Raw genomic sequence first — 42,059 nt, 5'->3', positions numbered from 1 at the left:
ATTCTTCTCAATATATTGGTCTCCATAAAATGAAAATACCACAGCTTAAATGACTGTGGTAGACCCAAATTTTTATACTTTCTTATCTTTTGAAAAAAGCAGGCTTCGATGAGAAAGCCTGCCTTTTCTTTTATAAACGCTGCATCAACCTGCGGGCAGCCTCCTGGCCATTTTCAATGCAGTCAGGAATGCCTACTCCATAATAAGAACAGCCAGCCAGCAAAACACCTGGATACAGAGCTGCCAGCTTTTTCTCTAATTCCTCTACTGTTTGCGGATGGGTAATGACATAATTAGGCATACTGTTCGACCAGTCCGTAACTTCACTCACTAGCGGTTCAGCTGTTAAGCCGAGACTTTGATGAATATCTTTCATCGCAGTACGAAGCAGCTCCTCCTCCGTTAAATCTCGTAAAGCAGAAAACGCCGGATGGCTGCTTTTATAAAACAGCCTCACGAGAAGATTGCCTTCCTTCGAGGTATGCTTCCACTTTCGGCTTGTCCACGTGCAGGCATTAAACGAAAGTTCATTCTGATTAGCAGTAATAAACCCTGTTCCTTCAGATGGAAGCACGCTGTCCGGCACGTCAAATCCCACATACACGCTAATCAGCGAGCTGTTCTGCAGACGAGCAAACACCGCCTGCAAATCTTGATTCATAAACAGCTTGCTGGCTGCTGTGTGCGGAATGCTTACTATGATTTCATCTGCTTCAATGCTCTCCCCATTGTCAAAGGATACAAGATAACGCTCTCGCTTCTTCTCAATGGACGCTGCCTTATGCTCTCTTAGCACTGTTGCCTCCTCCAGCTTTTCAGCAAGCGCTTCAATTAACGTGCTTAACCCCTTCTCAAAGGACAAAAACTTCCGGTCTCCCTTACTCTGAAAGGCTTCTTTATTGGCCTCCAGCCCTCTGATCACACTTCCGTATTCCTTTTTGTAATCAAGTAAATACGGGAGGGTAGAGGCAATAGTTAAGTCACTCAAGCTGCCTGAATAGACGCCGGAAAGCACAGGTGCAATTTGTTTATACACGAGTTCTTTCCCAAAGCAATGCTCTAGAAAGCTCCCGATAGAGTCCATTTTCGTAAAGCCCTCGCCAGTCGTGTAGAAGTCCTTCAATGCCTCTACCTTGCCTTCTGCTGATATAAGCGTACTTTTAGCAAGCGACTCCAGGCTCATAGGAATGCCGAAAATTGAATCAGCTGGAATGGACTTCAGTTCTCCCTCTGTGTAAATAAAGGACCGGCCTGTTGCGTTGTATACCACCTTGTCTTCCAAGCCGAGCTCTTCTATAAACGACATATTCTTCGCCTTGCGTGTAACGATAGAGTCGGCTCCAGCCTCCATAATAAACCCGTTCTTCTCCACAGTACGGATTTTGCCGCCCAGCTCACTTGATGACTCAGCAAGGATCAGCTGGACATTCGATTGATTCTCTTGTTTCCATTTATGCAGTTCATACATAGCAGACAGCCCGGTAATCCCGCCGCCAATGACTAGAATGGTTTTCACGTATGCACACCTCTGTTTGAATTCCTTTTTGTTTCTTTCATTCAAGTGTATCACAATCGCCTCAGCCTGGCCTATCCTTGTATCCTTGCACCTATTCTTCTCAAAAAAACAGGAAAAAGTGAGATCACTCTTTCCTGCCTTGGGTGGTTAATAAAATTACCGCTGTAAGCCTCTCAGCTGTTCTTTCGTTCTTTGCAGCTGTTCTCGAAGACGCTCAACAGGCTCGGTATGCTCACTGTTTTGGAGAGCGTTGCTCAATGCATTCTCCGCCCGCTCCATTGCTTCATGTACATGCTGAATCGTCGACTCTGTTGGATTCGTTTGCGCCCGTCCGAGCGCTTCCGTTACGTTATCTACCGAATTATGCAATTGTGAAATAACATTTTCATTTTTCCAGCTAGCGCTAGTATGGTCCATATAGACGTCTCCTTTTGCTATCGAATCTGTACATGTTTACTATGTGAAAAAAGCCCGGATTTATTCATTGCGTCCTGCTCTCGGCTGCACGAAAGAGCGGGCTTCCTTATGAAAAAGCCCGCCCTTGCTTCTATATTATTGAGAAATTCCGTCCCGTTCCCTTGTTCCCTATTTATTCATTAATTCTGCCAAGCTCTTCTCAAAAGGAGCGTAAGCAATGCCTTTCTCTGTTATGATGGCTGTAATAAGCTCATGATCCGTCACATCAAAAGCCGGATTATAGGCCTTTACATTTTCAGGTGCCATCGGTTTTTCGTACCAAGCAGCAGTAATTTCTTCTTCCTTGCGCAGCTCAATTGGAATGTCATCCCCTGAAGGACAGGTTAAATCAACCGTGGATAATGGAGCGCATACATAAAACGGAACGCCGTAATGTTTTGCTAAAATAGCTACACCTGACGTACCAATTTTATTCGCGGTATCTCCATTGGCTGCTACGCGGTCACATCCGACAAGAACGGCCTGCACCTTTCCTTCCTTCATTACAATGGAAGCCATATTGTCACAAATAAGCGTCACGTCCACGCCCGCTTCCTGAAGCTCCCATGCTGTAAGACGAGCCCCCTGAAGGAGAGGCCGCGTTTCATCAGCATAAACCTTAAAGTCATATCCCTTTTCTTCTCCTAAATAAATAGGAGCAAGAGCCGTGCCGTACTTGGCTGTTGCAATCGTTCCTGCATTACAGTGAGTAAGCAGTCCCCACCCTGGCTCAAGCAGAGAGAGTGCATGTTCACCAATGGAGAGGCAAACTTGTTCATCCTCCTCGCGAATGCGCTCTGCTTCATCCTTTAAGGCCTGCTTAATGTCCTTTACACTTTTTTGTGCTTCTTTCCTCAGACGCTCCTCCATCCGGTTCAATGCCCAAAACAAATTGACAGCCGTTGGCCGGGCAGATGCCAAATAGGCTTTCACTTTCTCGAACTCCGCCGCAAATGCATCAAAGTCTTCCTCTTTAGAGGCTTTTACACCCAGGTAAGCACCGTAAGCAGCGGCAATACCGATAGCAGGCGCTCCTCTCACCTTCAAGTGATAAATAGCCTCCCATACATCTTCCATCGTGGAAAGGTGAAGAAATACCTTTTCATTTGGCAGCAAGGTTTGATCCAAAATGATGAGCGTACTGTTTTCATCATCCAGCCGAACAGACTGAATGGCGGCTAGCGGTGTGGTCATGGCTGTGTAACTCCTTCTTTGATTAGGCTAACGCTGCGTGTAAGTACGTTCACAAAATCAGCGTTTGTCCGGATATTTTGGCGATCTAAAATAAATGCCTTCCCAGCTGTCAAACAAATCTTCTCTGCCTCAGTGCGGTCTTCTTCTTTTTCAATAGAAGTCAGATCCTTTACATGAGCGAGGCCGATCACTCTTCTGCAAAGCTCAAGTCCTGTTACAGCAGCTGTGTCTTCAAGAATGGAGTCTATATACCATTGCTTTACCCCTGCAAACCCGGCCGTTTGTTCAGTCGCTTCTTTATCCCACAGCTCATTAAACTTCTCCGTAAACAGCTGAACTACCTGGCCAATGGTTTCTTTAAGGTATTGCAGATAATCTGTGCGCTCCTCTTCCTTTTCAATCGTATAAGACGCATGAACATAGGCAAAGATTAAATTGGCGATAACGTTGCCGACATCGTAGCCAGCAGGACCGTAAAAGGCAAACTCCGGATCTATGACTTTCGTTGATTCTTCCTTCACAAAGATAGAGCCGGTGTGCAGGTCGCCATGAATCAGAGCCTGAGCTTTCGTCATAAAATCAAACTTCAGCTTAGCTGTTTCTAATTTAAGAGCTTCATCACTCCAAATGTTTGCCTGTACGAACGCCTTCGTTCCTTCAAATACATCATTCTGTTCGCAGTCATAAAACGGCTCTGTATAAACAAGATCCTCTGAAATCTCACATAATTCTGGGTTGATAAATGTTTGCACGAGCCCCTTCTTTTCCTTATGACCAAGCACGACATCTGATGTAAGGAGCAGTGTCCGGGCAAGGAATGTAGTAATATGATCAGCGAATAACGGGAATTTCTTATGCTTAAGCAGCGCTGAGCGCATAATTTCATGGTCAGATAAATCGTCCATCACACAGCAGTTCATTACCGGATCATATGAGTACACAGCCGGCACAAAGCCAGGCGCCAGTTCACCTTGAAGCTTCAGGACTTCACTTTCAATACGGTTCCGGTCAGGAGAAAGTTTAAAGGCATCCGAAATACGGGCCACAGGGCCGGCCTGTTTCACGATGATGGATTTCCCGCTATGCTGGTCGGTGACTTTAAATACATAATTCAAGTTGCCATCGCCGATCTCTTGGCATTCTAAATCAGCTTGCTCATCAAAAATTCTCAGCTGTCTTTTTACATACTCTACAACATCTTCTTCGCTCATAGTGAAATAAGCAGACGTAAAATCTTTCAACGGTGTTCCTCCTCTTCTCCCTCGTTGTACCGTTTCTGTGTTTGCAATTAAACCGTTTTAAACCGCTCCAGCCGATCCCTAAAAAAGATATACTAGTAACCAGTTGAGAGACTGTTGATTTCCTCTTCCATAAATGATGCACCTAATTCTGTTTAACTGTTTTTGAGGATTTGAAGGTTGGCTTTTGCTTGGAGCATTGTCAGCTCATATTCAAACAGGAACTCGCAAGCTTCAAGCACCTTCTTTGCTTCAAAGGCATCCTTTCCCCAGGCCGTAATGCCATGATTCCGGAATAATACCGCCCCTTTATCCCCTTGAATAAACGGGATCATTGCCTCTGCCAGGTCAGGAATATGCGCATGATTATAAATGATAGGAACTGTCCATTCTGCATCTTCTTCCCAGCGGTCGAAGGCTTTAATCAGCTCCTGGCCTTTGAATGTAATTTTCCCTTCATCTCCGTACAATTCGGAAATGGCGTTGTTCGCCACCGTGTGAACATGGAGGCTGCAGCCTGCATTCGTTCTTTTATAAATTTCTCCGTGAATAATGGTCTCAGCTGATGGACGGACATTCGTTTCTCCTACGGGTTTCCCTTCGCCGTCCACAAGCAGGAAGTCTTCTTTTGTTCTCTTCCGTTTATCTTTGCCGCTGGCAGTCACAAGGAATTGAAGGGGATCATTTTGTACTTTGATCGCTAAATTACCGCTCGTCCCTCTAAACCAGTCACGGGCTGCCAGTTCGTCTTTAATTTCGGAAAGCTCGTGTATACGCTCTACTACTATGCTCATCTTCTTCACCCTTTCTGCTGCTAAAAAAACCTCTTCCTATAAGAAGAGGTTTTCAGTCAAACATCTTCTTATCTTTCAACATAACTGTTGTGAGAATTAGCACCGTGCTTAAAATAAGCCGGTTGCCGGGCTTCATCGGGCTCATCCCTCCACCTGCTCTTGATAAGAACTATCTTATTGTTTGTCTATATTTATCCCTTTGCAGAGACGGCTGTGCCCCATTGATCAATAGCCCGCTTAAGCGGCTCTGAAGTTGCAGCTGCTTCTTCTAAAGAAATGCCTTTCACACTTGCATCAATCGCCGCACGGAAAGCCTTCGTTCCTTGTACGGGTCCATCCGGATGACCAAAGATACCTCCACCTGCGTTAATCACGAGACTTTCACTGCCGAAGTCTTCAAGAAGCTGAGGCACCATTCCAGGATGAATGCCGGCAGACGGAACAGAAAACACTTTTTCAAAAGGGTTCTCTTCCGTAAGTGCTTGGCCAATAGCTAGTGCATCATTACGGGAAATAGCTACATTTCCATATGGGCTTGGGTACAGAGAGAAATCTCCTCCCGCCATACGGGTCATCTTTCCAACTAATAGAGAATAAGAGTAACCGCCGACCGGCTGCCCCGCTAATACACCCGATAATGCGGAATGCGCAACGATTGGAAGGTTGATGTTGTTGTTCTCACGCAGACTTTGAAGAGCATCCAGTCCGTAAGCATGTACGTTGAACAATAAAGCATTAGCTCCCAGCTCTGCTGCCCGCTCGGCTTTTTCATGGAGCTCATTTGTTTTTCCTGATAGATTGACCGCATACAGAGCCCGGTGACCCGTCTGCTCATAATGACGATCCAGAATTCCTTTTGCCGTTGTTACTCTTTTATAGAATGGAGTTAAGTCATTCTCAAAAAGAATTTCGTCATCTTTAATTAAATCGATCCCACCTTCTAATAGATCTTCCAGCTGTTCTGAGAAGAAGGAAAGATCTCTTCCCATCACTCCTTTGAAAATAGCCATTAACAGCGGGCGGTCATGTACTTCTAATGTCTCACGAATGCCTTTTACGCCGAAACGCGGGCCAGGAAACTGTGAAAGCACCTCGTTATCAAATGTTAAGTCAATAAGCTCGTAGCCTTCGAAAAAAGAAAGCTTCCCGTAAACAGTCGTTAAGATCGCTGGAAGGTCGGCAGAAAAGTTAGCAGCTGGATAAAAAATCTTAACCGTATCCTTTTCTTCGCCTTTTTCTACAGAAATGACCTCTCCTTTATGCTTCTTTAACTGTTCTTGTTCAAGATGCCCAATGTCTGTCCAAGATCCGACTGTCAATCCAAGCGCATATTGTTCAGCCTGCTTCTGCTGCTCAGGATGAGTTGGGAATCGATATGTAGCCGTTACGCCTATACTCATAGTTTTGTCCTCCTATACAGTTTTTTAAAGTAATTAGTTGGTCCCGCTGCTGTCTCTGTTAAATAAACCAGCCCTTTAATTCCTCTAACGAATGAATGTGATGACGTTCAAGAATTAAATGCCTGCCAAGCTCCATCACTTTCTTTCTTCGCTCCATGCGTTCTCGTTCATCTTCTTCTATATTCAAGTCTGGAATTTGTGCAATACTGATCGCCCGCCGAACGAGTTCACAGCCGGCATAGCCCATGGCATCAGTGAATATTTCATCCAGCACATGTGTAAGATAGCCGTCAAGCTGTGTATAATGCTCGTTCGATTCTGTCTTCCAGAGAGTAGAGAAGGTGTCTGCAAATGAATACCAAGCTTCCCGCGCCTGCTCATAACGCTTCGCTGAAAACTGCGGCAGGCCAATACCATTTAGGAACAGGTTGGCTATAAATTGTCCGATATCGAAGCCGAATGGCCCGAAGCAAGCAAATTCTGCATCAAAGATAACGGTCTTTTCTTCAGACATGAATACCGCGCCGCTGTGCAAGTCGCTATGCAATAGCGCATCTGCTTTCGTCATGTACTTATGCTTCAGCTTAGCCACTTCCAGGCGAAGGCGCTGATCCTGGCTGAGAAACAGCACGTCATTTCTCATTCCCTCTTCAAAATGGCTCGTTTCATGGAAGTTAAACGGCCAATCAAAATGAAGCTCCTCCGTCAGCTTGCGCATGCCTGTATTGGTTAAAGACGCATTCAGCTCTTTCTTCGCTGCTGTATCCATATAGAAATCAGATGTGTAAAAGACCGTCTTTGCACTAAATGCTCCTGCATCAGAGGCAAATCGAGCTGTTTCCGTTCCATTAATCAAAGCCGTCCGTCCCATTTGCATAGGAAACATGTCCTCCATCACAATGACGGCAAGCTCTTCATCTAAATGATAAACTTCCGGCACAGACCCAGGAAGAATCCGGTAATATTCTTTCAGCACTTCTGCTTCCACTCTGACACGGTCCAAAGGGAGAGGCATAGATTCTCCTACCACTCTCGCATAAGGAACCGCCTGCTTAAAAATCATTGTTTTTCCATCACCGGCCAGACGGTAGACGTGATTGATCTTGCCGTCGCTTACTTCTTCAATTGCCACCTGGCCCTGAAAGAGACCCGCTGTTTTCACATATTGTCTAATGGCTTCTTCATCCAAAAATCTATACTGCTTCCGGTCTTCAGCTTGATTCACTTGCACACTCACTTTCTCCACCTCTTCTGTATTGTCGTGCTGACAAGTCTTATTGCTTAATAAACAGGCACCCAGCCTTCTTCGGTAACAAAGATACGAACAGCTACTACCTTGCGGTCATCAGCTAGTGTGAAGTAATGGCGAACATTCTCGGGAACAGAGATAAGGTCACCCGGGTTCAAATGTACTTCAAAGAATCTTTGATCCTTACCTTGGATAACAAATACGCCATGCCCGCTCACGATAAAGCGCACTTCATCATCTGTATGGTGATGCTCACGCTGGAAGTTCACAAGCATTTGCTCCAGGTTTGGTGTATGCTCAGCCAGTGAAATAATGTCCCATGCTTTGTAGCCGCGTCTAGCGGAAATATCCTTGATTTCCTCTTCGAACACGTCTAGAATTTCCTGCTTCTCTTCATCACTTAATACGTATTTCTCGCTCAGGTGTGCAGGCAATTTAGCAATATCCCAGTTTTCATAAATAACGTCGTTTTGCTGAAGGAAAGAAATAACTTCCTCCTGGTTGTCGATTACTTCGTTTGTTCCTTGAATTTTAATAGTAGTCATGATAGTTCCTCCTCATTATTAATCACACTCTGAATGTTGTTTTCTTCCGTTCTATTGTTTGCTTGATCGAAGCTTTACTTTACGCGTAAATTCAAACCTTCCAAAATATCAATACAGTCATGGAACGTTTCAAAAGGCTGGAAAGGGATCGACAGTTCTTTACACTTATCGGAGAGATAGTCTCTTGCAATAACTGTATCAGCTACCTTGGCAGCCTGCAGGTCAGTCACCGAGTCCCCAATCACAATCGCATGAGTATCCGCCTCCGAGAGACGACGTATAATGGTCGGCTTGCAGCAGCCGCAATTCTGACCCGGGCATTCGCTGTCACATGAATGCGGCCAGAGAATTTGAATGTTTTCTCCACTGAAATCAGCCTCATTACAATACACATCAGCAATCGAATCATACGGTTTCAGCATTGGCTTGACGAAGAAATCAATGCCTCCGCTGACAATATAAAGGGGAATATTCTCCCTCTTCGTATATTCAACAAAGTCGCTGAAGCCTTCTCTAATTTCAGCTGTCTCCAATACATAATTCACAATCTCCTGCCGTAAAGAAGAAGGCAGAAGCTGAAACATCTTTCCTACTCCCTCTTGAATGCTGATAGATTGTGAGAGCACACCATCCTTTAGCTCTTCCCAGCCGGGAGGATTGAAGTGCTTCATTATACTGACGATATTGTCTTTCTTCGTAACCGTCCCGTCGAAATCACAAAAAATGACCGGTTTTTTCATGCTGTTTCACTTCTTTCTGCTCAACTATGTAATTAATTGAATTATTAGATAAATGTCTTTTACTAAAAAACCTCTTCTAAAAAATAAGAAGAGGTTTTCGGGAAAACATCTTCTTATCTTTCAACGTATCCGTTGTGAGAATTAGCACCGTACTTACAGTAAGCCGGTTGCCGGGCTTCATCGGGCTCATCCCTCCGCCTGCTCTTGATAAGATTATGTTCGTTAAATTGTATATCCGACTAGCAACATTAGGATTATCACATTTTCTTTGTAAACTGTCAACAATATTTTAATAAATCTGTCTTGTCTTTATATTTAGGAGGCAAGAGAAGCCGCTTTCCTTTGTGTACCCTTATCTTCTGGTACATGAATAAACTTAACAATTACAGCACTGACAATGTGAAGCAAACTGAAGATCCAGATTACTCCTTCTGCTCCGAGCGGACCGATAAAAGCAAGTGCTAAGGCTGGTGCAACGAACGTAGATAGACCTGCACCAAGGTTTAATACAGCCATAGCTGCTCCCTTGTCTTCTCCTGCAACTGAAGGAACGAGTGCGCCGATCGGTACATATCCAGCTAAAGAACAGCCCCACAGAAAGCCAACAATGCTCGTAAGAAGGACATTGCCGTTCGTTAAGATCGGTGTGTAATACAGAAGAACCGTGAAGACTGCACACCCCACTGCACCGAACCAAATAATTGTGTTCTTCCAGCCGAATTTATCTCCTACGACCCCATAGATTAAATTAAATACGATATTACCAATAAAGATTGTTCCCCATAACTGGAGCCAGACTGTTGTTTCAATTCCGTGCTCTGCCATATGAAGAGGCAGGAAAACTGGAAAGCCGTACGTTCCTAGGCTGTTAATGATTCTAACTACCCCGCCCGCAGCTACTCTCGGGTTTGATTTCATGATTGTAATGCCTTTTAATAGTTCGTTAAGCTTTTCTTTTCGTGTTGTTGACTTGCGCTCATACTTATCACGAGTCATCACTAAAGCAAAGAATGCTCCGAGGCACACCCAGAAAATTGATGTCCAAAGCGTTGTCAAGTAGCCAAATTGCTCTAGAGCAAAGCTTGAATACCAAGCGCCAAGAACCATCATGCCCGCACAATAAGCAAACCAGAACCAGCCAACAGCTGTGCTGAGCTTCTCCTTAGGCGCACGGTAAATGAGCCATGTTAAGAAGGAATAGGCAAACAACGGATAGCCGAACCCTTTAATAAAATACGTGAGGAGCATAACTGGATAGTTCATCGTCTCAAATCCAAAAATAATAAACCCGGCTGTACCAATCACATAAAATAGCAGCCCCATAGCCATTGTCCGCTTCGCTCCGAATGCTTCCAAACAAACACTTGAAAACCATGAAGCCAGCGCAATGGAAATACCGTAAACGGTAAAGATAGCAGCTGATTGCTGGACAGACAGCCCGCTTTCAATCAAGAAAGGACTCAGCCAGCCAGCTTCAAGCCCATCCCCCATCATAAAAATCATTACACCTAAAAATCCCCAGCTTAGCTTTTTGGGTATGCCAATACGATCTAACATAGTGATTCCTCATTTCCTAATTTCCTATTTTTATTTGCTATAAGCTACATTTGCTTCTGTAAAAAGCTGCTGCACCTGCTTCCATTCCTCATACATTTCTCTGCCATCCTGCTGATTAGGTGTAACGATCTTCACTCCATCTGAGAATGATGGGGGGGTGCCTAGCGCTTGATTGCATACGGCAGCTGCTCCAGCGACAGATGCCTGATTAGAGCCTTCCCGAACATGTATGTCTTTTTGAAGAAGAGTGGCAATGAACCCTGCCAGCGTTTTACTTTGAAACCCGCCGCCGCACGCCCATACGTAAGGCCGTTCATAGGGAGCGACTTCACCCAGCTGGTCAAAGTTCCACTTAATGGCACAGGCAATCTCCCATAAAGCAGCAGCAACAAAGTGAGCACGGCTCAATTCCTCTGTCAGCGGAGCGGTAAAGATAAAGCCGCCTTTTTTTGACGCATTTTTCTCATCGCTCAAATACATGCCTAAGGCCGCTACACATTCATGCAGATTGACCTGCTCCATCTCTTTCTCCATCTGTTCATATGATTCATGCGGGTAAAAAATACTTTTAAGCTTCTGGTAATTCAATCCCGTAATTCCCGGGTTTGTCTCTAGAAGCCACCGGCTCTTATGTATATGAGCATTTGTCCATGTTCTCTTCTCGCGATCCACACCATAGCTGTCTATGATTTTGCAGATAGGGGTGGTTGTGCCGGAAACGATCACAATATCTCCGTCCTTGGCAAAGGTGCTTTCTATCGCCAGCTGGGTATCTCCTCCACCAGTTACAACAACGGTTTCTTCTGGCACCCCGAGCTCTTTTGCCGTCTCCTTCTGCACCTTTCCAAGAATGCTCCCTGACTGTCTTAGCTCGGGCAGCAGATCCGGAGAAATATGAAACTGCTGGCACATGACATCCGACCATTCCTGTCTCTCCACATCATACAGCAGCGTCTCCGTCGCCTGGGACGGCTCATAGACAAGCACTCCGCTCAGCTGATAAGCTATCCAGTCGCTTATGCTTGTAAATGCCTTTATACCGTTCCATATATCAGGCTGCCTCTTTTGGAGAGCATAAAGCTTTAATGCTGAGAATAAAGCTGAAGGCAGGCGGCCGGTTGTTTGATAAATAAGTTCAGGATTCGGCAGCTGCTTCTCCCATTCCCGCCCCCGGTTATCAATGTTCGGCAAGCCGATCATAGATTGGCCCGCTTCGTTGAACAGGACAATTCCTTGCCGCTGACTCGTAGAGGTAATTGCTTGAATAGCGACATCCGGTACACTGGCAACAGCCTTCTTGGCCAGCCGAACAGCCTGGCTCCAAAGCTCATCAGGTGAGAAGTAGCAGCTGTCCGGATAGAGCGGTTCTCTTTCATAACGGATATCCTCTCTTTCTACACGAACGACTTCTCCCTCCGTTGTCACAATCGCTACCCGTGCATTACCGGTACCAATATCAAATACTAAATAGCCTTTCCTCTTCATTAATTTTCCACCTCTTCCTTGACAGAGGATTCTATTTGTCTCCTATTGTATATAGTAGGAATTTCAATTGTTTGCTCGTTGTTCCATTTTATTAAGGCCTGGTTCATAATTGCGACATGGTGATCCTCTACCTCATAGCTTGCTCCGGCAAGGTGTGGGGTAGCTAACACATTAGGCAGCTTGATCAGCTCGTAGTCGCTTTCATCAGGCGGCTCATGGTAAAACACGTCCAAAATAGCTCCTCTAATTCTTCCAGCTTTCAATGTATGAAAAAGTGCTTCTCTGTCTACCACTACTGCTCTTGACGTATTCACCAGCACTGCATCTTCTTTCATGAGACTTAAATAGGTTTCATTGATCATGCCAACCGTTTCGTCTGTACGAGGCAAGTGGATGGAGACAACGTCACTCGTCGAGAATACCTCCTCCAGAGAAAGCCGCTTATAGCGCGGGTCCTCACTTTCTACATAAGGGTCGTAATATTGAATTGCACAGCCGAACCCTTCAAGCACCGCCGCAATCCGTTGGCCAACCGCTCCAAACCCTACCATGCCAATCGTTTTTCCGGCTACTTCATTCCCCTTAAACTTGACGTACGCCTGCAAGTAGTCATCCTTCCAATTCTCCTGCTTCAGCCATTCCGAAGACTGGATGGTATGTCGGTATAAGGCAATCAGGTTACCGACAAACATCTCGGCAACTGCCTGTGCATTGCGTCCAGGTGTGAAGAAAACGGGAATTTCCCTCTTCGTCGCAGCCTCGACATCTACATTCGAAGGCATTCCACGGCATACACCGATGAATGCCAGCTTCGGTGTCTCTGCAAGTACACGTTCCGTTACTTTATCTAACTCGACAATTATGCCTTCTGCTTTCGTTTCTTTTAAGAGAGAAATCAACTCCTCCTCTTCATACGCCCGGCCATTCTCTTTCCAGCAGCGATAAGTAATCTCGCCGAAATGCTGTTTCAGTTCTAAAAGACCTGATTCATTGTAAGGTGCGGTAACTAAGACATTCACTTTGTCCTTCCCTCTCTTTCTTTTAATAAATCTACTAAACTCATAAATTAACTTGGAAAAGTAATAAAAAAAGATCTCTTTCCGGGAAGACGGAAAGAGATCTTGGCTTGTATCTTTATAGTATTCCTTCACAGAATCATAAAAGATTATCTCTTTCTATCTTTCAAGCCTTGCTTGCTGGAATTGGCACATTTACATGTTGCCGAGGTTTCGCAGGGCCAGTCCCTCCACCTCTCTGGATAGAAAAGTAAGTGATATGAAGTTTAATTGTTTGACATGTAAGAATGTACACATTCTATCGGACAGGTGAATAGAAGTCAATCCATTTTTAGAAACTTCTAAAGATTAATTTACTGTGCTATAATCTATAAAGTTATTTTTTAGGGAGGGGTGTTATCTATGAAATCATATGCAGATATAGAGAATGGCGTGGTCCCTTCGGTTTGTTCGCTTGACTGTCCAGACCAATGCGGACTGCTCATTCACAAAAAAGACGGAAAAATCATTAAAATTGAAGGCGACCCCGAGCATCCCGTTACAAAAGGAAGTATTTGTAATAAAGTTCGAAATATGGGACAGCGTATTTATGATGATAAACGGTTAGAAACTCCTTTAAAGCGTGTTGGAGGAAAAGGAGAGGGTCAATTTGTACCTATCAGCTGGGACGAAGCTATTGAAACGATCGCTTCCCGCTGGAAACAGTTAATCGCTGAAGAAGGGGCGGAGTCCATCCTGCCGTACAGCTTTTACGGAAATATGGGGAAGCTGAGTGCAGAGGGCATGGACCGCCGCTTCTTTCACCGGCTCGGCTCCAGCCAGCTGGACCGGACCATTTGCTCTGTAGCAGGCTCAACAGGATTTCGTTACACGATGGGAGGAAGCTTTGGTTCAGATCCAGAGGAAATGACCGAAACGAAGCTGTTTATTATTTGGGGCGTTAACGCCGTCAGCACAAACATGCACCAGATGATGATCGCTCAAAAAGCAAGAAAACACGGTGCGAAGATTGTTGTCATTGACGTTCATAAAAATCAAACCGGACGTATGGCTGACTGGTTTATCCCTATTCTTCCGGGTACGGACGGCGCACTCGCTTTAGGCATCATGCATATTCTCTATAAAGATAACCTGGTCGACCGTTCCTTCTTGAAGGAATATACGGTCGGATATGAAGAGCTAGAAGGTCATGTTGATCAATATGACCCGCAGACGGTGGCTTCTATTACCGGAGTACCGGTCGAAGACATTTACAAGCTCGCTCATATGTATGGTACGACTTCCCCTTCCATGATTCGGATTGGAAATGGTCTCCAGCACCATGATAATGGCGGCATGATTGTCCGGACGATTGCCTGCCTGCCAGCTTTAACCGGGCAGTGGCTTGTAAAAGGCGGTGGAGCCGTCAAGTCAAATTCCGGTTATTTATCTTATAATAAAGAAGCCCTGCAGCGCCCGGATCTTCTAAAAAAACCAACACGGGTGATCAATATGAATCAGCTGGGCCAAGCCCTGCTGGAAACAGAGAAGCCCGTTCGTTCTCTATTTGTGTACAACAGCAACCCTGCTGTTGTCGCACCTGAAGCTAATAAAGTTCGCGAAGGGTTGTCCCGCGGAGACCTGTTTACAGTCGTGCATGACTTGTTTTTAACAGAAACAGCGATGTATGCCGATATTGTATTGCCGGCGACGTCCGCCTTCGAAAATACGGACATATACACCGGTACGTGGCATCAGTATCTTCACTTGCATGAACCTGTAATCCCCCCATACGGGGAAAGCAAGCCAAACACGGAGGTATTTCGCTTGCTGGCAGAGGCTTTAGGTTTCGAGGAACAAGCATTAAAGGACAATGATGAGGCCTTGGTTCAGCAGGCCATAAGTGATGTTACGACACCTTACTTTCCTGACATCACATACGATGAACTAAAAAACAAGCGTTTCGTGAAGGCGAAAAATACAGACGAGCATTTACGTCACTTGCAAACGCCTAGCGGCAAAATTGAATTGTATTCTGAACAGCTTGAACGAAAGGGCCTTCCGCCTCTTCCTACGCATATGCCGCTCATTGAAGAGCCGGATTTCTCTTTCTTGTTCGTTCCTGGCCCAAACCATAACTTTATGAATACGACCTTTGCTAATAACGATAAGCATGTGAAGCTTGAAAAAGAGCCGAAGCTGTTTATGAATCAAGAGGATGCCGCTCGTCTTGGCATTGAAAATGATATGCTAGTCCGGATATGGAACCATCGAGGGGAATGCGAGCTGACGGTTTCTGTGGGCGATCAAGTGCTGCCGGGCGTTGTTGTCAGCCAAGGCTTATGGTCAGACACCCCTGGCAAAAAGTACCTCGTCAATGCTTTAACACCTGACCGCATAGCGGATATGGGTGGAGGTGCCACCTTCTTCTCTGGCCGGGTAAATGTCGAAGCAGTCCGCGGCGAGAAAACTGTGTAATGACAGTTTTCTCGCTTTGTTATTCTCCGAAGCTGTTTGGACAACATAGATCTTAATTCTATTATTCACCTTAAGAAATGAGCGCATATAGAGGATTTTCCACCAATGGAGGGACAAAAATTGACTACATCGCTTTCTAGCTTAAAAAGAAAAGATACGCTTGCAAGACTGCAGGCGGAAGAATTTGATTTATTAATTATTGGAGGAGGCATTACAGGAGCGGGTATTGCTCTCGATGCTGCTAATCGAGGCATGAGAACAGCTCTCGTGGAAATGCAGGATTTTGCTGCCGGCACATCAAGCCGCTCCTCTAAAATGATCCATGGGGGTTTGCGTTATTTAAAGAAGTTCGAGGTGAAATTAGTCTCGCAAGTCGGCAGAGAACGGGCGATTGTGTACGAGAACGGCCCCCATGTCACCACGCCCGAGTGGATGATATTGCCAATTTATGAAGGAGCCGAATTCGGCAAGTTTCTGACATCTGTTGGCCTACGTGTATATGATTCACTTGCGGGCGTAAAGAAAACAGAAAGACGCAAGATGCTAAGCAGAGACGAAACGCTAAGGCTGGAGCCAAAGTTCAAGCAAGAGGGGCTGCTGGGCGGGGGTATGTTCGTTGAATACCGATCCGATGATGCCCGCTTAACAATTGAAGTCATGAAGGAAGCCGCAGCTCAAGGAGCTACTGTAATAAACTACACAAAAGTAACGAACTTTATTTATAAGGATGACAAGGCAGCAGGCGTGGAGACGGTTGATCAGCTGAACGGACAAACGAGCCGTATATATGCCAAGAAAATCATTAATGCAGCAGGCCCTTGGGTGGATACGTTACGGGAAAAGGATCATTCATTAGGGGGAAAGCATTTACTTCTGACGAAAGGAATCCACCTTGTATTCGACCAAAGTGTTCTACCGTTGAAGCAATCTGTCTACTTCGATACACCCGACGGCCGGATGATTTTGATGATCCCGAGAAATGGCAAAATGTATGTGGGAACGACCGATACCGCCTATAACGGAGATTATGCCCACCCTCGAATAACAGATGAGGATATCGATTATATTTTACAAGCGATTCAGTTCATCTTTCCTGAATGGCCTCTCAGTGCAAGTGATATTGAATCAAGCTGGGCAGGCCTCCGTCCGCTCATTCATCAAACGGACAAGGGAACATCTGAAATCTCCCGAAAGGATGAGGTTTGGGAATCTCCCTCAGGCCTTTTAACTATCGCTGGAGGCAAGCTGACTGGCTACCGAAAAATGGCGGAGACCATCGTCGATCTGGTTGCGGAGAAGTTTGAACAGGAAGAGCACAAAAGATTCTCGCCGTGCGAAACGAAGCAGCTGCCGATTTCTGGCGGCCACGTAGGCGGATCGAAGAATTTCAATGTATTTTTAAAGATCAAAACAGCCGAAGGCGTAAAGCTTGGCTTGTCTGCTGAGCGCGCACAGATGCTGGTCAGGAAATATGGCTCTAATATCGATCAAGTATACAACTACTTGCAGGCGAATGAAGAAAAAGCCAAGAAATACGGACTGCCGGCAGATATTTATGCACAGGTTCTTTATGCTGTTACTGATGAGGCAGCCTGCACACCTATCGACTTCTTCGCACGACGTACCGGTGCGCTTCTCTTCGATATCGATTGGGTTAGAGAATGGAAGTGGCCTGTCATTGAAGTCATGAATGACATGTTGAGCTGGACCAGTGAACAAAAGGAACAATTCACTGCTGATCTTGAAAAACGTCTTCACGAGGCAACCGTCCCTATGCAGGAAGCAGTGCCTGCAGCTGAATAATCATATGTAAGCCACCAGGGCTTTCCTGGTGGCTTATTATAGTTGACCGCTTTTCTGTTTTCTAACGTTCTTGTTTCTCAATCCGCTCTTTAAAGCTGTCTCTCCAGCTTGAAGCAAGCAGTTCACATTCTGCGAGCGCCTCCAAGTCCGCTATATCTGCTTCTTTCGCATACATGACCTCATTGCACCTTGCAACTGTCCATTCAGGAAGCGGCCGTTCTATTAATGTCAGTGCTTGTCCAGCCTGAACCCTTCCTTCCTGCAGAACACGGAGATACCAGCCGGTTCTCCCTGTCCGTTGAATCCGCAACGCCAAGTCCTTCACCTTAAACCGGCGGGCAGGCTTCCAGCATGGCTTTCTTGGCTGGGAAACTTGAACAACTGCCTCGTCTAATTGAAAGATATCACCAATGGAGACTTGATCTTCCGTTATACCCTCCAGTGAGAAGTTTTCTCCCATCCCGCCTACTGGTATCAAGGTATTTTCAAGCTCCTCTTTCCATGCTGAATAATGCACAGCTGGATAGGCGAGTACTGCTTTATCAGGACCGCCGTGATTTTTTAAGTCTGCTTGCCCATCCCCTGCCAAGTTCGTACGGCTCAGCCAAACGGCACCTTGGGCAGGCTCTTTAAAAATCCCGCTCGTCCATTCCCTGTCCATTGGGCTTGCTGCTTCCTTCTACCCTACCGTTTTTGGCCTGCCGACAAATATTTCTTTGATCGATATACTCATATGTATAGCCTCCCTTCAGTCATGTTTATTCTACCTGCTGCAATCAATTCCCTGTCCTTAAAGCACGATAAAATTTTTCTTCCTTTGGCTTTTATAACTATGTATATTTTTACTATAATGAAATTATTTTCCTTTGACCAAATAAATAAAATAGGGAGAAAATAAAAATGGATCAGGCTATCTTCCAATACGTCAATGACCTAGCAGGAAACAATGGTTTCCTAGATCATTTCATGATTCTTCTTTCCAAATGGGGAATCTACGTATTTATTGCTATTATTCTTGTACTTGCTTTCAGTAAAAAATGGAGATGGCGCGGGTTTCGCGGCATCGGTGCTCTTATACTAGCTCTTATCGTCAGCCGTCTGCTAAAATACGCAGTCAACCGCGACCGGCCATTCATTACAGATGAAGTGAACCTGTTGTTCGAAAAGACGCCCTCTCCCTCTTTTCCAAGTGATCAGGCCGTGGTTTCCGGTGTATTTGCTGCTTTCCTCTTCCTCGCTTTCCCAAAGTGGCGATGGCTGGGCATGATTCTTGCTCTTGTCATCTCCTTTTCCCGGGTATATGTTGGGCATCATTATCCTTTAGATGTGCTGACAGGCCTCTTTCTGGGCGCTCTTTGCATGGCAGTTGTACACAAGCTTCAAGCGCCCACCCAAACAGCCGAGAGATGAGCGAGAATTCCGCTCATCTCCTCACAGCTGCTTTTCCATTTTCCTAAGCTCCTCCCTCACTCCATGAATAATGTCCTGCGGCAGCACGCCGTAGCGGGACAGCCGCTTCGCCTGCTCTTCACCGGCTTTTGCATGTAAATAGCTGGCCGCAATCACAGACTCCAAAGGAGCGGCCCCTTGAGCAAGAAATGAAGCGATCAGTCCTGTCAACACGTCACCGCTGCCCCCTTTTCCAAGCGCGTCATGCCCATACGGGTTAATATACACCTCTCCATCCGGCGAAGCGATCAGCGAGCGATGACCCTTCAGCAATAAATACACACCATGCTCCTTCGCAAAGGCCTCGGCTATCTCTAAACGGTGCTTTTCTACTTCCTGGACGCTAGTTTGCAGCAAAACAGCCATTTCCCCCGGATGTGGCGTCATAATGACCTCGCCCGGATAGGCCTGAGCTTCACCTAAATGATCTCTCATTAGATATAAAGCATCGGCATCTAACACTATCGGCTGCGCATGAAGAGCGGACAGCAACCACTTCATCCATTCCTCCCCTCGTCTAAACCGGCTCATGCCTGGTCCAACCACTATGCTATTGAACGCTTTAAGCCGGGAAGAGAGCTCCTCTATCGCTTCCTGTGCAAAATGTCCTTCTTTCTCCTGCAAAGGCGCAAACAAAATTTCAGGATGCTGAGCCGCAAGTATTGGATAGAGATTTTCAGGAATAGCAAGAGTCGTTAATCCCGCTCCGCTGTTTAAGGCAGCTTGAGCGGAAAACACCGGGGCACCCGCATACTGGCGAGAACCTCCAATAACGAGAGCGTGACCGAATGTTCCTTTATGCCCGTATGGTGTCCGCTTAGGCAGAGCTTGAGCAGCTAAGTCAGGGGTAATCACAGTCGCCATTTTAAGATTCAAGTCCTCCGCTACAGAAGACGGAACAGAAATATCTACTGCTTTCCACTCTCCGACATATTTTGGCCCATCCTGCAGAAAAAAGCCTTTCTTCGGAAAGACAAAAGTCACCGTTTTCGCTGCCTTTATTGCTCCGCCCTCTGCTTTTCCGGTATCGCTATTCACGCCGGAAGGAATATCAACCGATATAATGCAGCTCTTGTCTGCATACTTATTCACCAGGGGGATTACTGTATGAAAAGGCTCCCTCAGTACGCCTTTTACTCCTGTGCCCAGCATGGCATCAACAATGATATCCGCTTCACCCAGTCTTCTCTCCAGTGCTTGCAAGTCCCGCTCGTTAAAATAAGAGACGGGCAAACCTCGTTTGACATAAGCATCAAAGTGAACTTTCGCATCGCCCTTTATACGGGTTCGATCAGCCATCACACACAAGAAAGGCGCCATGCCTAAATCAACTAACCTTCGTGCAATAACGAAGCCGTCTCCGCCATTATCCCCCCCGCCTGCCAGAATGACTATTTTCGGATTTGGACAGGGCATGCTTTCTAAAATCTCTTCTACTACTTTCGCTCCGGCATTTTCCATTAATACAACACCGGGGAGCCCGATTGTTTCTATCGTGTATTGATCTATTTGCTGCATTTCCCTTTGTCCTGCTGCAAACATTATTCATCCCTCCCTGATTGATATTGTACCTTCTGCCATAAACCAGCTTCAAATTCCGCGTATACGCTTACCCGCGTTTATGGCTTCAGAGAGCGGGAAGGTAAAGACAGAGGAAGCTATATAGTTAGGAGGAAAAGAATGGACAAGAAAGTATTGATCATGACATTTGATACTGACAGTCACGCTTATGAAGCTTTTTCTAAACTAAAATCACTTCATACGGAGCGAAAGGTTACTGTTGAACAGATGGCTGTTGTTGAAAATAGTGAACTGCAGTCCTTTCAGGTAAAGGACTTTATTGATATGACGGGCGGGGATAAATTGGCATCCGGCAGCCTGATCGGAGCGCTGATTGGTGTCATCGGTGGTCCACTTGGCATGCTCTTAGGCTGGGCAACCGGCTCCCTCATCGGAGGCATCGGAGATACTCGTGAAATTAAAGAGGCGATGTCTTCGTTTGAAGAAACAGCAGATATGATTTCTCCAGGAAGCACAGGATTAATTGCGATTGCTTCTGAATATGCTGAAGAGGTTGTTGATAACCTGGTAAAAGACGAATTAAACGGAAAGGTAACACGCCTTGCTGAAGACGATGTACGCCAAGAAGTAGCGGCGGCCCGCGAAATGGAAAAAGAACTAAAGAAAGAGGCACGTAAAAAGTGGTTTGACGAAAAGCTTAAAGGCAAAAGTGAATAACTTATAAAGAGCAGACCCTCCCCGGATCACCAAAGATGCTTCCGCTTAAGAGCCTGCTTCTTGATAAGCACATATATTATTTTTTAGGTTTTTAACCTTTCTCTACTGATCAATGCAACGATCTGTTTTCCCGGCGCATCCCCTGCTCGTTGTCTAAAGCTATAGGAAATAAGTAAACGTTCAAGTAGCCGATTTGCCTTTCTCTAGTAAAAAGGCTCTAACCTCTTCCTTGCTTAGACCGATTTTGAGGGCTTCTGTCATCAATTCCATCCACTCCTGATCAGTCACTTCTTGAAGCTGGCTCTCCATCTTCCCCCTCCTAAAACGTATCCGACTAAATGATTAGCTCTTTAGAATCTATAAATATTCAAATATTTCAAATCTACTATACCACCTGTAACATTACACCACCGTTACAGCTTGATGCGTTTCTCGGATTCCTAGCTAACAAAAAAACCACCGCAGGGCGGCAGCTGTTTATGAAAAAACGATATCAGCTGCTCAGAAGGCGAAGCCTTTCTTTCAGCTGTTTGCATTCTGTATAGTATTTAAGGGCTTGCTCTATATAATAAGCCGCATTTTTCTCGTCTCCGCGAGCTTCGTACAAATCAGCCAGAAAAATAGCCATCTCCGCCCATTCGTTTTCCATCCAATCACGGAGCTCGAGAAACCAATTTTCAAATAAACCAGGAAGGGGATTATCTACTTTCTGCACCAACAGCCGCTTGTAGTGCTCGGCCCTTTCCTCACTATCCCGTATGCTGCCACCAGCTTTAATGGCTTCCATATAATCAGACAGATCTGATTCAACCTCTGCCTGCAGGAAGATATTCTCTCGATCCGTCACAAGAATCGTCTCACCCGCCGTGTGTTCCTCTAATAAATGCTTTAAATGATGCAAGCCTACCCTCAGCCTGTTGCGGGCGCTTTTCAGCTCAACCTCCGGCCAGAGGACATCACATAATTCGTCTCGGGTAGCTGACTTTTGAATAACGAGATACATTAGGATTTGCTTGGCTTTTCTCTTTCCCCAGCCTTCCACAATTGAACGCCCGTTTAGTCGAACGGAGAATCCGTTCATGATATCCACCTGCAAGTGTTTACTTATTTGTGAGGTAATTCGATCTTGCGAAAGCAGCCTTCTAATTTCGGCATACATCTCCGAAGTTAAGTTCTTTTGATAATTAGACTCCAGCAGACTGATGGATCCTTCTGAATGGAGATGTTTCTTAATAAACGATGTGACCCATTCAGCTGTCAGCTTTGGCTGGTCCATTTGAATCATGAAAGCTGCATCCGGCACACTCAAGTACCGGGCATTCGGGTTAAAGTTCAGGCTCGCACTGAACAGCTCGGGCGGATAAATAGCATCTTCTGCCCCTGACATCACTAGAATAGGTACAGCGATACTCCGCAGCTGCATAACAGCGTCTTGACCTAAGTCGGTACTAAAAAGCTGAAAATAGACAGATGGCGATACCCTTTCGTACGCATTCAATAGAATATCTATTTTCTTCTTTTCAGGAGGGCAGCAAAGCTTCCCGGCCATAGCCTTGCCTATAGACAGCATAGACTCCTTCCCCTCTGCCATTGTTTTTCTCTGATCAACAACCTGTTCCCCCAGCTTCTTTGGATAATGAATCGGCACGCCTATTAAAACAAGTGTCTTCAGCCTTGTTTCCTTCTGTGCGGCTAACTGAATACCGATCAACCCGCCAAGTCCTTGTGCGATTAAATGATAGGATGAAATATTAAGCTCATTCGTTAAATAAATTAAATCCTCGCATAATGCATCAACGGTCTTCAGGTCGTCGCCTGTTCCACTCTCACCATGGCCCTGAAGGTCATAACGAAGGATATTAAAATGAGGATAGAAGTAAGGAATAATGAAATCCCATGAATGCATATCTAAACCAATTCCATGTATAAGAATAATGGTTTCCTTTGCAAGAGAGTCTTCTGACATTATCCAGTCATAGTGAATGGCTGCCTCTCCCTGTTTAAGTCTGTCCAACTATACCACCTCCACTCCTTCGGCCTCTGTTACTTGTATCTTACTAAATGCCTAGGCGACCTACCAACTAATTTCTTGAAATTTATACAAATCTTCTTCTATAAATTAAATCCCTTATAATACTTTCTATTGATCTAGTGCTTTTTATGTATATTTTACCATTTAATGAAATATTAGTATATACAAATCATCACAAACAGAAAATAATAAAAACGGGCTTATCCTTTGATAACCCCGCTGCTTTTATACGAATTATGAATGATTAATTGTGCGTACATGTGCATTTGTCCGACTGTTCATTATCTGATGGAGAAGAAGACAAACTAAAGAAAGAAGCGCCAGTAAAGCAAAACTAAGGAAATAATCACCTGTTATATCTTTAGTGAAGCCTATAAGAATGGGTGGGAAGAACCCTCCTACCCCTCCAAATGCACCAACAATGCCTGTGACCGATCCTATATTTTCAGGTGATACTTCAGGGACCATCTTGAAAACCGCCCCGTTGCCCACTCCTAATACAAGAGCAGCCATCATGCAGATGACACTGAACGAGGCGAAGCTGTCCAGCGTAAAGGAAATGCACAGCCCGAACAGAAACACACCGCAAAAAACAACTGTCAGAACCTTTCTAGCACCAAATCGATCAGACAAGTATCCACCAACCGGGCGGACAAACGTGGCTGCAACGACAAACCCAGCTGTCACCATACCAGCTTTTACGGCCGTCATAGTAAATAGGTCCACCAACAGAGTGGGCAGATACATACTAAAAGTAACAAAGCCGCCAAAGGTAAGAAAATAGAATAAGGATAGGATCCAAGTCTCTTGAAACTTTAGAACCGATAGTGAATCCTTCAGCCTCTTCACCTCATTCGGCTGCTTCTCATCCTGTGTGCCGAACCAAAAGAGAACAGCCATTATTCCAATCGACAGAGCAAGACTCCAAAACACCCAGCCCAGTCCATAGAAAGTGAAAATAATAGGGATGAGAAAGTTTGCTGCTGCAGACCCTAAATTTCCCATCCCTGCGATTCCAAGCACCAAACCTTGCTTTTCTGCCGGAAACCACCTTGATACGTAGGCAATGGAAATAGCAAATGTTGTACCGGCCATTCCAATAAAGAAAGCGGCCAGCAGAAGCATAGAATAAGAGGCTGCAAACCCTGCTCCAATGAGCGGCAAAGCAAGAAAAAGCATCGTTAATGTATAGAGCCTTCTGCCGCCATATCGATCAGTTAATATCCCCATCGGTATTCTCATTATCGATCCTAATAATATAGGCGCAGCAATTAAAATACTTTTTTCTAAAGCGCTCAGCTGATAGAGTCTTTGGATTTCTGTAGCAATTGGTGCAAAGACGGACCAGACAGTAAAAGACATCATCATCGCCGCGGTCGATAATATTAAAATAAAAGTTGAGTTTTTTGTTTTCACACTTACCACTCCACCTTATCTTTCGATTGTTGAAAGAGTGCTCTCGAATAATCAAATGGATGAGCTATCTCAATGCCATTAGCGGCCGAATGTTTACAGTACTCACTTTAAAGCCAGGCATTTTGCAGTGCGGGTCCAGCTCCTCCGAAACCAGCCGATTAACATTCTGCGAGTCGGCCCAATGAAAAGGTATGAATATTGTGTCTTGGCGGATAGCAGCAGACCACCTGCAGCGAACAATGATACTGCCCCGTTTTGAGGTGACCTCTACTAATTCCTGGTCCTGGATGCCGAACTTCTGAGCGGCAGCCGGATGAATCTCCATGAAGGATTCAAAGTTTCTTGCAGCTAATGCAGCGCTTTTTCTCGTTTGTACTCCTGTTAAGTAGTGGGAGGTGACCCTTCCTGTTGTTAAATACAGCGGGAACCGCTCACAGGGCTGTTCCTTTGGAATAAGAGGACTATTAGGAACAGCCACCATTTTGGCCTTACCGTCTGGATGCGCAAAGGTCCGTTCAAATAAACGCTCTGTTCCTTTGTGATTGGAGGTCGGACAAGGCCATAAAACGCCATCTTCCTCCCTTATGCGCTCGTATGTAATGCCGTAATAATCAGCTGCTCCCCCGCGGCTTGCTGCTCTAAGTTCATTAAAGATTTCTTCAGCAGAGGAAAAGTTAAAGTACTCGCCTTTGCCAAGGGCATGTGCCACCTCACAAATAATTTGCCAGTCTCGCTTCGCTTCTCCTGGTACCGGATAGCTCGCCTCTCGTAAAGTTACGCGTCCCTCTAGATTTGTCATCGTTCCTTCATCCTCTAAATAAGAGGCCGCCGGCAACACTAAATCAGCCAGCTTGGCTGTTTCCGAAATAAATAGATCGACTGCTACAAAGAATTTAAGCTTTCTGAGCGCTTCTTTAACAAAATTAGCATTCGGATTAGAAACAATCGGATTAGAGCACATCAGGAATAAACCTGTAATCTCACCCTTCTCCATCCTCTCAATCATTTCATAAGCTGAGACTCCTTTCTGCGGCAGTTGTTCCTTATCAATCCCCCACACACGCGCTATCTGCTCTCGGTGCTCTTCATTTTCAATGGAGCGATAGCCTGGAAGCTGATCCGCTTTTTGTCCATGCTCCCTTGCTCCTTGACCATTGCCCTGGCCTGTAATGGCTCCGTACCCACAAGAGGGCTTACCAACCTTCCCTGTTGATATTAGAATATTCAATAAATTCCTCACAGCCAGAGATCCATCTGTCTGCTGCTCTACTCCTCGAGCAGTAAAAATCATCCCCGTTTTCTTCTCAGCAAATATAGTAGCCGCTCGTTGAATTTGTCGAATGGAAACACCCGTTAACTCCGAAATTTCTTTTAAACTTAAAGAAGAAATGTGCTCTTCTACTTCCTCAAAGCCCGTAGCTCTTTCTTTAATAAACCTTTCATCTGTATAGCCCTTTTCCATAATGACCTTCAGCAATCCATTTGCTAGGGCGGCATCAGTTCCAGGCTTAATCTTCAAATGTAAATCCGCCATTTTAGCAGTATCCGTTTCCCGAGGATCTATAACAATAATAAACGCCCCATTTTCTTTTGCTTCTTCAAAATACGGCAGCATTGTAGGCTGACAGGCAGCGATATTTGTACCGGCTAGAATGATGCATTCGGCATTTGGAATCTCTGACAAACTGTTTGTCAATCCTCTGTCCATGCCGAATGTTTGGCTTGCAGCTGAGGCAGCAGCCGACATGCATAAGCGACCGTTATAGTCAATATGCTTCGTTTGCAATGCGACTCGTGCAAACTTTCCCAACAAATAAGCCTCTTCATTGGTGATGGACGCGCTTCCGTATACAGCCAGCGCATCATGGCCGTTCTCCAATTGAATGGCTGAGAAGTTTTTCTTTATTATCTCTAATGCCTTATCCCACGTAATGGGTGTAAATTCTCCATTTACCTTCAATAATGGCTGGGTGATCCGATCTTTGTGTAAAGCATGCTGGTGTGCATTCATCCCCTTCATACATAAACGACCGTGAGAAGTAGGATTGTCCTTTCCTATAGTTGTATATTTCTTTCGTGTGATGACCGTTTGCTCGATTAGCTGCATTTTACACTGCATGCTGCAATACGGACATTGCGTGTCATAGACCTTCTTAGATTGCACTTGCTGTTGCTTATCTCGAAAATATTTCAACAGCATCTCAGTCATCGTCCTTCCCTCCTTCTGTCTCTATGAACCTCGTTAATTGCGGCTTTCTGCCATGCTTGTGTTGTTGTAATAGAGAACCTCTTCCTTTAATCGTCGAAGCAGCTGATTATGCAGCTCCTCTTCAAAAACGACCTCTCGTATATGGATCATGCCCATACGCTGAATCCACTGGCTGACCTTCTCTAAATAATTAGCCGTTTCCCGGTAGTATTGGATAAAGGATAATGCCATAACCTTTGCTTCTTCTATTGTTTCAGCTACATAGAACAAGTCACCGGCTTTTGCCTTGTACCCATTTCTGCCGCCCGTGTAAATTTCCCATCCTCTGTTCATATGAACAAACCCTATGTCCTTCGTTACTGCTTCTTCACCGTTATGTATACAAGCAGCAACACTGATCTTCATGCGGTGCGGCAGCTTTAAGCATTCTAGCTGTTCCTCTAAATGAGCGGCCAAATGCAGGGCAGTGGATTTGCTGCACGAACAATGGCCTTCGCTAATATGGGTTTCAACGGAGTGAACTGCGTGGTCGCCTGCCGGCTTTAACGGCAGCTCAAGTTCCTTCCAAAGATCTGGAAGCACGGTCTGGTCAACACCTATTAAGTGAATGCGCTGCCCGCTCGATAGACTTATTTCTTTAATGTGGTATTTCTCTGCCGCGCCAGCCATCCTCTTCAGCTGTTGAGCATCCGTCATTCCCCCGCGGAGGGGCAAGGTAACAATATAGGTACCATCGCTTTGCCTGCTTGCATTCGCATGCTCTCCACCTACAACCGATTCCTTCAAACCTTCTTTATCTGGGTGGATAATGCCTAAATAGTAATCTAGCGCTCCGCGGCAGCCATCACACCCCTCCTCTTGTTTCCAGCCCAGTGCATTCGTGATTTCCTGGAAGGTCGATAATCCCCTCACCTGGATTTCCTTAACTACCTCATCCTCAGTTAAGCTTGTACAAGAACAGAAAGCTGGACGTTCAACCACCTCATTGAATGCATCACTTTGAATATAGGCTAGCACGTCTGAAACAAGCGGCTTGCAGCCGCCGCATGAGCTAGAGGCTCTTGTGCAAGCTCTCACCTCTTCTATCGTCGTTAATCCATCTTGCTGAACAGCTTCAATAACCGCTCCTTTTGTTACAGCATTACAACTGCACACGATGTCACTGGACAGCATCGAAGCAGCTTCTCCTTCGCCTATTCCCGAAGATTGAAGAAGCAGGGTTTTTTCATGGTCGGCAATGCTCTTCTTCTCAAGCATCCATTGCAAAAGTTTCTGGCCGCTGCTTGTGTCCCCGAATAGCAAGGCTCCGGCCAGCCGGTTCCCTTCGAAAAGCAGCTTTTTATATACGGAATGAATGTCGTCCTGAAGAATCACCGCCTGTGTCCGTTCATCCTCGACGAACCGGCCAGCTGAGAATACATCAACACCTGAGATTTTCAACTGAGTTGAAAGAACAGACCCCTTGTAGGCCTCTCCCTCTATTCCGCATATGTGTTTAGCCAATACCTGAGCTTGTTCATAAAGCGGTTTAACCAGGCCATAAACCATCCCTTGATGTTCTGCACATTCCCCAACTGCATACACTCCGGGCACATTCGTTTCTAAATAATCATCCACGAGAATGGCCCGATTCGTCTCAATTCGACTTCCCTTAGCAATTTGTACATTTGGCCTTACTCCCGCAGCCATAACGACTATATCTGCCTCTATCTCTGTTCCATCTTTAAAACGCACACCTTCTACCCGCCTGTCACCAAGGATGCTGTCCGTCTCTTTCTCCAACAGAAACTGCATCCCTTGACGTTCAAGCTCTTTCTCCAGCATTTTTGACGCTGTACGGTCCAACTGTCTCTCCATTAGGCAATCGGACAGATGCACGACTTTCACTTCCATACCAAGATTCAGAAGACCTCTTGCTGCTTCGAGTCCAAGCAAACCACCGCCAATAATGGCAGCTTTCTTATAACGCTTGGATACTTCTAACATTTCCTGGCAATCTTCAATCGTTCGAAAGGCCATTATCCCTTCTTTATCCGCCCCTGGAACAGGAAGGATAAAGGGCACAGACCCTGTTGCTATAATCAGCTTGTCGTAAGAAACTTCCCTGTTTTTATCTGATTTTACGCTTTTTGTTTCCGTATCAATTTTCACGACCGTTTCTCCCGTGAATAGCCGGATGCTGTTTGCAGCATACCATTCACGGTCATTCAGGATAATGTCTTCGAAGGAATGATCACCTTGGAGAACACCCGAAAGGAGGATTCTATTGTAATTCACATGTGGCTCTTTCCCAAAAACAGTTATATCAAACAGCTCCGGATTCATATCCAGAATCTCTTCCAGGCAGCGTATGCCAGCCATGCCGTTCCCTATAAGAACTAACTTTTGCTTATCCATTTTATAACCCCCAACATGTAAATAAAGTTGATGGCAACAATCGTTGTTAATTTCATTGTGGCATAAAGCATTTGGCAAAAAAGGAATTATGTTATATCCCCTTACACAAAAAACTCTCTGCTTCTTTTTCGTTCCAAAAAATAAGATAAAAAAGCAGGCTCACCTAAGAGTGAACCTGCTTTTGTCCTTCCTGCAGTGCCTTAATACTGGCTTTCTATACGTTTAATCTGTTCATACAGCATTTTATTTACAGGGGTTGGCACACCATATTTTTCTCCCAGCTTTAACAGTGTTCCTGAAAAGAGTTCTACTTCGCTGTAACGCTTTGCTTCCACATCCTGAGCCATAGATGGTTTTCCTTCGGGACTTAGCGTATCTAATACACCAAGCCAGTAGGATAAGTCCTTTTCAGTTAAATGTGCTCCTTCCTTTTCAGACAAGACAATGACTTCTCTCATGGCTGCAATCATCGTCTCTCTTGCTTCGCCCTCTCTTTGGATCTCGCCATAATTGCTTTGGTACACAGCCACCGTTTGATTGACCCCGACATTTAGCATGAATTTCCCCCATTGCCTTTTGTGCATGTCGGTATCAATTTCGTGCGGCAATTCTGTTCGTTCGAAAAATGCGGACGTACGCTTCACTTTTTCTGATACCATGCCAGGCTCCCGGTCCCCGAAAACCAGCATGCCCATATGTTTATATGTAAGCTGATTGCCTTTCTTTACTGCATCCATTCCCTGTGCTACACAGTAAAGCACCTTGTCTATTCCATACGCTTCACCAATCACGGCTTCACTTGTGATGCCATTTAATAAGGATAAAATCACCGTGTCTTCTCCAACATGGTTCTGTACCGATTGTATAGCCTCTTCCAGTCCATCATATTTCACCGCAAAAATCAGCAGATCGGCGGGCTCACAAGGATCCTCAGGTGTCATATAGTGAAAATGGCATTGCTCTTCATTACAATACACACCCTCTGCCTGGTATTTTTCTATCCTCTCTTTGTCCGCTACAATTCTTAAATGAGTCTCAGGCATTTTCTTGGATAAGTGATGCCCGAATAAAATACCAAGCGCGCCTAGCCCGATAATTGTTACTTTGTTCATTTCCATAGCTGTCCTCGTCCCTTCCTTTACACATTTGGCTGCTCTTCATCTCCATTCCATTATATTATAAATAGACTGAATTTATAGCCAAATAAGAAGCCAGCCCCGTCTAGTGGGCTGGCTTCTTACGGATAAGGGAGTTGGGACAATACTCATTTACCACGAATGTGCACTTCATAAACACTTTATAATTAACATTTGCGCTCCCTCTCTACTTACGTTGCCTTTTTGCTTTTTGGCTTTTTCTCTTCTCCAAGCAACACCTTCTTTACTTCTTGCCGCCTTTCTTTATCACATAACACAAATACCGTATCCCCTTTTTCGATAACAGACGAACCTGTTGGTGTCAGCAGCTTCTTGTCTCTTGTAATCCCAATAATTAATGTATCCTCCGGCAAATCCAGATCTATCAACGAAATTCCAATAGCTGGTGCCTGCTTCGGCATCTTTACTCTCATAATGTCTGAGTCCGTTTTTCCGAGGTTAATTAATTCAATGCTGACATTATCGTCTTCTTCATCTTTCGCCAAGCCCAGCTTATCAGCAAGCCACGATAAAGTGCTTCCTTGTATGAGAGCTGATATTAACACGACGAAGAACACGGTGTTGAAAATGAGATTACTGCTTTCTAGACCTGCTGCAACTGGATAAGTAGCCAAGACGATCGGCACCGCTCCTTTTAAACCAGCCCAGGAGATAAACAGCTTTTGCCTCATATTACTTTTTGTAAACACCATGCTGATGAATACAGCAATGGGGCGTGCGATAAACATAAGCACAACAGCAATCAGAATTCCCTCCCAAAATACAGCCGTTAACTGCTCAGGGAAGACAAGCAGACCAAGCAAGGTGAACATAACAATCTGCATCATCCAAGCGAAGCCTTCATTAAAACGCGAGATTGTAAAACGATAGGTTAAATCACTGTTTCCAACAAGTACAGCCATCACATATACTGCCAGCAAGCCGCTTCCGCCGAAATAATCTGTGATCGCATAAGTAAAGATAGCAATCCCCATCGCAAGAACCGGATAAAGGCCGGATGTATCGAGCTTAATATTATTAATCGCTCCTACTGTCAGTTTCCCTAGAACCAAACCAAGCAGAAGGCCAAGCCCCATTTGAAGGAAGAAGTTTCCGATTGCCGCCCAAACCGACATGTCAGGAAGCTGAATCATTTCAATTAAGGTAACCGTCAGAAACACGGCCATCGGATCGTTCGAACCAGACTCCGCCTCTAATGTGGCCGTCAGTCTTTTATTGAAGCTCTTCGCGCCCAATACCGCAAAAACAGCCGCTGCATCTGTCGACCCAACGATAGCGCCTAAGAGAAGACCTTCCAATAGAGAAAAATCAAGTATATACATAGCTGCCAGCCCTGTTACCACCGTGGTAATCAGAACACCAATCGTTGCTAAAGAAGCAGCCGGTCCAATGATAGGACGGCCCCTGTTCCATTTGGTTTGCGTGCCCCCATCGAATAAAATAATAATCAAGGCCAATGTGCCAATGAATTGTGTGAGCTGGACATCTTCAAAATAAATAAATCGATTAAGCAGCATACCGCCAGCTAGGAAAAGAATAAGAGAGGGCAGTCCTAAACGAGAAGAAAATTTCGCTGCTACAACGCCGACAATCAGCATGATAGCGAGAAGTAATAACAGTGCGCCTACAAGTTCCATGAATACATCCTTTCGTCATATAAACTTCGGTCTACAATAATTATAGTCCAAATAGTGACAGAGCGACAGTTTCAGCTATTTCAAAGTCGAGTTATTCCCGGCTCTGCTCCTTTTAAATAGCAAAAGAGCAGTGCCTTTCTTCAGATCAGCTGCTCTTTTCATGTATGCCGTTATCTTTCTCGATCCCTTTCTATAAACAATGCATCCTCTCTTCTGCACCCTCCCACTTTACTGTAAAGCTTTGTCCTTTGGCACAAAATACAGAAGAGGAAGTATAATCAGGATCGGCAGTTTTGTCGTACCCTATGTGTTCTATGACTTCTTCTTCGTTATGACATCGATCATAGCCCGCAAACGTCAGATTCATACGGCCTTTTCCCTGGGTGAAGGAAGCCAGAACAGCGCTGTAGTCCATAAAGGTCGCTACCGGCACCAGGCCAGTCAAGACTGCCTTCTCCCCTTCGGTCACCGGCGGGTCAAAACGTCCGTAAGCCGCCTGAATATCAGACAATACGCGCCCCATATGGTCTATATCTACTTTAATCTTAAAATGATAATAAGGTTCAAGCAAAATATTCTTAGCCTTTTCCAGTCCTTGTCTTAAAGCCCGATACGTCGCTTCTCGAAAGTCACCGCCGTGCGTATGCTGGTTATGCGCTCTTCCAGTTAACAATGTTATCTTCACATCAGTGAGCGGTGAACCTGTTAATAACCCGTGATGGTCCCGCTCATAAATGTGCTGGCCCACTAAGTTTTGCAGCCCAACAGGCAAATCATCCGTATGGCACTCGCTTTCAAAGTTGACTCCGCTATTTCTCTCCGCAGGCTCTACTTTTAAGTGCACCTCCGCATAATGACGGAGCGGTTCAAAGTGTCCATACCCAACGACCTCGGTTTCAATCGTTTCCTTATAAAGAATCTCGGGCTGTTCAAAATGGACGTTTAACCCAAATCTCTCCAGCACCATTTGCTCTAGCACCTCTAACTGAATCTTTCCCATTACATGCAAATGGATTTCCTGGAATCGTTCTTCCCATATCACGTGAAGAGATGGATCCTCTTCTTCCAATAAGCGAAAATGACGAAGTGCATCTTTTGTGTTGACGCCAGCTTCAAATACGACCTTCGACCGCAAAGCTGGCACCATGTCATATACCGTTCTCTCCTTTAAAGCTCCCACCCCGTCACCAATACGGGTATTGGTCAGTCCGGTTACTGCAAAGAGTTCTCCCGCGCAGGCCTGATCCGTCTGCCCATATTGCTTTCCATTGTAGCGGCGGATTTGTGTGATTTTTTCAGAATTTCCTTCACCGTATGTCACTTCGTCCCGTACACGCAAAGTACCGCTTAACGCTTTTATAAAGGTCACTCGCGTACCCTCTTCATCATAACGAACCTTATACACCCGGCCCGCGAAAGCTTGGTCCTTATCAAAATGAGTTGCTGTCAGTAGATCCAGCTTCTCTAGAAAACTCTTTACTCCAACATCCTGTAAGGCAGATCCGCTTGCACAAGGAAAAATATGAGCTGACCCAATTAATCTTCGCAAGCTCTCAAGCCATAAAGAGGACTCATAGCCCTTATCCATATAATGCTCCAGCACCTCTTCATCCCGTTCTGCAATAAACTCTATTAACTCGTCTGTCATTCCCCCATCTATCAATGAGGAAGAAATATCACATACATCTTCTGTTAAATGGCTTCGGATTTCCTCCAACACCCGGCTGGCATCCGCACCAGCTCTATCTGTTTTATTAATAAAAAAGAAGACAGGTACCTGGTGCTTTTTCAGCAGATTCCAAACCGTTTCTGTATGCCCCTCCACTCCTTCTACCGCACTGATAATAATGACGGCAAAGTCCATCACTTGTATCGCCCGCTCCATTTCCGGCGAAAAGTCTACGTGCCCAGGAGTATCAATTAAATAATAAACAGATCCCTCGTACTCAAACATACCTTGGTCTGCAAAAACCGTAATGCCGCGACGCTTTTCGATCTCATGACTATCCAAAAAGGCACTTTGATGATCGACCCGGCCTCGCTTCTTAATGCTGTTCGTATGGTAAAGCAGCTGTTCCGAGAAAGTAGTTTTCCCTGCATCTACATGCGCTAAAATTCCAATTGTTTTGTTCATATTCCCTCTACTGCTCCTATTCTGTACTTGAACTCGAATACATTCATTATAACAACCCCATATCTTTTCATCGAAAAAAGAGTGGAGCCCAGCCTCTTTTAAAGAGGCTGGGCTCCACTTGTATTGACACATAGCTCGTCTATTACTTGAGGTTAATTTTCACATGGTGCTCTTCAGTATAATCCATATTGTCCCATGAGAAGATATGCAGCTTCATCTCTAAGTTATCCTTCATCGACGGCAGATCTCCGTCATAATTTTGGATCGTTAGAATAGCATCCGCTCTTTTGCCCGGTGAAACCTCCTGACTCATCGTGAGCATGCCGGCGTCGACCATCTTCCCGTCAGTAGAAACTTCCCGTGCTTGTACCTCAATCGTCTCTTTTCGTTTGTTCTCCACGGCGAACTTTACTTCTACTCTTTCCTCGTTCCACTCGGGGTCGACAATTTTCTCTATACTCACTAATGTAGCCTTAACATTCTTATTATCCGTAATCGGCTGATTGTATTCTTTCAACATGCTTTTAGGTGCTTCTTCCTTTTCAGCTAAGACAGCCTCTTCATTACTTACCGTTGATTCGACTTCTACCTTCTTTTCTCCCCCGCAAGCAGCCAAAACACCGGTTGAAATCACTATAGAGATAAATAGTACAAATGCTTTCATTTTCGATTCTCCTCTAAGATGTTATGTCACAGATATTTTGTTACTACTCCATGATTGAGCGTCTCTCTTTCTATCAATCTGGTTCCTGTACTTCTTCATTACGTAATACTTTAAAAGCCTCATGATAGACAGCTCTTCAAACAATTCCTGCGCCGCTTTTCTTCACTAGAACTGTTATTTTATAATTGTCTATCCCCTCCCCGTTAAACAACTGATCCTGCATTCCCGACATGCCAAGCTCCAATATCGCAAAACTGCCGAAGCTATTCTCATAAACCTTCTTTTACAAGACAAGTGACGGCAGAAAGATGGCAAAGGATATATAATAAACCTTTCTCACCGGTGTTCCTCCAATAAACTTTTCATACCTTGTTTAAGGGTAACAAATTTTTTTATGCAAAGAAACAACTTATAGGCCTTTAGTCTCTTCCTTTATTTGTTTGTCACGTTAATAAGTGCAAATAAATTGATAAGCATTTCACTTAATTGATAAATTGACCATTTCACGAAAAAACAGGCAGGTAGAAGGAACTATTCTAGTTCTTCAGCCTGCCTGCTGATTTATTCTCTTTATACATAAGAAAGCTTACTGCTCAGCCAATTCTTTAAAAAGCTCAACTGCCGTCTCAATCAACTCATCCTGGAAATCGTATTCATACGTGTGAATATGAGGGTAATTCTCCCCATTTCCGATATAACACATCGCACCCTTCGTTTCTTTCAAGTAATGACCGAAATCTTCAGAGCCGCGGAAGGCTTCCTTCATTTCTACAAGCTGAAGTCCCTTCTTCTTAGCCGCTTGGCGGATCCTATCTGAGCTTTCCTTATGATTCACTGTTTCTGGAAAAGAATCATCATAAGAGAAGCTAACCCGTAACCCATACTTCCCTGCTTGCTCGTTCGCAAGGTTTTCCAGATTTTTTTGAAGCTTATCCAGCTCTTCTGCGTAGAAGGCTCGGATTGTTAAAAGCAAGTCACCCTTACTCGCCGAGACACCGAAAGCTCTTTCGCCAATGTCCACTTGAACAACCGTACAAAGCACAACGCCTTTGTTGTTCTCCGGAGAAGTAAATTCGGGAATAGCATCAATTATTTTTGCCATGGCAAAAGCCGGATTCGCTCCATCCTCCGGTTGACTGGCATGAGCCGGCGCCCCCTCCATATGTATGGTCATGCCCTTAGAAGCATAGTGAGCTGTACCATCAATCACATTGATAGATTTGAACATCATGCCGCTCATATTATGGTAAGCAAAGATTTCTTCAATGTCATTTTCTTTAATGAACGATACACATTGAGCCGCCCCATCTCCTGTTTCTTCTGCATGCTGAAAAAGGAAGAAGATATTCTTATCGGCACCTTTCTGGTCGATCTCCAGCGCAAATCCAGCAAGGGACGCTGAATGGCCATCATGGCCGCATTTATGCGAAATCCCCGGAAATTGAGAAGCATGCGGAATATCCAATGTTTCTTCCATAGGAAGAGCATCAAAATCTGCACGGAAAGCGATATTCTGTTTATTCTCACCGGCACGGTAAACCGCATAGAACCATGGACCTTTGTCAACAATTTCTAAACGAGTATGCTCCTCAAGAAAATCAATTAAACGCTGCTTCGTCCATGTCTCCTGGTTGGAAAGCTCAGGATGCCGGTGCAATTCATGACGCAGCTGTTTTGCTAGTTCAAGATTTTTAGTATCCAACGTACTCGCCTCCTTCTGAAATCTCTTCTCTATATCCATTGCCATTCTATGCTGTACAGAGCAATAAAACTAATTATATCTAACTTTCGAAACACAATCTATTGCGAGCTTTCGCTATAAGCAACAGCACCTGAATGGGAGCGCTCGACCACAAAGGCACCCCCTGCATCAAACCCTGCCTTAGTCTGTACTTTCCCTCAATTATCTAGATCAATCTATTCCTTCTATAAAATAATATTCAATATGGACCTGTCTTTCCCTATACTCTTCTCATGCTTACGGCATAAACAGAAGAACATAGGTCAAATCTTAGAATCTCTCCGTAAAACAAATAGGCTGGAGAAGCTTCCAGCTCTTCTCCAGCCCACCCTTACCTTTAATCAATCACGCCTCTTTCTTCCTTACATTATGCTTCCAGGCTTCATCTTCATCTATCATCTTCTTAGCCGCGTAAATCGTTAAAAATTGAATCAATATGATTGGTATGCCCATGAGACCTGAAAGCACCTCTAAAGGAGCCAAGCCGCCTATTCTCATTAGCAGAAGAGCAATAATTGTAATGATCGCAGCAACGAAAATCCTTAAGCTCTTTGAAGGCTCTTGCCTGCTCATGTCTCTTGTTCCCAAATACGAAGCAATCGTATATGTGGTCGAGTCTAACGTTGTTGTCAGGAAGATAACCGCCACGATAATAAAAACAGAAATAACGATCGGGGCTAAAGGCAGAGTGGATAGTATCTCTGGAATGGCAGCTAACGGGTCTTCCTGCACTATATCTAATACCGGAACAGAGCCAGTAAGATAGCGGTGTACACCAAGTCCGCCGAGAACTCCGGTTGCCACCCACGAAATGAGCGTAGGTGCCAGCAAATACGTCAATATCATTTCTTTAATGGTTCTGCCTTGCGAGATTTTAGCCGCAAATACACTATGAAGCATGGCCCATGTCGCACTGTAGGCAAACCAGAAAACGGTATTGCCCTCCATGTACGTGGATCCCTCCACGTTTAAAGAATTCGTATAAAGAGATATATTCAAATAATTCGTCAGCAAAAATCCGACACTTTCTGTAAAGTAGTTAAGAATGAATACACCGGGCCCCGCAAACATCACAAACAAAGCAAAGGCGCTCGCAATGTAGATATTAAGGGTACTTAACCGTTTAATTCCTTTCTCTATTCCTAAATAGGCGCTCAGAGAGAACAAGATGACCCAAACAATCGTCACAGCCAATGTTAAGCCAAATGTAATCTCGATATTGAGTAATTCAGCTAAGTTGTACGTAACGATCGGAGCTCCTAATCCAAGCGTGACCGCTGCGCCCGAAAGGATACTGATGAGAAAGATGATATCCAGCACAATGCCGCCCGCACCATCTGTAAATTTGTCTCCAAATATACTGCGGCACGCTTCAGATATACGCATCAGCGGCTTCTTTCGAACGTGGAGCACATAGCCTATGGCAGGAGCAGCCATCACAAAGATGGCAAATACTTGGAAGCTCCATAAGAACATGCTGTACGAATTGCCCCACAGGAGTGCTTCTGCAGACCCTGTCTCTACACCGTATGGAGGATCCTGTGCAACCTTCGTCCATTGAATCATGCCTGTTCTCATAATCGTAGAGCCAAGTCCCATCGCAATTAAAATAGAGGCATATTCAAATAAAGTAAATCGGGGCTTCTCGGCTGGATCGCCTAATACTACATTGCCGTATTTAGAGAATGAAAAAAATAGCGCAGCCCCAACGAGAATAATGCCATACCAGATGTATCCCCATGTAAATGTTTCTACAATGCCATTGAAAATATTGTTCAGCAAATCTAAAGACTCAGCCTCATACATGGCAAACATAAGGCTGATCACAAGAAGAATGAGTAAAGATGGAATAAAGATTTTGTAGTCCAGCAAGCCTCTTCGACTCGATCCCCCACCTTTTTCATGCATATAAAAACCCTCCAATTATCATTTACTTTCTGTCATTGCTGACGATGATAAGTGCAGTCAAAGGTGCAGATGTGCCAGAAAAAGAATCGCAGCAAACTAAAAACTCTTTGTTTTATACTGCTCCGAAAGTGAATGACAAGATAAATAAAAAAGCAGATAGGTTAAACGATAAGGTCTCACGCAATCTTTTTCCATACTTAAAGATGGAAGCAGCAGAAAAGCTGCTTTCTTCTCTAATCTGCCTGACTGCTTCATACCCATATTGGCTCATACAACCTCTAAGCCCGCTCTCCCCCTCGCCAGCTCTACCTTTTGAACCAATTCGCATTCTCGTCCATGTGTAAAAAAGGAATATCCGTATCCACTTCTCCTATGATTCGATCAATCTCTACTTGGCGGCCATGAAGCCATTCAGAAAAATCGAATTCAACCGGCTCCCGATCTCCGCCTATAGCAAACCAAGCCTTCTTCTCCTTTGGCAAATAGGCAGATGTATGAATCGTCCCTGCCCAGCTGCCATAAAGGTCAGAGAAGACCCCCTTGTCTGTGTCATTTAATAGCCGGAACGCCTCTCGGGCATTCACACGTTGCTCCTGTCTTGTTTTGATGACTTCCAGCCGGCGCATAGAATCGACTAGATGATTCCGGTTTTCGTCTTTCATTAATTCAAAGTGATTGGTACAAGCAGCTGTTTCTCGAACCTTTACGCCCCGTGGAGATGCCTCCACTGCATAGCTCTTGCCGCTGTGATCGTAAACCACGTAGGTGAAGGAGTGACGGTGAGGAATTTCCTTCAGCAGATCCACTGCTTCCTCCGCATCCGCGCAGGCTTCTAGTATAAGCCGGCCAATCATGCAGCAAATGAACCCGTCTCCCGGATTCTTTCGGTTCATGAAATTGTAGCCCATCGCCAGCCCCTTTTCATTCATGCCATCCATCCGGCCGGTGACCCGCTGGCTTGGGCCGATGATCGCATAACCTTGATCGGTCGGCTGATAAAAGGTGTAACGGCCCTCATAGGTTTTTGGGTGATAATCATAGTTGCGGACCAGGTAGTCTTCGCCCGTCATGATTGAACAGCCTGATTGCTTATAGTTCAGCCGGTAGCCGCCGAACTCCTTTAATACACGCTCTATCGGCCACTCCAGTGCCTCTTGAAGGCCTAGAAGTTCATCCCATATACCAGGCGCAAACCTGGTAATGACGCCTTTTGCCTCTTCCTCATTGATCCGGAAGCGCTGTTTTCTTACCTTCCACTGATCCTCGCGGTTTTTAACCGAAAGGGAACCCTTCAACCGCTGCCCTTGCATATAACCAAAGTCAAAATGACTGCCTCTAAACTGTATAATGTCGCTGTATACCGTCTTCAACATGATCCCTCTTCTTCTGCTTTCTTGTGTTCAAGCATACTTGATCGAAAAACGAAAATCTAGCCATGGGCATTTTCCTACAATAAAAAAGCCGATCACAGAAGACTGTGAATCAGCTTTTTTTCCCGTTGCTGACGGCCCCGTTATGTTCCACAATAAGTTCGATATGGGCGATCTGGTGGCTCAGGCAAAGCCGCGTATTCTTCTTGTTCGGGAGAATATGCATAAGGATCAGACAGAACAGCAAGCAGACGTTCCATCACGCTGAAATCGTCTCTCTCCACTGCAGCTTCCAATGCCTCTTCCACCCGGTGGTTTCGGGGGATGACCGCGGGGTTGTTATCCCGCATCAGCTGCTCAGACGATGCTTTTGATCCCTCTTGCCTGTCCAGTCTCTCTTGCCACCGCTTATGCCACGTATCAAACTCCTTCGTATTGCACATATCCATGCCCTGTAGCTGGCCTGTCGTTAACACACGGAAGGTATTCGTATAGTCGGCACGGTGCTTATGCATCAAACGGAAAAGCTCCTCAATCAATGCTTCATCCTCTGCCTCCTCATTGAAAAGGCCAAGCTTGGCTCTCATTCCTGCGAGCCAGTTGCTTTGATATAAACCCATATATCCTTCAATCGCCTTCTGGGCTATTTCAACAGACTGCTCTTCATCCTCATGCAGAAGCGGCAGCAGGCTTTCCGCAAAACGAGCAAGATTCCATCCTCCAATAATTGGCTGGTTGCCATAGGCATAGCGTCCCTGCAAATCGATGGAACTAAATACCGTTGCCGGATCATACGTATCCATAAACGCACACGGGCCATAGTCAATCGTTTCCCCGCTAATGGTCATATTATCTGTATTCATTACCCCATGAATAAACCCAACGAGCTGCCACTTGGCAATCAATGCTGCTTGACGTTCGATGACTTCTTGAAGCAGTGAAAGGTACCGGTCTTCGCTAGCTTCAATATGCGGGTAATGACGCTTTATGGCATAGTCGGCCAGGCTCCTTAGTTCCTCGGCTGTTCCCCAGTTCGCTCCATACTGGAAGGTACCGACACGCAGGTGGCTGGCGGCTACACGGGTAAGAATAGCACCGGGGAGTTCCGTCTCACGAACGATAGACTCACCGGTTGTTACAACCGCCAAACTGCGAGTCGTTGGAATACCGAGTGCATGCATCGCTTCACTGATGATGTACTCTCTCAGCATCGGACCAAGCGCTGCCCGGCCGTCCCCCCCGCGGGAATAAGGCGTTCTGCCGGATCCTTTCAGCTGAATATCGTACCGCTCGTCCTGAGACGTAATCTGCTCGCCAAAAAGCAGCGCCCGGCCGTCCCCTAACATAGTAAAGTTCCCGAACTGATGCCCTGCATAGGCTTGTGCGATCGGCAAAGAACCTTCGGGCGCCTCATTGCCAGCAAACACCGCTACGCCCTCCTCACTTTGCAGCGCCTCAGCGTTCAAGCCCAGTGACTTGGCTAGCGAATGATTAAGCTTCACAAGCTTCGGTGCACTAACAGGCTTTAATTCTACCTTAGAAAAAAACTTTTCCGGCAGACGTGCATAACTGTTATCTAGCTTCCACCCTGTTTCTGTCGCTTTATTTGTCATATAATCCCCTTTTTCTTGTTTGTCTTCTTATTGCTTTTGCTTTTATGTAGAACTTTTTTAGTGTCTGCTTCTGCTAACGTATTATACTTTAGCGGGCAAGAGACAACAGGCCTCTCTAGCTTTTTTCAATGAGGCTCAGCTTAAATTCCCCTACGTTGCCTTTTTCATAAAGGTTCGTAAATGATGTTGAATACTGCCGGATGGTTCCTTTGAATGCCAGGCTTCTCTCAGGAACTTTCACATCAAATGACCCTTTGTATAATAACGTTGTAACATCATGATAATCATCGCTTGTCACATCAAACGTCACGGATACAAGCTGTCTATCACCCTCCGCCTTCCCTTCCTCATAGTTTTTCACAAAAATCGGATAATCGTCTAAAACAATTTTGTTTACCAAAGTGATCAGATCCTTTTTTAAAATAAATGGTTCCCGTATAAATTATCCTGCACGTTGTTCTTTAGTGTTTCCACAAATATGACTCGTTTAATTTACGGAATTTATATTGTTTTCCCTTATTATACCTCTATAACACAAAAGAGCCTTTCTAAATGAGGTGCACCCCAAATGTTAGACACGGTCTAATATTTGGAGGTGCTTTTCTTTTGGTCAAATTTACAGCCCAGGAAAAAATGAATACAGT

The 42,059-nt window shown here is 45.1% G+C and carries 32 protein-coding genes and 3 riboswitches; of the genes, 4 read left to right on the top strand and 28 right to left on the bottom strand.

All coding sequences use genetic code 11. The features are described 5' to 3' along the window. Positions 1–130: 130 nt before the first annotated feature. From hemG to QY97_RS13070, 12 genes are all read right to left on the bottom strand, one after another. Positions 131–1,516, bottom strand: a complete 1,386-nt coding sequence (hemG, locus tag QY97_RS13125) for a protoporphyrinogen oxidase (RefSeq protein WP_039235765.1) — start codon at positions 1,514–1,516, stop codon at positions 131–133. Positions 1,517–1,672: 156 nt separating this feature from the next. Beyond that, positions 1,673–1,933, bottom strand: a complete 261-nt coding sequence (locus QY97_RS13120; RefSeq protein WP_039235762.1) for a hypothetical protein — start codon at positions 1,931–1,933, stop codon at positions 1,673–1,675. Positions 1,934–2,101: 168 nt separating this feature from the next. Next, positions 2,102–3,166 carry an S-methyl-5-thioribose-1-phosphate isomerase gene (gene mtnA / locus QY97_RS13115; protein ID WP_039235759.1) on the bottom strand — a complete coding sequence of 355 codons (1,065 nt, stop codon included), beginning with the start codon at positions 3,164–3,166 and terminating at the stop codon, positions 2,102–2,104. Continuing rightward, the gene (gene mtnK / locus QY97_RS13110; RefSeq protein WP_082090143.1) at positions 3,163–4,407 is read right to left on the bottom strand and encodes an S-methyl-5-thioribose kinase; all 1,245 of its coding nucleotides are present in this window, start codon (positions 4,405–4,407) and stop codon (positions 3,163–3,165) included. The genes mtnA and mtnK (QY97_RS13110) overlap by 4 nt, the downstream gene beginning before the upstream one ends. A 152-nt stretch (positions 4,408–4,559) precedes the next feature. Beyond that, positions 4,560–5,198, bottom strand: a complete 639-nt coding sequence (locus QY97_RS13105) for a methylthioribulose 1-phosphate dehydratase (RefSeq protein ID WP_039235756.1) — start codon at positions 5,196–5,198, stop codon at positions 4,560–4,562. A 65-nt stretch (positions 5,199–5,263) separates the two neighbouring features. Next, positions 5,264–5,367: riboswitch (SAM riboswitch) on the bottom strand. A 22-nt stretch (positions 5,368–5,389) separates the two neighbouring features. After that, positions 5,390–6,598: a 2,3-diketo-5-methylthiopentyl-1-phosphate enolase gene (locus QY97_RS13100; RefSeq protein ID WP_039235752.1), complete on the bottom strand. Its 1,209-nt coding sequence runs from the start codon at positions 6,596–6,598 to the stop codon at positions 5,390–5,392. Positions 6,599–6,656: 58 nt separating this feature from the next. Further along, a complete protein-coding gene (gene mtnK / locus QY97_RS13095) occupies positions 6,657–7,835 on the bottom strand; it encodes an S-methyl-5-thioribose kinase (RefSeq protein ID WP_052728974.1) in 1,179 nt (392 codons plus the stop codon). Between the two features lie 44 nt (positions 7,836–7,879). Then, positions 7,880–8,392, bottom strand: coding sequence for a cupin domain-containing protein (locus tag QY97_RS13090; protein WP_039235749.1), 513 nt, complete (start codon positions 8,390–8,392; stop codon positions 7,880–7,882). 74 nt (positions 8,393–8,466) lie between these two features. After that, positions 8,467–9,132, bottom strand: a complete 666-nt coding sequence (locus QY97_RS13085) for a 2-hydroxy-3-keto-5-methylthiopentenyl-1-phosphate phosphatase (protein ID WP_039235746.1) — start codon at positions 9,130–9,132, stop codon at positions 8,467–8,469. A 110-nt stretch (positions 9,133–9,242) separates the two neighbouring features. Beyond that, a riboswitch (SAM riboswitch) is annotated at positions 9,243–9,346 on the bottom strand. Between the two features lie 101 nt (positions 9,347–9,447). Next, positions 9,448–10,689 (bottom strand): MFS transporter, encoded by a 1,242-nt coding sequence (locus QY97_RS13080; RefSeq protein ID WP_039235743.1) that lies wholly within the window; start codon positions 10,687–10,689, stop codon positions 9,448–9,450. Between the two features lie 30 nt (positions 10,690–10,719). Continuing rightward, entirely contained in the window at positions 10,720–12,174 is a 1,455-nt protein-coding gene (locus tag QY97_RS13075; RefSeq protein WP_039235741.1) for an FGGY-family carbohydrate kinase, read from the bottom strand. Continuing rightward, on the bottom strand, positions 12,174–13,193 hold the full coding sequence (locus tag QY97_RS13070) for a 2-hydroxyacid dehydrogenase (RefSeq protein ID WP_039235774.1): 1,020 nt from the start codon (positions 13,191–13,193) through the stop codon (positions 12,174–12,176). Before QY97_RS13070 ends, QY97_RS13075 begins: the two co-directional genes overlap by 1 nt. Before the next feature lie 153 nt (positions 13,194–13,346). Continuing rightward, positions 13,347–13,439: riboswitch (SAM riboswitch) on the bottom strand. A gap of 153 nt (positions 13,440–13,592) precedes the next feature. Here QY97_RS13070 and QY97_RS13065 point away from each other — a divergent pair. Together QY97_RS13065 and QY97_RS13060 are read left to right on the top strand one after the other, a co-directional pair. Continuing rightward, positions 13,593–15,647: a molybdopterin oxidoreductase family protein gene (locus QY97_RS13065; protein WP_039235739.1), complete on the top strand. Its 2,055-nt coding sequence runs from the start codon at positions 13,593–13,595 to the stop codon at positions 15,645–15,647. Between the two features lie 120 nt (positions 15,648–15,767). Beyond that, positions 15,768–17,450, top strand: coding sequence for a glycerol-3-phosphate dehydrogenase/oxidase (locus QY97_RS13060; protein WP_408606271.1), 1,683 nt, complete (start codon positions 15,768–15,770; stop codon positions 17,448–17,450). Positions 17,451–17,511: 61 nt separating this feature from the next. Here the strand turns inward: QY97_RS13060 and QY97_RS13055 are convergent, their stop codons facing one another. After that, the gene (locus tag QY97_RS13055; protein WP_332370328.1) at positions 17,512–18,111 is read right to left on the bottom strand and encodes an MOSC domain-containing protein; all 600 of its coding nucleotides are present in this window, start codon (positions 18,109–18,111) and stop codon (positions 17,512–17,514) included. Between the two features lie 239 nt (positions 18,112–18,350). Here QY97_RS13055 and QY97_RS13050 point away from each other — a divergent pair, with 239 nt between their 5' ends. Beyond that, positions 18,351–18,860 (top strand): phosphatase PAP2 family protein, encoded by a 510-nt coding sequence (locus QY97_RS13050; protein WP_039235735.1) that lies wholly within the window; start codon positions 18,351–18,353, stop codon positions 18,858–18,860. 21 nt (positions 18,861–18,881) lie between these two features. Here QY97_RS13050 and QY97_RS13045 read toward each other — a convergent pair whose 3' ends face one another. Beyond that, on the bottom strand, positions 18,882–20,441 hold the full coding sequence (locus QY97_RS13045) for a bifunctional ADP-dependent NAD(P)H-hydrate dehydratase/NAD(P)H-hydrate epimerase (RefSeq protein ID WP_039235733.1): 1,560 nt from the start codon (positions 20,439–20,441) through the stop codon (positions 18,882–18,884). Positions 20,442–20,579: 138 nt separating this feature from the next. Here QY97_RS13045 and QY97_RS13040 point away from each other — a divergent pair, with 138 nt between their 5' ends. Continuing rightward, on the top strand, positions 20,580–21,137 hold the full coding sequence (locus QY97_RS13040; protein WP_039235728.1) for a DUF1269 domain-containing protein: 558 nt from the start codon (positions 20,580–20,582) through the stop codon (positions 21,135–21,137). 180 nt (positions 21,138–21,317) lie between these two features. On the opposite strand, the gene QY97_RS19995 is transcribed toward QY97_RS13040, so the two are convergent. From QY97_RS19995 to QY97_RS12975, 14 genes are all read right to left on the bottom strand, one after another. Then, positions 21,318–21,446 carry an anti-repressor SinI family protein gene (locus tag QY97_RS19995; protein WP_083965874.1) on the bottom strand — a complete coding sequence of 43 codons (129 nt, stop codon included), beginning with the start codon at positions 21,444–21,446 and terminating at the stop codon, positions 21,318–21,320. A gap of 184 nt (positions 21,447–21,630) precedes the next feature. Further along, complete coding sequence (locus QY97_RS13035; protein ID WP_039235726.1) at positions 21,631–23,151, bottom strand: alpha/beta fold hydrolase; 1,521 nt, start codon at positions 23,149–23,151, stop codon at positions 21,631–21,633. A 252-nt stretch (positions 23,152–23,403) separates the two neighbouring features. Continuing rightward, a complete protein-coding gene (locus QY97_RS13030; RefSeq protein WP_039235724.1) occupies positions 23,404–24,585 on the bottom strand; it encodes an MFS transporter in 1,182 nt (393 codons plus the stop codon). Between the two features lie 64 nt (positions 24,586–24,649). Beyond that, entirely contained in the window at positions 24,650–26,794 is a 2,145-nt protein-coding gene (gene nasC / locus QY97_RS13025; protein WP_039235723.1) for an assimilatory nitrate reductase catalytic subunit NasC, read from the bottom strand. A 33-nt stretch (positions 26,795–26,827) separates the two neighbouring features. Beyond that, positions 26,828–29,191, bottom strand: coding sequence for a nitrite reductase large subunit NirB (gene nirB, locus QY97_RS13020; protein ID WP_046128744.1), 2,364 nt, complete (start codon positions 29,189–29,191; stop codon positions 26,828–26,830). 200 nt (positions 29,192–29,391) lie between these two features. Beyond that, positions 29,392–30,309 carry a ketopantoate reductase family protein gene (locus tag QY97_RS13015; protein ID WP_039235721.1) on the bottom strand — a complete coding sequence of 306 codons (918 nt, stop codon included), beginning with the start codon at positions 30,307–30,309 and terminating at the stop codon, positions 29,392–29,394. 209 nt (positions 30,310–30,518) lie between these two features. After that, on the bottom strand, positions 30,519–31,985 hold the full coding sequence (locus QY97_RS13010) for a potassium/proton antiporter (protein WP_039235718.1): 1,467 nt from the start codon (positions 31,983–31,985) through the stop codon (positions 30,519–30,521). 190 nt (positions 31,986–32,175) lie between these two features. After that, the gene (locus tag QY97_RS13005) at positions 32,176–34,119 is read right to left on the bottom strand and encodes a GTP-binding protein (RefSeq protein WP_039235715.1); all 1,944 of its coding nucleotides are present in this window, start codon (positions 34,117–34,119) and stop codon (positions 32,176–32,178) included. Positions 34,120–34,261: 142 nt separating this feature from the next. Next, on the bottom strand, positions 34,262–34,783 hold the full coding sequence (locus tag QY97_RS13000; protein WP_039235713.1) for a hypothetical protein: 522 nt from the start codon (positions 34,781–34,783) through the stop codon (positions 34,262–34,264). Positions 34,784–35,369: 586 nt separating this feature from the next. After that, positions 35,370–36,485 (bottom strand): M20 metallopeptidase family protein, encoded by a 1,116-nt coding sequence (locus QY97_RS12995; RefSeq protein ID WP_039235712.1) that lies wholly within the window; start codon positions 36,483–36,485, stop codon positions 35,370–35,372. 384 nt (positions 36,486–36,869) lie between these two features. Next, entirely contained in the window at positions 36,870–38,432 is a 1,563-nt protein-coding gene (locus tag QY97_RS12990; protein ID WP_039235710.1) for a BCCT family transporter, read from the bottom strand. A 305-nt stretch (positions 38,433–38,737) separates the two neighbouring features. Next, positions 38,738–39,802, bottom strand: a complete 1,065-nt coding sequence (locus tag QY97_RS12985; RefSeq protein WP_039235768.1) for a C45 family autoproteolytic acyltransferase/hydolase — start codon at positions 39,800–39,802, stop codon at positions 38,738–38,740. 143 nt (positions 39,803–39,945) lie between these two features. After that, positions 39,946–41,415 (bottom strand): protein adenylyltransferase SelO, encoded by a 1,470-nt coding sequence (locus tag QY97_RS12980; protein ID WP_039235708.1) that lies wholly within the window; start codon positions 41,413–41,415, stop codon positions 39,946–39,948. 115 nt (positions 41,416–41,530) lie between these two features. Next, positions 41,531–41,815 (bottom strand): DUF3219 family protein, encoded by a 285-nt coding sequence (locus QY97_RS12975; RefSeq protein WP_039235706.1) that lies wholly within the window; start codon positions 41,813–41,815, stop codon positions 41,531–41,533. Positions 41,816–42,059: the final 244 nt, after the last annotated feature.

This window comes from Bacillus thermotolerans, assembly GCF_000812025.2.
Lineage (GTDB): Bacteria > Bacillota > Bacilli > Bacillales > Domibacillaceae > Quasibacillus > Quasibacillus thermotolerans.
The sequence above is the reverse complement of the archived record's forward strand: the minus strand, read 5'-3'. Positions and strand labels throughout refer to the sequence as shown.

Excerpts from the sequence above, each read along its gene's own strand:
- QY97_RS12990 (WP_039235710.1), bottom strand. The coding sequence starts at position 38,432 with ATGCATGAAAAAGGTGGGGGATCGAGTCGAAGAGGCTTGCTGGACTAC.
- QY97_RS13050 (WP_039235735.1), top strand. The coding sequence starts at position 18,351 with ATGGATCAGGCTATCTTCCAATACGTCAATGACCTAGCAGGAAACAAT.
- QY97_RS13005 (WP_039235715.1), bottom strand. The coding sequence starts at position 34,119 with ATGAACAAAACAATTGGAATTTTAGCGCATGTAGATGCAGGGAAAACT.
- QY97_RS13000 (WP_039235713.1), bottom strand. The coding sequence starts at position 34,783 with ATGAAAGCATTTGTACTATTTATCTCTATAGTGATTTCAACCGGTGTT.
- QY97_RS13015 (WP_039235721.1), bottom strand. The coding sequence starts at position 30,309 with ATGGAAATGAACAAAGTAACAATTATCGGGCTAGGCGCGCTTGGTATT.
- QY97_RS13080 (WP_039235743.1), bottom strand. The coding sequence starts at position 10,689 with ATGTTAGATCGTATTGGCATACCCAAAAAGCTAAGCTGGGGATTTTTA.
- QY97_RS13120 (WP_039235762.1), bottom strand. The coding sequence starts at position 1,933 with ATGGACCATACTAGCGCTAGCTGGAAAAATGAAAATGTTATTTCACAA.
- QY97_RS13010 (WP_039235718.1), bottom strand. The coding sequence starts at position 31,985 with ATGGAACTTGTAGGCGCACTGTTATTACTTCTCGCTATCATGCTGATT.
- QY97_RS12980 (WP_039235708.1), bottom strand. The coding sequence starts at position 41,415 with ATGACAAATAAAGCGACAGAAACAGGGTGGAAGCTAGATAACAGTTAT.
- QY97_RS19995 (WP_083965874.1), bottom strand. The coding sequence starts at position 21,446 with ATGGAGAGCCAGCTTCAAGAAGTGACTGATCAGGAGTGGATGGAATTG.
- QY97_RS13055 (WP_332370328.1), bottom strand. The coding sequence starts at position 18,111 with ATGGACAGGGAATGGACGAGCGGGATTTTTAAAGAGCCTGCCCAAGGT.
- mtnA (WP_039235759.1), bottom strand. The coding sequence starts at position 3,166 with ATGACCACACCGCTAGCCGCCATTCAGTCTGTTCGGCTGGATGATGAA.
- nasC (WP_039235723.1), bottom strand. The coding sequence starts at position 26,794 with ATGACTGAGATGCTGTTGAAATATTTTCGAGATAAGCAACAGCAAGTG.
- QY97_RS13045 (WP_039235733.1), bottom strand. The coding sequence starts at position 20,441 with ATGTTTGCAGCAGGACAAAGGGAAATGCAGCAAATAGATCAATACACG.
- QY97_RS13040 (WP_039235728.1), top strand. The coding sequence starts at position 20,580 with ATGGACAAGAAAGTATTGATCATGACATTTGATACTGACAGTCACGCT.
- QY97_RS13105 (WP_039235756.1), bottom strand. The coding sequence starts at position 5,198 with ATGAGCATAGTAGTAGAGCGTATACACGAGCTTTCCGAAATTAAAGAC.
- QY97_RS13100 (WP_039235752.1), bottom strand. The coding sequence starts at position 6,598 with ATGAGTATAGGCGTAACGGCTACATATCGATTCCCAACTCATCCTGAG.
- nirB (WP_046128744.1), bottom strand. The coding sequence starts at position 29,191 with ATGGATAAGCAAAAGTTAGTTCTTATAGGGAACGGCATGGCTGGCATA.
- QY97_RS13090 (WP_039235749.1), bottom strand. The coding sequence starts at position 8,392 with ATGACTACTATTAAAATTCAAGGAACAAACGAAGTAATCGACAACCAG.
- QY97_RS13075 (WP_039235741.1), bottom strand. The coding sequence starts at position 12,174 with ATGAAGAGGAAAGGCTATTTAGTATTTGATATTGGTACCGGTAATGCA.
- QY97_RS13065 (WP_039235739.1), top strand. The coding sequence starts at position 13,593 with ATGAAATCATATGCAGATATAGAGAATGGCGTGGTCCCTTCGGTTTGT.
- QY97_RS13085 (WP_039235746.1), bottom strand. The coding sequence starts at position 9,132 with ATGAAAAAACCGGTCATTTTTTGTGATTTCGACGGGACGGTTACGAAG.